Source organism: Flavobacterium sp. LHD-80, from assembly GCF_030929605.1.
GTDB lineage: Bacteria > Bacteroidota > Bacteroidia > Flavobacteriales > Flavobacteriaceae > Flavobacterium.
In genome coordinates this window covers 346,029-403,699 of sequence record NZ_JAVFVS010000011.1, presented here as the reverse complement: position 1 = coordinate 403,699, position 57,671 = coordinate 346,029, and the positions used below count along the sequence as shown (strand labels likewise).

Below are 57,671 nucleotides of genomic sequence, written 5' to 3'. Positions count from 1 at the left end.
TTTAGCTTGATTGTAGCTCTCAACAATTTTATCAAACAATTCTTTTGCTTTGTCTTCTTTGCCAAATAATGTACCATAAAGCTTAATCCATTCGGCTTTTCCAAGTGGCGACTGTTCCATCCAATCTCCTTGAATTAAAACATTCAAACCACTTTTTTTCAAATTATCCAACATCGGATTGTTGTTGTCTACTCCAAAAGTCACAATCAAATCTGGCGATAATTCGATTAATTGCTCAATATTCAGTTTTTCATTTTGTCCAACGTTTTTCACTGAACCTTTATCAATAAGTGCCCTTGTTTTTTCAGAAGAAATATAATCAGTATGTGGAAAACCAACCAATTTATTTTCTACTTCCAACATTTCTAAAAATGGAATATTAGTTGTTGAAGTTACCACAACTGACTCTAAAGGAACTTTTATAACTGGATAAGTTTGAAGACTATCTGGAACATTAGCGTCTTTTTCTTTCAGAATATACTTGAAATCCTTATTCGCATTGGGCCAAGGATTTGAAATAGTGACAACAGAATAACCTTCCTGTTTTACAATAGAAAGCCCTGAAGCATATTCTATACTATTTTTTGCAATTTCTGACTTTTCGACTACAATATTTTCATTTTTTTTACATCCTGTAAGAATGAAAAAAGAAAGAAAAAATACTAACTTAGGTAAATAAAATTTCATATTTAACGTTTTGGATAGGGACAAAGGTAAATCATTTTCTGATTTTTTTGTTTACTTTTATTCTTACAAAATTCAACAAACTGTATCTTTACATTTATGAATACCATAAAAACAAAAATTTGCTCAAGCTGTGAAACTTCTTTCAGCTGTGGAGATATTTCGGTTGAAAACAAATGCTGGTGCAATGATTACCCACCAATTTTTAACCTTTCAGAGGGAGGCGACTGTTTGTGCCCAGTTTGCTTTAAAGAAGCCTGTGAAGATAAAATTGATGCTTACGTTGAAACACTAACTCCTGAAAAAGCTTTAAAAAACAAAGCTATATCTCTACCAAAAACCGAAAAACTAATAGAAGGAATTGACTTTTATATCGAAAATGGCAATTATGTTTTTAAATCCTGGTTTCACCTCAAAAGAGGAACTTGTTGCGGAAACGATTGCAGGCATTGCCCGTACTAATTATTAATTATAAATTGTTAGTTGTTAATTATGAAAAACAACGTTGTGAAAAACAAAAGTTTTGATTTTGCAATCAGAATTGTTAAACTATATCAATATTTAAATAACAATAAAAAAGAATTTATACTTTCGAAACAACTTCTGAGATCAGGAACTAGTGTTGGCGCCATGATGAGAGAAGCGGAGCATGCTGAAAGCAAAAGTGATTTCATTCATAAATTTGCTATTGTTCAAAAAGAACCAACGAAACAGTTTATTGGCTTGAATTATTAAAGGCAACTGATTATTTAAATGAAAAGGAATTCGAAAACATTCACAATGATGCAATCGCAATTTTAAAATTAATAACCAGTATTCTTAAAACTTCAAAAAAACAAATTCTAGCATAAATTTATAATTAACAATTTACAATTAACAATTAAAGATGATTTATTTAATTACCGGTGGCGAGCGTTCTGGAAAAAGCAGTTATGCCCAGAAATTAGCTTTAGAACTTTCAGATACACCAATATACGTTGCGACAGCCAGAAAATGGGATGCCGATTTTCAGAATCGTATTGATCGGCATCAGCTGGAACGCGATGAACGCTGGACCAATATCGAAAAAGAAAAATATTTAAGCGAAATTGATTTTTCGGGAAAAGTGACCTTGATTGACTGTGTAACCTTATGGCTGACCAACTTTTTTATCGATACTAAAAATGATGTTTCGTTATCGCTGGAAGAAGCGAAAAACGAATTCATTAAAATAGCCAAACAAGAAGGCACATTAATAATTGTAACCAATGAAATTGGAATGGGAGTTCATGCCGAAACTCATATTGGCAGAAAATTTACTGAACTTCAAGGCTGGATGAATCAGTTTTTAGCATCAAATGCCGATGAAGTTGTTTTAATGATTTCGGGAATTCCGGTCAAAATAAAAGGTTAACAAAATTCAATTTCAATATGAATGGCAAAAATCAATAGAGCAATTTCTAAATTTTAAATCCTGAAATTCCAATATCGTAAAGTATCTTTACACAAAGAATAAATTGAAATTGATTTTTGAAATTGTTATTGATTTTTGAAGATGAGCCATTTAGATGATATTTTAAAATCACGTCGCGATACCCGACATTTTACAACTGATGAAGTTCCTGACGAAGTGATGCAAAAAGCTTTGCAGGCCGGACATTGGGCGCCTTCCGTTGGGCTTACAGATGCAACACGATATTATCTTATCAAATCTACTGAAGTCAAAACTGCAATTAAAAATCTGTTTTTAGATTACAATAAAAAAGCAGAAGAACTTACTGATAATCAGGAACAGAAAGAACTTTACAGATCCCTAAAATTAGAAGCAATTGAAGAAGCGCCAATTGGACTTATAATTGCTTATGATCGATCTGTTTTAAATCAATTTACAATTGGAACTGTTGGCAGCAATGAAGCGGTGAAATTCAGTTCGGTTTGTGCCGCGCAGAATATTTGGCTTTCGCTGACAGAACAAGGTTACGGAATGGGTTGGGTTTCGATTTTAAATTATTATCAGTTTAAAAAGATTCTAGATTTGCCTGAAAATATTGAACCTTTAGGTTATTTCTGCATTGGAAAACCTGCTACAAACTACAATAATCAGCCAATGCTCCAGCAATTGCATTGGAAACAAAAATCGGAAAGTCCAATTTGTACCGAAATTCAAAATGTACACGAAAGTTCAATTTCAGAAATAAAGAGTACAGCTTCTTCAGAAAAAAATATTTCATCAGATTTTGATCAACTTCTGCAAGAAAAAATAGATTCAAAAACGAAACCTGTTGGCGCTTTGGGAACTTTAGAAACTTTAGCTTTTCAAATGGCAAAAGTTTTTAAAACTTTGGAACCAAAAATCATCAAACCCAATATGGTTGTTTTTGCCGCTGATCACGGAATTGCGAATCACGGCGTAAGTGCTTATCCGCAAGATGTGACGCGACAAATGGTTAGCAACTTTCTGGACGGTGGCGCAGCAATCAATGTTTTTTGCAGACAAAATAACATTGAGTTATCCATTGTTGATGCAGGAGTTAATTATGATTTTCCAACAAACGCAAAATTGATTAATGCAAAAGTTGCCAAAGGAACACAGTCTTTTCTACATGTGCCCTCGATGAGCGAGGCAGAATTAAAATTGTGTTTTGAAAAAGGAAAATCAATCGTTGATGAGATTGCCAAAACTGATTCAAACTGCATTGGTTTTGGCGAAATGGGAATTGGGAATACTTCTACAGCTTCTGTTTTGATGAGTCTTTTGACGGGTTTTCCAATTGAAGAATGCATTGGAAAAGGTACAGGTATAATCGATGAAAAACTGATTCAAAAACATAATCTTCTAAAAAAAACAATCGAAAATTATTCCGGTCAAGCCGAATTAATGTCGCAGTTGGCTTATTTTGGCGGTTTCGAAATCCTGCAAATGGCAGGCGGAATGCTTTCGGCCTTTGAAAATAAAATGCTGATTTTGGTGGATGGCTTTATTTGTTCTGTTGCTTTTTTAATCGCTTCTAAAATCAATCCAGATATTAAAGAAAATGCTGTTTTTTGTCATTGCTCCGCTGAACAGGCGCATCAAAAATTACTTAATTATTTAAATGCAAAACCAATTTTAAACCTAGATTTGCGTCTTGGCGAAGGAACTGGATGTGCAATTGCTTTCCCAATTTTAAAATCGGCTGAAGCTTTTTTGAATGAAATGGCTAGTTTTGAAAGTGCCGGAGTAAGTAGGAAATAATTTACACTTTATGGCGTTGTAGATTAAAATTAAAAATCTTATAAATGCCTTTTACTAAAGTTTACATTCATTGCGTTTGGAGTACAAAAAACAGGTTTCCATTCTTAAACTCTTTTGATTTACGTCAGAAAGTTTGGCAACACATCAAAGAAAATGCTTTAAAAAAAGAAATATTTATTGAGCTTATTAACGGATACTCTGATCATTGTCATTGTTTAATTTCTCTTGGAAATAACCAAACGATTCAGAAAACGATTCAATTATTGAAAGGAGAATCTTCTTATTGGATTAATAAAAACCAATTAACCAAACAAAAGTTTGAATGGCAAGATGAATATTTTGCTGTTTCAGTCTCAGAATCTATTATCAATAAAGTCAAAGATTATATTAAAAATCAGGAAGAACATCATAAGAAGAAAACATTTCAAGAAGAAAACATTTCAAGAAGAATATGACGAGTTTATAATCAGGTTTGGATTCAAAACAACTCCTTAAATTTTGACTAAAACCTTGCTTTTAGCAATTTTATTTAATCTACAAAAAAAAACTGGAAACAATTCAAAAATTATGATCTGACAACTTTACTTTGATTTTTTGGCTAAAGCCCTTTTCTTTGTGATCTCATACTAACCTCCAGATAAATCTGGAGGCAACTGAAATAAAAAACTTTTTTTTAATATTAACTTTTCTAAAAAAAAACATACTATCTATATCAAAAAGTAATAAAATTAAAAAAATCAATTGCCAACATCTTTAGATGTTGGAATAAAATATTGCCTCTTAAAAGGGCTTTAGCCAAACAAACACAATCTAAATGAAAAAAGAACTACATATCTTCTTCACCTGTTTAATGTTTTACACCCGAATTCCATGTCCAAAAAACATTACACATCATCCCGATTATTTAAATAAAGCCACACGCTATTTTCCTTTTATCGGATGGATTGTTGGGAGCATTTCATTTTTGGCTTTTTATCTTTTTTCACTTTTTCTTTCAGTAGAAACGGCTGTAATTTTTGCTATAATTGCTTCTGTTTTAACAACCGGAGCTTTTCATGAAGATGGTTTTGCCGATGTATGTGATGGTTTTGGCGGAGGCTGGACCAAGGAAAAAATTCTGATGATTATGAAAGACAGTGCCATTGGTGCTTATGGAGCGATTGGTCTGGTCTTATTATTTTTATCCAAATTCAAATTGATTTCAGAATCGATTCTAATTTTCAAAAATGACAATAACTATTTTTTACTATTCTTGTTTTTTATTTCAGTTCATGCTGTAAGTCGTTTGGCGGCAATCAGCATTATTTTTACTCATGAATATTCAAGAGATGATGCTACAAGCAAAAGCAAACCAATTGCAAAACAGCATACTTGGAAAGAAATTTCAGGATCATTTTTCTTCGGATTAGTTCCGTTGCTGGCACTCTCCTATTTCTCTTTTGAAATAAAAACGATTTTGATTTTAATTCCGGTTTTCTTGACAAGATATTTTTTAGCAAGATATTTCCAAAAATGGATTGACGGATATACAGGCGATTGCCTTGGCGCAACACAACAAGTTTGCGAAGTTGTTTTTTATTTAAGCCTTCTTTTTATATGGAAATTTATCTAGTTCGACATACCGAAACGGTCTGTGAAAAAGGAATCTGTTACGGACAATCTGATGTAGATATTGCTGAACCTTTTGACATTATTTTTGACAAAATAATTTCTAAATTACCTTCAGAAGCGATTATTTTTTCAAGTCCATTGAAGCGTTGTGTGATTTTAGCAAAACATATTCAGAACAACATCAAAACCATTTCCTATCAGGAAGATGATCGTTTAAAAGAAATGAATTTTGGCGATTGGGAATTAAAAAACTGGAATGAAATTCCACAAGAAGAACTCAATCCTTGGATGGAAGATTTTGTGAATATTCGAGTTTCAAACGGCGAATCTTTTGTTGAATTACATGACAGAGTTGGTGATTTTTTATCTGAAATTCTTTCAAAAAACATCCAAAACCCAATCGTCATTGTTGCACATGCCGGAATTATCAGAAGTATCTTATGTCATCAAACTTCATTGCCATTAAAAGAAGTTTTTCAAAATAAAGTAGATTTTGGCCAAGTCATTAAAATTGAGCTTTGACAGGGGTTTTGTTTAGAATTTGACTCAAAAAGTAAAACAAATTTGAAAATTCAATAATTTTAACTTTATCTTTGCGCAAAATTAAGGTTGTGTTTTATTTATAAAAACACATTAAAAGGGAATCAAGTAAAATCTTGAGCTGTACCCGCAACTGTAAGCTTAGTTCTAAAAAGAATGCTTGTTGTTATCTACAAACCACTGTCATGCCTTGCGTGATGGGAAGGCAAACAACAAGACGCAAGCCAGGAGACCTGCCTTTGAAACAAAGATCGAACTCTCGGGAAAAAGAGTGTAGAAATTATGATTTTAAAAAAATATTTCGCTTTTAGTTTATTATTGCTGTGCCAATTTATTTGGGCGCAAAAGGACTCTATTACTGGTTTGAAAGAAGTTATAGTTTCTGATGCTAATCTTAAAAAATATTCTGCTTCACAATCGGTTTTAAAACTAAATGATTCGGTTATCAATAAAAATGAAGCTTTATTGACTGATCTTTTGAATTTTAATTCTACTATTTATTTTAAAGAATACGGCCGCGGAATGCTTTCGACAGTTGCCTTCAGAGGAACGACTTCATCGCAAACGGCAGTAATCTGGAACGGAATCAACATTAATTCTCAAATGAATGGAAGTACCGATTTCAATACGATTTCAGGTTCCGATTATAATTCTATAAGCGTTAAAGCTGGTGGCGGAAGTGTTATTTATGGAAGCGGTGCCGTGGGTGGAACTGTGCATTTAAATAACGATTTGGCATTTTATAATCGGTTTGAGAACAATTTAAAACTCGATTACGGAAGTTTCAACACGATCGGTATCAATTATAAAACTAACATTTCCAACGAAAAATGGAGCGCTCAAATTGGTTTTTCTAAAAACAGCTCGACAAACGACTATAAATATCTGGACAGATATACTTGGAAAGGCGAACAACGCTGGAATCAAAACGGACAATATGATGTTGTCACTTTGAGTGCCAATTTGGGATATAAATTTGATGCCAAAAACAGTTTAAAACTTTATAGCCAAACTTCAAATACAGATCGAAATACCTCTTTAATAACAGAAACCGAAACCCCAAGCAAATATGTAAACGGTTTCAACAGAAATTTACTGGAATATGATGGTAACTTCGGCAAGTTTAAAGCCAATTTCAAAACGGCCTATATTTTTGAAAATTACCAATATTACCCTGATAATTCTTTTAATCAATATACTTTCGGAAAAACCGAAAACTTGATTACTAAGGCAGATTTAGGATACACACTTTTTAAATCGACACAAGTAAACGGAATTTTAGATTATAACCGAACAAAAGGCTTTGGAAGCGGTTTTGGAAATAATACACGAGAAATCAGTTCGGCGGCAGTATTAGTAAAACAAGATTTTTCTAAAGATTGGAAGACTGAATTTGGTGTTCGAAAAGAATTCACAGACAATTACAAATCACCTGTTTTATACAATTTAGGATCATCTTATCAATTTGGAAAACTATATAATTTCAAATTGAATTTATCTCGAAATTTCAGAATTCCAACTTTCAATGATTTGTATTGGGAAGAAGGCGGAAATCCAGATTTGAAACCCGAAAGTTCCTATCAGGCAGAAATTGGAAATGTTTTTACTTTCAAAAACATTTCACTTACACAGACTTTTTACTACATCAAAATTACTGATTTGTTACGATGGGTTCCAGGAAGCGGGGGCATCTGGAAACCTGAAAATACAGACAAAGTCAATAGTTATGGAGCTGAAACTTTAGTGAGCTGGAAAAAACAGTATGGCAAAAATTATTTTGGAGCCAATGCCACTTACGCCTACACCGTTTCAGAAAACACAGAAACTGACAAACAATTGTTTTTTGTTCCTTTTAACAAAGTAACAGCGTCGGTTTCGTATTCGAGAAGCCGAATCTCGGCCTATTATCAATTCCTTTATAATGGATTTGTATACACGCAGGCTGATAATGATCCAAATGAAATTGTCGATGCCTATACGGTTTCGAATATTGGAATCGATTATGATTTCAAATTTTTAAGTTCTTTCAAACTTGGGTTTCAAGTATTAAATCTTTGGAACGAAAATTACGAAAGCCTTGAAAATAGACCAATGCCAGGAAGAAATTTTAATTTGTACTTAAACCTTAAATTTTAATATAATGAAGCTAACTAGATTATTTTTATTAGCAGTAAGCGTATCGCTTTTTGTTTCTTGTTCTAACGACGATGATAATGACCCGAAAGGTGCTTATGATAATGGATTTTTCATTTTAAATGAAGGAAATTCTGGCGGTGGTTCGGTTTCTTTTGCAAGTGATGATTTGGCCAATTTTACAGCTGATGTTTACAAAACAGTAAATACAGGTGATTTTGCAGGAGTGTATCTACAAAACATCTTTTTTAACGGAGATAATGCTTATATCATCGCTGGTGGATCTAACGTAATTAATGTTGTAAACAGATATACATTTAAATTAATTGCAAAAGTTGACAGCGGATTAGCAAACCCAAGATATGGTGTTGTAAAAGACGGAAAAGCGTATGTAACCAATGCAAACACGTATTCGTACAGTAATCCTGCAACTGGAAATACTGATGATTATATTGCTGTAATTGATTTAGCTACTAATAAAGTAGAATCTAAAATTGAATTGAAAGCTACTGCAAACCGTATTGTATTAGAAAACGGTAAATTTTATATTACTGATAGTTATAATGACAAAGTATTGGTTGTAAATGCAGCAACAAAAGCACTTGAAACTCCTGTTACAATTGGTACTAGTGGAGACAGCATGGAAGTTAAAGACGGAATTTTATATGTTTTGAGAGCTCCTTACGGAGATAACAGAAGCGAAATTGTAAAAGTAAAACTATCTGATAAATCAGTTACTAAAATCACTTTCCCAAAATCTTTAGACAGAGCTGGATACTTAGATATTTATAATGATAAAATTTACTATACGTCAAACAATTCAGTTTACGCAATTAGCCCTTCTGCAACAGAAGCTTCTACAACGCCAATTTTAACTGCTAATCTTCCAACTGGTGGTTCTATTTATGGTTTTGCTGTAGAAAACAATAAAATTTATATTGCTGATGCTGGAGATTATGCATCAAACAGTAAAGCTTACATCTACAACTTAAGTGGTGTATCACAAAAAGAATTAACTGTAGGTGTTGGACCAAATGGTTTTTACTTCAACAATTAATATACCTTTATTTTTAAATTAGTTTTTGGATTTTTTTGAAAAAAAGGCTTTCATTTCTGAAAGCCTTTTTTTTTATTTTAACGATTTTGAAAACTGTTTAGGAGCAGTTTCTAAATACATTTCATTTCGTAATCCGTTGATTTTTTTCGAATCGTCTATATAAGGTAAAACAAAACTTTTGTCGGTTTGAATCTTTTTAGCAGTGGCTCCAGTAATTTTAGAAATTGCCAGATTCAATAATGGTTCAGCAGGATCTCCAAGTACTCCATAACTGCTTATATATTCTAACTGAACATAAGTCGGAACCAATCCTGAAGTATAATCACCAAAATCTTGCGCATTGGTAATTTTAAAAACCAATGGTTGCATCGCATATTTATGATTTGGATTTACTTTTGATTTTGTAAAAGTTGGTGAATCATAAACAGTAAATGAACCCACATTTTTTCCAGTTGTTGTCTCACCAATCTGAACAACATCAATGTAAGGTTTTAAACCATTAATAACTAATTCACTTGCCGATGCCGTGTTCGCAGTTGTTAATACATAAACTTTCGACAAATTCAGACTATTTAAAGCCGTGCCATCAATATTACTCACAAATCTTTGGTTCAAAGACTCCAGATCTTCTGTAGTCATTGTAGCCATTAATTTCAAGTTGTATTGTTGTTTTGAAAATACTTTTCCGTTAAACTGACCTGTAATCATACTTGCCAAACGAGTTGACGAACGTACAGAACCTCCTCCGTTATATCTTAAATCCAAAACTAGCTCTGTAATTCCTTGTGCTTTTAGTTCACCAAAAGCTTGGTTTAATTTAACATCATAATCAGAATAAAAACCGTTATACATTAAATAGCCAATTTTATGACTGCCAGAAGTAATTACTTTATTAATTAAAATTGGATTTTCTTCTAAAACCGTTTTAGTCAAAGCAACCGATTTTCCGTTCAAAACAAAAGTTGAACCATTATAATCGGCAAAATTTAAAGTATAACTATCTTGAGCTAGCAATAAAGATTGATAATTAGAAACCGTAAGTTTTGTACCATTTACAGCAGTAAACAAATCACCTCTTTTTATAGCTTTAGCCGAAGCATCAGAATTTGGAATAATATAACGCACATAACCTACAACATCATTTGAGCCATCAGCAACTCTTGTAAGTTTAAAATCTACACCATTATTTTTTGTGATTCCGTTAAGTTCTTGTTCCAATACTGTATAATCATCAACAATCCAGCTAAAACGGTCAATTGCACTTGCAGGGTATTTACTGATTGGTTTATTTAATAAATCTTGAAATAATTCCTCAGGTTTTGAATATCCAGATAAATAAGAGTTTAATTCTGCTTGACTGCTAAATCTATCATCGGCCAAATTTGGCACATCAGCTTGCCACAAATAAACTGCATTTAATCCTTTCCAGATAAAATCATTTACTTGCAAAGTTGCCGGAGCTTCTACATCATCCTGATCTTCACAGGACTGTAAAGTAAAGGCAAGCATAAAAATTAGTAGTAAACTCTTTAATATTGTTTTCATAAAAATGTTCTTGGTATTCTATTAACGTAAAAATACTACCTTTAGTTTTAACTCTATTAAGTTTATTTCATTTTTTCTGTAATTTTTTTTCAAAGAGGCTGTAACAAAAATAATAGTGCCTCGTCTTGACTATATAAGCTAACGAATAACCAACCAATTTTATGAATCAGAATGTGTTTATAGAATTAATTAATCCTTTTAAAGACAAAGTTTTTCGTCTGGCAAAAAGATTGCTCACCAGCACCGAAGAGGCAGAAGATGCCACTCAGGAAGTGATGGTAAAATTATGGAACAAAAAAGACAATTTAAATTCCTATAATAATATCGAAGCAGTTGCCATGACAATGACCAAGAATTATTGTCTGGATCAATTAAAATCTAAAAGAGCCGGAAACCTTAAAATTGTGCATAACAATTTTACAGACCGAGAACCTCAATTAGATAAAAAATTAGAAGATTCTGATAGTTTAGAATGGGTTGAAAAAATTATAAATCAGCTGCCAGAACAGCTTCAAATATTAATTCAGCTTCGGGATGTTGAGCAGTATGAATTTGATGAAATTGCGAAAATTGTCAACATGAATGAAACTGCTATTCGAGTAGCACTTTCGAGAGCGAGAAAAAAAATTAGAGAATCAATGGTTAACACACACAGTTATGGAATTAGATAGAATAGAATATATATTAGAAAAATACTTTCAGGGAGAAACAACTATTGCTGAAGAAAAAGAATTAAAAGACTATTTCTCATCTCCAAATGTTGCGCAGCATTTAGAGCAATATCAGCCAATGTTTGGTTATTTCTCTCAGGTAAAACAACAAAAATCGACACAAGAGATTCCACTCCCGAGGCCTCGGGACAAGAAACGAAATGTGGCGTGGTTATCAATTGCAGCTTCGGCGGTTGTTTTACTCGGAATTGGAACCTATTTCTTTGCAAGCCAAGAAAATACAGCTCCGGCTGTGGCGCAGTCAGAACTGGGAACCTATGATAATCCTGAAGAAGCTTTAAAGGCAACTCAAAAAGCTTTGGCACTATTATCAAACAATGTTAATATAGGTATTGGAAGTGTACAATACATTAACGAATATGAACAATCAAAAAACAAAATCTTTAAACAGTAATTAAAATCAATCAAAAATGAAAAATTTCATCATAACACTAGTATTCGCCTTTGTTACAAATGTATTTTATGGTCAGGGCGCTTTTGACAAATTTGACGGTCAAGACGATGTAACATCAGTAATTGTAAACAAAAAAATGTTCGATTTAATGAGCAAAGTAAAAGTTGACGCTACTGACAAAGAAACACAGCAGTATATTAATCTGATCAAAAAATTAGATTACCTAAAAGTGTTTACAACTAAAAATCCTAAAATTGAAGCTGACATGAAAGCTTCTGCTGATAAATACATTAAAACAGCAGGTTTAGAAGAATTGATGCGAGTAAACGACAGCGGTAAAAATGTTCGCATCATGGTAAAATCTGGCGCAAGCGACTCGCAAATCAAAGAATTACTGATGTTTGTTGACGGGGCAAAAAATGACGAAACGGTTTTACTGTCTCTAACTGGTAATTTTGACTTAAACGAAATTTCTGTACTTACGGACAAAATGCAACTTCCAGGCGGTTCAGACTTAAAAAAGGCCTCTAAAGGCAAAAAATAATCATGAAATCACCACTAATAGAAAGTTTGTGCAAACAAACACCGAAAAATAAAAAGGTGATAACATATATGACCAATAAAAAATAAATTCAACATATATGAAAACACGTGTTTTTACCTCAGCCCTAATAGCGTTACTGACTTTAATTAGTTGTAATTCTGAACCTTCATTGCAAAAGTATTTTGTTGAAAATAGCGAGAAAAAGGATTTTATCGCGGTCGATGTTTCATCTAATATTTTAAATGTAGACAAAGCAAAATTATCTGCCGAGCAAACTGAAGCTTTAAAATCATTTGACAAAATGAACATTTTAGCCTTTAAAGCAACAGATAAAAATCAAGCCGAATTTGAAACAGAACGCACCAAAGTGAAAGCGATTTTAAAAGATCCAAAGTATCAGCAATTAATGAAAGTTGGTTCAGGTAAAGACGGAGCTTCAATAAGTTATGTAGGCACAGATGAAAACATCGAAGAGTTTGTGGTTTTTGCCACCAGAAAAGAAAATGGTTTTGCTGTTGTCCGCGTTCTCGGAAAAAACATGAATCCGAACAACATTATGACATTGATGTCGGTTTTACAAAAATCAAACATCAATATGGATCAGCTGAAACCTTTGCAACAATTGATAAAATAATCATCAATCTTACTTTATAAATCAGAAAAAGCTCCAAATAATTTTGGAGCTTTTTTTATGCATCAAATCACACAAATGATATCGTATAGACACACAGCAGTGCGCTTTATCCGCAAAATATTACAACTAAACACAAAACTAAGCGTGATGAATACTGGACGTAGACTCACTGCTGTGCGTTTCTGCGGAAAATTAGAATGGATAATTGTAATTTCACTGCAAAAATCATTAGGGATAATAAAAATAAAAAAGCTCCAATTTTCATTGGAGCTTTTCTTTTATAATAAAATCCGAGATTATTTACTCAAATACATTTTTCTTCTAGAGTACAATTCATAGAATTGATCGTCTTTCAAGTCATCGATAAACAAGATGCTTTCTCCTGTTGATTTCATTTCTGGTCCTAATGCTTTGTTTACATTCGGGAACTTGCTGAAAGAGAAAACTGGTTGTTTGATTGCGTATCCTTTTAATTGTGGATTGAAATCAAAGTCAGTTACTTTATTGTGACCTAACATTACTTTTGTAGCGTAATTTACATAAGGTTCTCCGTAAGCTTTTGCAATGAACGGAACCGTTCTTGAAGCTCTTGGGTTTGCCTCGATAATGTAAACTGTATCGTCTTTAATCGCAAACTGAATATTGATTAAACCAACCGTTTTTAAAGCTCTAGCAATTTTATGTGTATGATCTTTAATTTGCTGCATTACAAATTCTCCTAAGTTGAAAGGAGGCAATGTTGCGTTACTATCCCCAGAGTGAACTCCGCAAGGCTCAATGTGCTCCATAATTCCGATGATGTAAACATTTCCATCAGCATCACAAATCGCATCAGCTTCAGCTTCGATTGCTCCGGCTAAATAGTGATCTAAAAGCAATTTATTTCCTGGAATCGTTTTCAATAAATTGATAACGTGCTCCTCTAATTCTTTTTTGTTGATTACAATTTTCATTCCTTGACCTCCTAATACATAAGAAGGACGAATCAATAATGGGAAATCTAATGTGTCAGCAAGTGCAGAAGCTTCATCAGCCGTTTCAGCAATTCCAAATTTAGGGAAAGGAATATGTAATTCAGTTAATAAATCTGAGAAACGTCCTCTGTCTTCCGCTAAATCAAGTGCATCAAAACTAGTTCCGATGATTTTCACTCCGTATTTAGAAAGTTTATCAGCCAATTTCAATGCTGTCTGACCACCAAGCTGTACAATTACACCTTCAGGTTTTTCATGCTGAATAATATCATAAATATGCTCCCAGAAAACTGGTTCGAAGTATAATTTATCCGCTGTGTCAAAATCTGTAGAAACTGTTTCTGGATTACAGTTGATCATGATGGTTTCGTAACCGCATTCTTTTGCCGCTAAAACTCCGTGTACACAAGAATAATCAAACTCAATTCCCTGACCAATTCTGTTTGGTCCAGAACCTAAAACGATGATTTTCTTTTTATCTATAACAATACTTTCGTTATCTACATAACGCTTACCATCTGCTTTTTCAATTTCAGCTTCAAAAGTTGAGTAGTAATAAGGTGTTTTTGCTTTAAATTCTGCTGCGCAAGTATCAACCAATTTAAACACACGGTTGATGTTTTGCTCCATACGCAAAGCATGTACTTCACTTTCAAGACAATTCATCATGTGCGCTATTTGTCTGTCAGCAAAACCTTTTTGTTTCGCTTCAAGCAATAAATCTTTAGGAAGATTTGAAACTTTATAGTTAGAAATTTCTTTTTCCAAAGTATAAAGTTGTTCGTATTGTTTTAAGAACCACATATCGATTCTTGTAATTTCATGGATACGGCTCAACGGAATTCCCATTGCAATTGCATCATAAATTACAAAAACACGATCCCAACTTGCGTAAGTTAGTTTCTCGATAATTTGTTCGTAGTTTTTATATCCTTTTCCATCAGCACCAATTCCGTTTCTCTTAATCTCTAAAGATTGAGTTGCTTTGTGTAATGCTTCTTGGAAAGAACGTCCAATTCCCATAACTTCACCTACAGATTTCATCTGAAGACCTAAAGTTCTGTCAGATCCTTCAAATTTATCGAAGTTCCAACGTGGTATTTTTACGATTACATAATCTAAAGTTGGTTCAAAAAGAGCCGAAGTAGATTTTGTAATTTGGTTTTGTAACTCATCTAAGTTATATCCTAAAGCTAATTTAGAAGCGATTTTTGCAATTGGATAACCTGTTGCTTTTGATGCTAATGCAGAAGAACGAGATACACGAGGGTTGATTTCGATGGCTACAATATCTTCTTTTTCATCTGGCGAAACCGCGAATTGTACGTTACATCCTCCCGCAAAATTTCCAATACTTCTCATCATTAAGATAGCGTAGTCACGTAATTTTTGGAAAGTTGTATCTGATAAAGTCATTGCAGGCGCAACTGTAATCGAATCTCCAGTGTGGATTCCCATTGGGTCCATATTTTCGATAGAACAAATGATTACAACATTGTCATTTTTATCTCTTAAAAGCTCTAATTCGTATTCTTTCCATCCCATCAAAGCTTTGTCAATTAAAACTTCGTGAATTGGAGAAGCTTCAAGTCCGCGAGTTAAAAGCTCATCAAAATCTTCTTTTTTGTAAACAACTGCTGCTCCAGTTCCACCAAGTGTAAACGAAGGACGAATTACAAGCGGGAAACCAAATTCCTGAGCAATTTCTTTTCCTTCTAAATAAGAAGTAGCTGTTTTTGCAGGTGCAGTTGGTACATTTATTCTTTCTAAAAGCTGTTTAAACTGCTCTCTGTCTTCTGTAATATTAATTGCGTTTACATCAACCCCGATTAATCTTACTCCGAAATCCTGCCAGATTCCTTTTTCTTCAGCTTCCAAACACAAGTTCAAAGCAGTCTGACCTCCCATTGTAGGCAAAACAGCATCAATTTGTGGATGTTCCTTCAGAATTTCAATAATCGATTTTGTAGTTAAAGGTTTCAAATAAATATGATCGGCCATTGATGGGTCGGTCATAATCGTCGCTGGGTTTGAGTTAATCAAGATAACTTCAATTCCTTCTTCACGAATAGAACGTGCAGATTGAGATCCTGCATAATCAAATTCGCAAGCTTGACCAATAACAATAGGTCCTGAACCTATTATTAAAACTGATTTTATTGATGTGTCTTTAGGCATTTTGTATGTATTGTGTAGTTATTATATGCATTAAAAAACATTCACAGTGCTTTAGAAACTAGAATGTTACAAATTTATTACCGACAAGGTATAAAAAAAGGCGATACTAAAAAAGTAATCGCCTTATGTATGTTTATACAAACATTATTTTTTGTGTCTAGGTTCGCTAGAAACAGTCAATTTATGTCTTCCTTTTGCTCTTCTACGCGCTAGAACTTTTCTTCCATTCGCAGAAGCCATTCTGTCCATAAATCCGTGCTTATTTCTTCTTTTTCTTTTCGATGGTTGAAATGTTCTTTTGCTCATTGCTTTGTATCTTTAAAAATGGTATCTAATTAACTCGTTCTTGGTTTTGAATATCGTTGCTCAAAAACCGAGTGCAAATATACAAAGACTTTTTTTTCTGGCAAGCACTTTAATAAAAATATTTTTAATTCATTTTACTATATTTGCAATCACAAATTTACATTAATTATGTTTCATAAAAATATTAAACTTATTTTGGCCGGACTTCTTGTAGTTGCTGGCGTTTGGCAATTTACAGAAAGTAATATCGGGAACGGTATATTTTTGCTTTTACTTACTGCAATTCCAATTTTTCTTTATTTTAAAAACGAATTTATCCTTTTAGCTTTCCTTAAATTAAGAAAACAAGATTTTGAAGGCGCTAAAAAATGGTTGTCATACATTAAAAACCCAGAAGCCGCATTAGTAAGAAAACAACAAGGATACTTTAATTACCTACACGGAATTATGTTATCTCAAACGAATATCAACCAAGCTGAGAAACATTTCAAAAAAGCTATCGAACTTGGATTATCAATGGATATGGATTTAGCCGTAGCAAAATTGAATCTTGCTGGAGTGGCAATGTCACGCCGAAGAAAGCTTGAAGCAACTAATTTATTGAATGAAGCTAAGAAATTAGACAAACAAGGAATGCTGAAAGAGCAAATTTCTATGATGAAAGAACAAATGAAGAAAATCTAACGATTTTTAAATTCCAATATTGAAATCCCAAATTCTAAAAAGAGTTTGGGATTTTTTATTTCTAAACGCATAGTTTGTCATTTCGACGGAGGAGAAATCTTCGCACGAAACTCTACAAAGATTGACGATTCACTTTGAGGAGCTACTTGTCGAAATTTCTCCTCCGTCGAAATGACAAGATTGCGCTATAATGCTCAAAGAATTGGAATTTGGAATTTAAAACATTTAATCTTCCAATATAATAGAAGGTAAATTCTCATTTAGCCATTTGTATTTATTGAGAATCATAATATGAGTCCCTCCTTTTACAACAATACATTTGTCAATATATTTTATAGGAAAGACATCATCCTGATCTCCGTGAATATGAATCACATTGTCATCAACTTTATTTCTGTCCCATAAAATAACCGATTCTACAGCCCATTGCAGATAATTAAGATCCCGAACCGCCAAAAACTTCTCGTATAACTTAATTCGTTTATTGACTTTTTCTCCAAAAGAATATTTAGCGAGATTTTCAATATTCAAAATCAGCTTCATCGGAATAAGTTTGTAAGCCTTTGTTGTCTTACCAATTTTCATTCGTCTTGGAAATTCAACATTACTTCTTACGCTCGAAATAATAATTACTTTGTGCGCTTTTATATGCTTCGAAATTTCCTGAACCAAAATTCCGCCAAAAGAAACTCCAATCAAAACAGGATTTTCATGTTTGATATTTTTTGCAATTCGAACGGCATAATCAGATAACGATTCTTTAGGCTTAGGAATCTCCCATTCAAGCAAATAGGTTTCAAAAACAGATTCATCTAATTTAATTCTTTCAAAAATAGCTGGACTAGCTGCTAAGCCAGGCATAAAATAAACAGGAATTTTACTCATTTGTCAAAAAAGGTATTTTAATTACAAGGCTCTATTTCAAGATAAATTTAATTTTTTTAACAATATGCACAGCAAATCTCACACCATAATCCATATTAAAACAAATAAAATTACAAATTATCTAAAAAAAAGACCTCTTAAAAAAAATAATTTCATATTGAAAATCAAATGATTAACTTTGCATTCCAAATCATTCATGTTTAACATTCTTACATTAGCATTTAAACAGAATAACGCCCTAAATCTATTTTATATTTTAAACCTGCTAAAAAAATGACAAATTATGGAATCTATTGAAACTACATTGGCAATTAAAGACAACACTTTTGCGAGACAATTTGAAACTTTAGCTCCTGAAGGAATGCTTTCTGTTGAATATTCATTTCAAGAAAAGAAAATTTTCCTAACCAAAATTAACACACCTGAAGGCTACGACAATCAAGCCGTACTTGACAACATGTTGAAAAACATCATGGAATTGAATACTGAGAAAAAATTTAGAGTTGTTCCAATTCACCCAAAGATTGTTACTTTTTTCAAAAAAAACCCTAAATATAAAGAGTTGCTTCCTCCAGGAATCAGGATTTAAAAATCACCAATTAATCGGAGCCACAAACCTCCTATTACCATATAGATAAAGAGCATAACTAATCCAGTTATAAGCCCTTTGACCCACCAGCTTTTTAGGTCGACATAACCGCTACCAAAAAAGACTGGTGCCGGTCCATGTCCGTAATGCGTTAAAGTTCCATATATCGATCCCACAAAACCAAGCATAAAAGCAAGAAGCAAACCTGGCACTCCAAGCGAAACCCCAACTCCCAACAAAGCCGCATACATTGCTGCCACGTGTGCCGTTGCGCTTGCAAAAAGATAATGGCTAAAAAAGTACACTAATACAATAATGGGAAAAGCCATTTGCCAGCTTAATCCTCCTATTTCAGTTTTAATTAAATCACTGAACCACGCAATAAAACCAAGTTCATTGAGCGAACTTGCCATCATTACTAAAACTGAAAACCAAACAATAGTATCCCAAGCTCCTTTTTCGGCTTTTACATCATCCCAAGTTAAAACTGAAGTTAAAAGCAAAATAACTAAACCAATAAATGCAGTAGTTGTAGCATCTATAGAAAACAAATCGCCTGTCATCCATAAAAACAGCAAAATAAAGAAAGTTAATAGCATCAGCCATTCATTACGGGTAATCGACCCCATTTCTTTAAGTTTTTGAGCTGCAATTTGAGGCGCATCTCCAGTTTTCTTAAGTTCTGGCGGATAGATTTTATAAAGTACAAACGGAATCACAAAAAACGAAACCAAACCCGGAACAATAGCTGCAGTTGCCCAAGAAATCCAGCTGATTTTAATTCCGAGATTAAGCGCAAATTTTTGACACATCGGGTTACTTGCCGTACCCGTCAAAAACATAGACGAAGCGATCAAATTTGCATTATAACTATTTAAAGTAAGATATGCTCCTAATTTTCGGTGCGTTTCTGGCTTATCTGGCATCGAGCCAAAACTCATTGACATCGATTTCATAATCGGATAAATAATTCCGCCTCCGCGTGCTGTATTACTTGGTACAGCAGGCGCTAAAACCAAATCAGCAAGCCCTAAACCATACGCAAGCCCAAGTGAACTTTTGCCAAATACTCGAATAAACAAAAAAGCAATTCGATTTCCTAAACCTGTTTTAATAAATCCTCTCGCAATAAAAAACGAAATCCCAATAAGCCAGATTACTTTATCACCAAAACCTTTCAGCGCCAATGTTATTGATTTTCCAGCATCTCCAGGCGCCAAAACCTGAGAAAAAGCCGTTAATGCAATAGCAATCATACACATGGTTCCCATTGGAGCCGCTTTTAGAATAATTCCTAAAATGGTAGCTACAAAAATGGCAAACAAATGCCATGCTTCAACAACAACACCGTTTGGAGCAGGAATTAACCAAATTGCTACTCCTACAGCAAGTGTGATAATGGTTTGAGGAATTTGTACTTCTTTCATAAAAACAAGATTTAAATTAATTAAAGTCTAAGCTGGAGCTGTATTAAAAACAAGTTATTATTATAGGTGGTGGTATCTGGAACATTATAATCAAATCGGTCAATTTGAAATCCTGCTTCAATTCGTCCTCTATAAGCTTTTCCAAATTCAAGACTCACCATTGGCGTATATGTCTGCCTTAAATTGGAATCAATTTTATAACTCGGATCAAATCTTTCATAACGGCATGAAAATTCTAAAGAGGTTAATTTATTATAATCAACAACATATCTAAAATTAGGCAAAAAGTAAATACCGCGCATTTGATAATCTGCAACATCTGGAGTTCTTGACGCAAGTGGCAGAGAAAAATACAAATTATGATTTGTTCCCTGTTTGTATTCAATCTGCAAATCAAAACTCAATTTATCAGTAATTTTAAAATCGCTTGTAATATCAGCGCCAATTGCAAAAACATCTTCTTTGAAAACTTTTCCAAAACCTCCGTTCAAACCCAAATTAATGTCATATTTTTTCGACAACTCCAAAACCCATCTCGTAGAAACCTGCTTACCGTTATCTTTATCCATCTCGGCATTCTTTCCGTTTCCATTCAAAATAGAAAAAGCATAATTCACTGGTATTTTTCCAACATCAAAAGCACCCGTTGCCGAAGCCCCTATTTGAAAACTTGTCCAGCCATTTTTTCCAAATTCATAATATTGATTAGAAAAATCGAACGACTTTATAATATCTACGGGCACCAATTCCTCAATACCAAATGCCGGTCTGAACTGACCACCGGTTAAAGCTATGTATTTATTAAAAGTATATTTTCCGTACGCATTTTCAAGAACCTTCCCTTTAGTATCCGATTTAAAATCGGCTAAATTTACCAAAATCACAACTTCAGTTTCTTTACTGAGCTTTGTATTTAGCCCCACACGCATTCTTTTAATATCAAATGAACTCTGAGTAGCATTTCCTGCTGAATGATGAGTTCCCAAAACATCGACATTATCTTCAAAACTTTCTAAGTATCTGGCTTGCAAAAGTCCTTTAAATTGAAATGTTGGATATTTAATATCACTTTCAGAATCAGTCTCTGGCTGAGTTTGTGCAGTTTGAGCAATCGAAAGCAATGGCATCAGAAACAATAGAAGAATAATTTGAAGAAGTAAAGTCTTTTTCATAGGCATATAAATTAAAACTTTTAAAAAGGCGTCCAACTCATTTTTTTACATTAGAACACGTAAAAAAACACAAACACTTATAAATCAACATAAAACAGTTATAAATATAATAAAAAATCAACAACTTGTAAAAATAGTTGCATTAAAATACGGTTATCAATTTTAACATAACAAAAAAGGCGCAAGAATCAACTTGCGCCTTTTTACTATTTTTAGGATATTTCTATTTTTCGATTTCTCTCATCGAGTCCATTTTTTTATGTGCCAAGAAACCAGCAACATCTTCAAAATGTTCTTTAACTCTTTTATTTCCAAATTCAAAAACCTTCGTTGCCAATCCGTCAAGGAAATCACGATCGTGCGAAACTAAAATCAACGTTCCGTCAAAATCACGTAAAGCATCTTTGATAATATCTTTCGTTTTCATATCCAAGTGATTCGAAGGCTCATCCAGAATCAACAAGTTAACTGGCTCCAACAACAATTTAATCATTGCCAAACGTGTTTTTTCACCACCCGAAAGTACTTTTACTTTTTTAGTAATATCGTCACCTTGAAACATAAACGCTCCAAGAATATTTTTTATTTGCGTTCTAATATCTCCAACTGCAATGTTATCGATAGTTTCAAAAATTGTAGCATTTTCATCTAATAATGAAGCCTGATTTTGAGCAAAATATCCAATTTGAGAATTATGTCCAATTTCAACACTTCCAGAATCAACGCCAATTTCCTTCATAATTGCTTTGATCATCGTTGACTTTCCTTCTCCATTTTTCCCAACAAAAGCAACTTTTTGGCCTCTTTCGATTACGATATTCGCATCCTTGAAAACCACATGATCACCATACGATTTAGACATTTCTTTTACAATAACTGGGTATTGGCCAGAACGTGGCGCCGGCGGAAACTTTAATCGCAATGCAGAAGCATCAACTTCATCAACTTGCACGATCTCTAATTTTTCAAGCATTTTTACACGAGATTGAACCGCATCTGTTTTAGAGAATGTCCCTTTGAAACGGTCAATAAACGCTCTATTGTCTGCAATCATTTTTTGTTGCTCATCATACGCTTTTTGCTGATGAATACGACGGTCTTTTCTTAATTCTAAATAATGAGAATATTTAGCTTTGTAATCGTAAATTCTTCCCATTGTTACTTCGATAGTTCTGTTTGTAATATTATCAACAAACGCTCTATCGTGCGAAATTACCACAACTGCTTTTGCAGAAGTCAGCAAAAACTCTTCTAGCCATTGAATACTTTCAATATCCATGTGGTTTGTTGGCTCATCCAGTAAAATCAAATCTGGTTTTTGAAGTAAGATTTTCGCAAGTTCAATACGCATTCTCCATCCTCCAGAAAATTCAGATGTTTGACGGCCAAAATCTTCACGTTCAAAACCTAAACCAACAAGAATTTTTTCAACTTCAGCTTCGTAATTTATTTCTTCAATAGCATAAAATTTCTCACTCAAGTCAGAAACTCTTTCGATCAATTTCATGTAAGCATCACTCTCATAATCTGTACGAACGGTTAATTGTTCGTTGATTTCGTCAATTTCGGCTTTCATTTTAAAAATTTCACCAAAAGCTTTTGATGCTTCTTCCATTACAGTCGAACCATCTTTAGTCAATAAATGCTGAGGCAAATAAGCCACAACTGCATCTTTTGGCGTTGAGATACTTCCTGTTGAAGGTTTGTTTTCGCCAGCAATTATTTTTAAAAGTGTCGATTTTCCCGCACCATTTTTACCCATAAGGGCAATTTTATCATTTTCATTTATAGCAAAAGAAACATCGCTAAAAAGTGTAGTTCCACCAAACTGAACCGAAATATCGTTAACTGTAATCATTTATCTTCTGTGAATTTATTTAATCGGTTAATCGTTTATTTGACTACCCATTTTTTTTGTGCTGCAAAGATAGATTAATTAGATAATTAGGCAATTAGATAATTTGATAATTTCTTGATTTGACAATGTGATAATTAGCAAACCTGTCAGGTTTATTGACTGAGAATTATTTCATTGGCACATTTTCTAATTTTCTAATTGATACATTTAGACAATTCCCAAATGTTTCCAGAAACCAGGGCTTATTTTGAACTTGTATTCTTACATTTGAATTACATAAAAACAGGCAAAACATGAAAATTTTAATCATAGAAGATGAAGCTGGTTTACGTGAAGTGGTACAGCAATCGCTGGAAAAAGAAAAATGCATTGTAGAAACGGCTTACGATTACATTTCCGGCTTTGATAAACTTGGAGCTTATGATTATGATTGCATCTTAATTGATATTATGCTTCCAAACGGAAACGGATTAGACCTGTTGCAGGAAGTAAAAAGACAAAAGAAACAAAGCGCTGTTATTATAATTTCGGCAAAAGATGCTGTTGATGACAAAGTAAAAGGTCTTGATTTAGGTGCCGATGATTATTTAAGCAAACCTTTTCATTTATCTGAATTACATGCCCGAATCAAATCGGCAATTAGAAGAAACAATCATAATGGAGATAATTTGATTGTTTGGAAAAACGTTACGCTTTCTCCCGAACAACGAACGGTTTCTATCGACAACAAAGAATTAGTATTAAACAGAAAGGAATTTGATTTGCTGTATTATTTCATCATCAACCCAAACCGGTTAATTAACAAAACAGCTATTGCCGAATATGTCTGGGGCGATCATACAGATCAGGCTGACAATTTGGATTTTATATATTCACAGGTTAAAAATCTACGAAAAAAGCTAAAAGACAGCAATGCCGAACTTGATATTCAGGCTGTTTACGGCATTGGATATAAAATGAATTAATGAAATTACAAAACTACACTCTTCGTTATCTTGCTCTCACCCTTTTGGTTGTTATTCCTATTTGGGCCGGAATTTTTTATGTCTTGATTTTAGATGAAGTTTATGACAATATTGATGATGATTTAAAAAACTCAAAAATCATTATTACCCGGCATGCTTTTGCCGACAAAAAATTATTAAACTCGCCTGAATTCGGAATCAATAAATTCACAATAAAACCACTTCCTAAAGGCAATTATTCGCTTAAAGATGAATTTTCTACCTCTAAGGAATTTATGGAATATGATAACGACAACGAACCGATAAGAACTCTAAAAACTGTTTTCAATGACGATAACGGAAATTCTTATGAATTGATTATTAAAGCTTCAATTGTTGAAGAAGATGAACTGCTCGAGGATTTGTTTCTTGCTTTAATTGGTTTATATGTTATGCTGGTTATTAGTATTCTGGCGGTAAATCATTTATTGCTGAAAAAAATCTGGAAATCATTTCATACGATTTTAGACAACCTTAAAGAAATCAAACTTGGAACCGGAAGCAAATTAAAACCCATCACTTCTCCCATAGACGAGTTTAATATTCTGGCTAAAGAAGTAGAAAGAATGCACAATCGTAATGAATCTATTTATTCCAGCCAGAAACAATTTATAGAAAATGCTTCGCACGAATTACAAACACCACTGGCAATAAGCATTAACAAACTGGAATTATTTGCAGAGAACACGATTCTTTCAGATGAGCAAATGATGGAAATTGGAAAAATTACGGATACTTTAAATCGACTAACCAGATTGAACAAATCTTTATTGATGCTGTCTAAAATCGAAAATCAACAATTCTCTGAAGAAGAAAACATCAACTTTAACGAACTTATTTTATTACTAATTGAAGATTATACTGATTTAGCCGATTTCAAAAAAGTAAAAATCTCCGTAACTGAAAATGATTCGTTGCACTTTATAATGAATAAAGGATTAGCCATTGCATTAATTAGTAATTTATTAAAGAACGCTCTAATTCACAATCATCATGATGGCTTTGTAAACTTTATTATAAATAAAAATGACATTACAATTTCGAATAGCGGCATAGATTTCCCTTTAAATTCAGAGGTTATTTTCAGCAGATTTTATCGCCATACTACAACAAACGAATCTACTGGTTTAGGTTTATCGATAATAAAATCCATTATAAACAATTATTCTATTGTAGTCGAGTATCTGTATACCAACAAACATCAGTTCAAAATTATTTTTCCAAAAAAGTAGTCTTTTTATTATTTTTTCCTAATTGTTTCCAAATTCAGGTACTAATCTTGTATCTGAATTTAAACATACAATTATGAAAACGAAATTAAATTTAGCTGTCTGCATAATTGCAGGATTAGCATTTGGATTCTCAGCAAATGCTCAAAAAACGCCAATTGCAAAATCTGCCTTACCTGTAAATGCTCAAACTTTTTTAAAAACTCATTTTGCCGGCCAGGAGCCTACTTATATTATTGAAGACAAAGAAACTTTCTATAAAGACTACAAAGTTCAATTTGCAAACAACATTGAAGTAGAATTTGATGGAAAAGGAAATTGGCAAGAAGTTGACGGAAATCATACTGCTATTCCTGTCTCTATAATTCCTAAATCTATAATAGCTTACGTAAGAACAAAGTTTCCAAACACTACGATTACTAAAATAGATAAAGGAACTTGGGGCTACGAAGTAAACTTAAGCAACGGATTAGAGTTGGAATTTAACTCAAAAGGCAATTTTTTAAGAATCGATAATTAAACACCTTATTAAAATAATACAATCATGAAAAAAATAATCTTATCAGGATTTATCGCTTTATCTCTATTATTCACTACAACGTCTTGCGACAGTGATGACGACAATGATCATGTAATTAGCGCAACCGATTTACCAAAACCGGTAGATACATTTGTTAGCACTTATTTTCCTAACGCGACCTATCAAACCATAAAAAAACAAAACAAAGCCGATTCTGATGAATCAATATACGATGTTTATCTGACAAATGGTTTTGAAATTGATTTTGATGTCAATGGAAATTGGATTGATATAGATGGTAATCATCAGGCAATTCCCGCTGCTCTGATTCCCGAAAAAATCAACGCTTATGTAACAGCAAATTATCCAAATCAATATGTAACTTCAATTGACAACGAAAGAACTTATACAGAAGTAGAACTTTCCAACAATGTAGAATTAGTTTTCGATCTTCAGGGAAATTTCATCAGAATTGATAAATAACAAAATAAAACCCGACAAGTTTTAATAACCTGTCGGGTTTGAAAAATTATCTAATTTCGAAATTGACTAATTATCTAATTAATCTTTTCTCCATTTTTTAGTTTCTTCAAAAATGTGCTCCAAAATCGCCGCTTCGGTTTCGTCGAACTCAATATTTCTGCGTCCTAATACCAATCTTGCAGTTTCAAAAGCTTTTTTAGTCACATAAGTTGTAAATCCGGCTGCACCGCCCCAAGAAAAACTTGGAACAAAATTTCTAGGAAAACCAGACCCAAAAATATTCGCACTAACTCCAACTACAGTTCCAGTATTAAACATTGTGTTGATGCCACATTTACTGTGATCTCCCATCATTAAACCACAAAACTGTAATCCGGTTTTTGCAAAACCTTCTGTTTCGTAACTCCACAATTTAACTTCTTCGTAGTTGTTTTTTAGGTTTGAATTATTAGAATCTGCACCAATATTGCACCATTCACCTAAAACAGAATCACCTAAAAATCCGTCATGACCTTTGTTTGAATTTTGAAACAAAACAGAATTTTTTACCTCTCCTCCTATTCTTGATCCTGGACCAACAGTTGTCGCACCGTAAACTTTTGCATTCAATTTTACTTGAGCATTCTCGCATAAAGCAAAAGGTCCACGAATTACAGTTCCTTCCATAATTTCAGAATTCTTGCCAATATATATAGGACCAGTTGAAGCATTTAAAGTTACAAACTCCAATTTAGCTCCTTCTTCAATAAAAATATTTTCTGGGGCAATTACATTTACACTTTTAGGAATTGGCTGTGATTTTCTGTCTTCTGTCAAAAAATTAAAATCGGCGCGAATTGCAGCATCATTTTTAGAGAAAATATCCCAAGTATGTTCAACTGTTAAGCAATCATCATTGTACTGAATAATTTCATACGAATCAAAATCAACCTCTTCTTGATTTTCAGTAGTAAAAAAAGCAATTACATCCTCTCCTTTAAAAATAGCCTGATTTATTTTTAAATCAGAAACCAGTTCAGCAAGCTTATCATTTGGCAAATAAGCGGCATTGATCATAACATTCTCTTCCATCTCAACCATTGGAAATTTTTCAGACAAATATTCCTCCGTAATTGTTGTGATAGTTGATCCAAGGCGCATTTCCCATTTTTGACGAATCGTCATAATTCCGATTAGAATATCAGCAACGGGCCTTGTAAAAGTAAAGGGTAATAAAGCATTCCGGACGGGACCGTCAAAAAGAATGTAGTTCATACAATTAATTTAATGTGTTAAAATTTGATTTGGTTACCAAGGCCAAAGTTACAAATATTTATGTCTTACATTAATCATGTTTATCTGTAAATAGCCACGAATTCACGAATTATTATTTTTACAATCATTATTTAATAAAGTTACAACAACAAAAAATTCGTGAATTTGTGGCTATTAAAAAACCGCATAAAAAAAGCCTCCCAAATTAGGAGGCTTTTGTATAATTTAAAACAGCTATTATTTTTTAGCGTGTTTAGCGTATTTAGTTTTGAATTTATCAATACGTCCTGCAGTATCGATAAGTTTAGATTTACCAGTATAAAAAGGGTGAGATGTTCTAGAAATCTCCATTTTTACAACTGGATACTCAACTCCGTCAACTTCAATTGTTTCTTTTGTATCTGCAGTAGATTTAGTGATAAAAACGTCATCATTTGACATGTCTTTAAATGCAACTAATCTGTAATTTTCTGGGTGAACTCCTTTTTTCATCTTTTCTTTTATTTATTGTTTTAGAGCATTTTTATTTTGAAGCTTTTCTTGTAATTTGAAAAGGTATAAACAACTCTACTCTTTTTTGTTTAAAAATTTAATTATTTTTGAGTGTGCAAATTTACAATTCTTTTTTAATAAACAAATACTTAGCTCACTTTTTTTTACTTAAATTCAAAAAGCTTTTTTTATCTTCGATTATAGTGGGAATTGCTATATTTGTGGATTAATTTTAAAACATATAGAAATATGATCAATGAAGTTATAAAAAAGAATGGTATTACTTATGGTGTAATGATTGGAATTGCATCGGCATTATTTACCGCTACTATCTATGCGGTTGATTTAAATTTATTCACTGCATGGTGGATGGGTATAATAGGTATAGCAATCAGCGTTACTATAAGTATTATTCTACTTTCTAAAACTAAGAAAGAATTAAAAGGTGTTTTTCCTTTTAAAGATGCTTTTACCACTTATTTTATAGCGGCCGTAATTGGCGTTTTAATTTCTACAACTTTTAATATTGTATTATTTAATGTTATTGATCCGGGTGCAAAAGACACTTTGAACGAAATAATGATGAAATACACTGCAAACATGATGCAGAAATTTGGAGCACCGGCTTCATCTATCAATGAAGCAATTGAAAAAATGAAAGAAAGCAGCCCATACTCAACTTTCGAATTATTAAAAGGATCTGCTTTTGCAATAGTAATCAGTGCGATTTTCGGATTAATCTTTGCGGCATTTTTTAAAAGCAAAACCACTCAAGAATAAAAAATATAAATGAATTTATCTATACTTATACCGCTTCTAAACGAGGAGGAATCACTAAAAGAACTCTATTCTTGGATTATTAAAGTGATGCAATCTAACAATTACTCTTATGAAATCATTTTTGTAGATGATGGAAGTACCGATGATTCTTGGAATATTATTGAAAGTTTTTCTAACGAAAACCCTAATGTAAAAGGAATTCGTTTCATGAAAAATTTTGGAAAATCTCAGGCACTACATGCTGGTTTTGCAAAAGCACAGGGTGATGTAATTATTACTATGGATGCTGATTTACAAGACAGTCCTGACGAAATTCCTGGTTTATACGAAATGATCACTGCCCAGAAATTCGATTTGGTTTCTGGCTGGAAAAAGAAACGTTACGACTCAGTTGTGGCAAAAAATCTGCCTTCAAAATTATTTAACTGGGCTGCCAGAAAAACTTCGGGCGTTGAATTAAATGATTTTAACTGCGGTTTAAAAGCGTATAAAAATACCGTTGTAAAAAACATAGAAGTATCTGGCGAAATGCACAGATATATTCCTGTTTTAGCAAAAAATGCCGGTTTTAATAAAATTGGCGAAAAAGTAGTTATTCACCAAGCTAGAAAATACGGTGAAACCAAATTTGGAATGGAACGTTTTATAAACGGATTTCTAGATTTGATTACGATTTGGTTTTTATCAAGATTCGGAAAAAGACCAATGCACTTATTTGGCGCAATGGGATCTATTATGTTCATCATCGGGTTTTTCTCTGCTGGATATATTGGTGTTTCAAAATTATACCATATGTATAACGGAATGAAATATAGTTTGGTAACAAGCAATCCTTGGTTTTTTATTGCTTTAACCACAATGATTTTAGGAACTCAACTTTTCTTGGCTGGATTTCTTGGCGAGATTATTTTAAGAACCAAAAGCAACGAAGCGCGTTATAAAGTTGCCCGAGAGGTTAATTTTTAACGTAAAGCCCTAGCCCTGATGGGAACGGCATCTCCCGATTTAAAAAAAACAAGGCTTTTTAACCATAGTTTTTATTAATCGGGAATACAGTGGACAGGAGGATCAGCTCCTGAAAATTATTATTACTTTAATTAAACACAAAATACACGAATGATGAATATAGCACCTAATATTTTAAATGCTGTAAACGAATGGTTAACTCCAACATTTGACAAAGAAACACAAGCGGCTGTTAAAGAATTAATGACAACTTCGCCAAAAGAACTTGAAGAAAGTTTTTATAAAAATCTAGAATTTGGAACTGGAGGAATGCGTGGTGTAATGGGCGTTGGAAACAACAGAATCAACAAATATACACTTGGAAAAAACACTCAGGGTTTATCTGATTATTTGCATGAAGTTTTCCCAAATGAACCATTAAAAGTGGTTATTGCTTATGACTGCCGTCACAACAGTAATACTTTAGCAAAAGTTGTTGCCGATGTTTTCTCTGCAAATGGAATTCAGGTTTATTTGTTTTCGGACTTAAGACCAACTCCAGAATTATCTTTTGCTCTTAAATATTTAGGATGCCAATGCGGAATTGTTTTAACAGCTTCACACAATCCGCCAGAATATAATGGCTACAAAGTGTATTGGCAAGACGGAGGCCAAATTGTTCCTCCGCAGGATGCCGCAATCATTAATGTAATTGAAAATTTAAGCTACGACAAAATTAAATTTGACGCTAACGAAAGTCTGATCAAATATATCGACACTGAAATTGACAAAGCTTTTGTGAAATCGTCTATTGAAAATGCGAGTTTTAATACTCCGGCTGAAGCGAAAGACAACTTACAAATTGTATTCACTTCACTTCACGGAACTTCTATAAAATCAATTCCTGATACTTTATCACAGGCGGGTTATAAAAATGTTCATATTGTTCCTGAACAAGCAGTTCCGGACGGAGATTTCCCAACTGTAAAATCTCCAAATCCTGAAGAACCAGAAGCTTTGGCAATGGCTGTTGCTTTAGCGGAAAAAACAAACTCTGACATTGTTGTTGGAACAGATCCTGATTGTGATCGTTTAGGAGTTGCAGTTAGAGATAACGAAGGCAAATTAATTTTGCTTAACGGAAATCAGACAATGGTTTTGATGACTTCTTTCTTATTGAAACAATGGAAAAAAGCAGGTAAAATCAACGGAAAACAATTCGTAGGCTCAACAATTGTTTCTACTCCAATGATTATGGAATTGGCAACAAGCTACGGTGTTGAATGCAAAGTTGGCTTAACTGGGTTTAAATGGATTGCAAAAATGATCAAAGATTTTCCAGAACTTCAATTTATTGGAGGCGGTGAAGAAAGCTTTGGTTTTATGGTTGGTGATGCTGTAAGAGATAAAGATGCGGTTGCTGCAACTTTATTAATCTGCGAAGTTGCTGCTCAAGCAAAAGCAGCAGGAAGTTCTGTTTACAAAGAACTTTTACAGCTTTATGTTGAAAATGGTTTTTACAAAGAATACTTAGTTTCTTTAACCAAAAAAGGAATGGAAGGTTTAGAAGAAATCAACCAAATGATGATCAACTTGCGTCAGAATCCTTTGAAGGAAATCAACGGACAAAGAGTGATTATGGTAGAAGATTATGATTCTTCAATTGCTTTAAATTTATTAAGCGGAGAAGAATCTACAATGGACATCCCAAAATCGAATGTATTGATTTATTATACCGAAGATGGCTCTAAAATTTGTGCAAGACCAAGTGGAACTGAACCAAAAATCAAATTCTACATCAGTGTAAATGCTGCAATCGAATCGGTTTCAGAATTTGATGAAGCAGAAAAATTCTTAGACGGAAAAATACAAAATATCATTGCAGATATGCAATTGAAATAATAAAATGAGTGACAAACTTGACACAAATGACAAGCCTGATTTATTAGATTCATTAATTGGACTAATAGATCAGACTCGTCATTTTGTTGCCAAAACAGTCAATCAGGAATTAACACTCTTATATTGGAAAATTGGAAAAAACATCAATGATGAAATCCTAAAAAATGATAGAGCTGATTATGGGAAGAAAACAATTCAAAACTTAAGTTTAGAATTATCAAAAAGATATGGAACCGGATTTAGCAAGAGAAACCTACATAGCTTTATAAGACTAAATGCTGTTTTTCAAGACTTTACAATTGTGCAGACAGTGTCTGCACAATTGAGTTGGTCACATTTATACTCAATATTAAATATCGAAAATGATATAAAACGTGAATTCTACATTCAAATGAGTATTCATGAACGCTGGAGCGTACGAACTTTACAAGAACGTATTGACAGCATGCTTTTTGAAAGAACTGCTATCAGCAAAAAGCCAGAAGAAACCATAATTAAAGATTTAGCTTTATTAAAAAACGAAAAACAAATCACAGCTGATTTGACTTTTCGCGATCCTTATTTTTTGGATTTTCTAGGATTACATAACAGCTATTCTGAAAAAGATTTAGAAAGTACCATCCTAGCTCAACTTCAAAATTTCATTACCGAAATGGGTAGCGAATTTGCTTTTCTAGCTCGACAAAAAAGAATAACAATCGATGATGAAGATTTTTACATCGATTTACTTTTTTACCATCGCGGTCTTCGTCGATTGGTTGCTATTGACTTAAAACTCGGAAAATTCAAAGCTGCTTATAAAGGCCAAATGGAACTCTATTTGCGTTGGTTGGAGAAAAACGAACAAAAAGAAGGCGAAAACAAACCAATTGGATTAATTTTGTGCAGTGAAAAATCTCCTGAACAAATTAATTACTTAATGCTTGACAATGATGAACAAATCAAAGTTTCAGCTTATTTAACCCAATTACCAGAAAAAAAATTATTGCTGGAAAAACTCGAAAGAGCGATTGCCATTGCAGAAAATAACATTAATAAAAAATGAGTACTTTTAAAAAAATAGTTCCTTTTATATATCCGTATAAAAAATACGCATTCTTAAATATCTTTTTCAATGTTTTGTATGCGCTTTTTAGCACGCTTTCATTCATGGGTTTGATTCCTATGTTACAGGTTTTATTCGGTGAAACCAAACAACTTACTGTCAAGCCTACTTTTGAAGGAATTGAACACATTAGAGATTATGGAGAAAATTATGTGAATTATTATATCACAAAAAATAACGACCCAAATAATCCTGGTTTTATTCTTTCTGTAATGGTTGGCGTAATAATCTCTATTTTTCTCTTGAAAAATTTAGCCGATTATCTAGCAATGTTTTTTATTAACTTTTTGCGAAATGGAGTTTTAAGAGATATGCGAAATGCATTATACAAAAAAACATTAGAATTGCCTTTGGCTTTTTATTCTGAAAAAAGGAAAGGTGATGTAATTTCTCGAATTTCAGCTGACGTAAATGAGGTTCAGACTTCTTTTTTAGCCATTTTAGAGCTTATTGTCAAAGAACCTTTAACAATTCTTTTCACAATAATTGCGATGTTAATAATTAGTGCAAAATTGACACTCTTTGTCTTCATTTTTATTCCCGTTTCAGGATATCTGATTTCATTAATTGGAAAACAGTTAAAAAAACAATCATCAAAAGCACAACAAGAACAAGGAACTTTTTTATCTACGATTGAAGAAACCATTGGTGGATTAAAAGTTGTCAAAGGATACAATTCTGAAAACTATTTTAATACTGTTTTTCAAAATTCTACTGAACGTTTCTTTACCTTATCAAATAGCATTGGAAACCGTCAAAACCTAGCTTCTCCTGCAAGTGAGTTTATGGGAATTACGGTAATTGCCATTTTATTATGGTATGGAGGTCAAATGGTTTTGATCGAGAAGACCTTAAGCGGTGCTTCATTTATTGCTTACATGGGATTAGCGTACAACATCTTAACTCCTGCAAAAGCGATTTCTAAAGCTTCATATGGAGTAAAACGTGGAAATGCAGCTGCTGAACGCGTTCTTGAAATTCTAGAGCAAGAAAACCCGATAACTTCTAAAGAAAATGCAATCGAAAAAACATCTTTCGATAATAATATAAGCATACAGCACATTAACTTTAAATATGAAGAAGAAACAGTTTTAAAAGACTTTTCTCTTCAAATTAAAAAAGGTCAAACTGTTGCACTTGTTGGTCAGTCTGGAAGTGGAAAAAGTACAATTGCTAACTTGTTGACTCGCTTTTATGATGTTAATGACGGAACAATTTCGATTGACGATATCAACATTAAAGACATGAACTTGCAATCGCTTCGCGGTTTAATGGGGTTAGTAACTCAAGATAGTATTTTATTTAATGACACTATTAAAGCAAATATTTCATTAGGAAAACTAGACGCAACAGATGATGAAATAATCGAAGCTTTAAAAATTGCAAATGCTTACGAATTTGTAAAAGAATTGCCATCAGGAATTTATACGAACATTGGTGACAGTGGAAACAAACTTTCAGGTGGACAAAAACAACGTTTATCTATTGCAAGAGCGGTATTAAAAAACCCGCCAATTATGATTTTGGACGAAGCAACATCAGCATTGGATACTGAGAGTGAAAAATTTGTTCAAGTTGCACTTGAAAACATGATGCAAAACCGAACTTCGATTGTTATTGCACACCGACTTTCGACCATTCAAAAAGCAGACGTTATTGTTGTAATGCAAAAAGGAAAAATCGTTGAACAGGGAACTCATGAAGAACTAATCGCCCTAAACGGAACTTATAATAAACTGGTTACCATGCAATCTTTTGAATCGTAAGATTTAAAGCAAATAACTCAGATTGATTTACACAGATTAAGGAAATATTAAAACTAAATTTAATTTCTTTAATCTGTGTTTATTTTTTTAACTTTAGGTAGCTTTTGATCAATCCCTAAAAAATGTACCTAAAAAACCCGAATATTAAACTGCCTGAAGATCCAAATACTGTTGTTTGGAAATATCTTGACTTATCTAAATTTCTTGATTTATTGCTTTCGAAGAAATTATTCATGTCGCGTTCAGATAAATTCGAAGATCAATACGAAGGCACTTTCAGCGAACCAACATTCGAAGAAATTAGAAAACTTGCCGTAGACAATCCTGATTTTTTAAAATATTACAAAACGCACCGTGAACAAGTCGCAATAAGCAGTTGGCATATTAACGAATACGAATCGTTTGCTATGTGGCAGATTTTCACTCAAAATAGCGAAGGACTTGCCATTCAATCTACAATTGGGAGATTGCAAAAAGCATTAAATCCCGAAAATAATTTTGATCAGTATATAGGCGAGGTAAATTATATCGACTACAAAAAAGAATATATCCCGTTTGATGATTTGTTCTTTCCGTTTTTATTTAAAAGAAAAAGTTTTCAGTACGAACGCGAAGTCCGAATTATTACAGATACTTCTAAAAGCACCATTAAATTAAATGATGGACTAAAAATCAATGTTGATATCAATCAGTTGATTGAGAAAATCTACATTCATCCTAAATCTGAAAACTGGTATAAAAAACTGGTAATTGAATTGGTAGAACGTCTGGATTTTGGTTTTGAAATTGAAAAATCAGATTTGGAAAGTGACATATTGATCTAAGGTTCTGAGGTTCTGAGATACTAAGGTTCTAAGACTTTACAATCTTTGTACAAAAAAACAAACCCTGCTAAAATAATTTTAGCAGGGTTTTATATTATAATATTTGAAAAAGTCCTTTTTATCTTCAACTAAAAAAAACTTAGAATCTTAGCATCTCAGAACCTTAGTGCCTCAGATAGGTTTATAACTTTTAACTTCCCATTTTTTAGAAGCCAAATCAATATAATTATAATGCAGAACATCATTTTTATCGAACTGACCATTTTGGTTAGTGTCTTCAATTGTTCTGAAGTAAATACGGTTTTTTGATTCTATTAAACTCCAGTCTACCAATTCCTGAAGATCTGGTGATACTTTTGTGAAATTTTCTCCGCTGATATTACTTAAATACAAAGTTTTAATATCTCCAGTATCAATTTTTCCGTCTTTATTGGTATCAGAATCTGTTAAAGTATAAACCATTACTTTATTTTGTGTTTTATCTGCAACTGTTTTCAAATATGTTGCTGTTAAAATCAAAACTGGCTTATCTGATAAAGGTCTGATAGAATCTGAATCCACTTTTTGGAATTTTAAATTCTGCAAATATCCTGTAATTTCATATTCTCCTAAGTTAGAAATCGTAAAACTTACATCGTTTACACTTGACGAACCATAACGTGCCTTAGAACCTCTTTCATATACTCTCAAATCGCCAACTGGATGAATTAAATAATTCGTTCCTTCCATTTGAATAGGAAGATCTGCAACCTCGATTTGGGTAGAATCTGTTTTGGCAACTACACTTGCTTTGTTTGAAGCATCATAAATTACTTTCGGCTTCTGCACTTCATCCTTACAACTCACTGTAGTTCCGATAATTACTAAGGCGATATATTTTAGATAGTTTTTCATTTATGGCAATTATATTAGAATATCAAATATACTATTTTTGATTGTAAATTTTGGCTTTATTGAATTTTACTAAACTCATAACCTCGCATTCAGTTTTACATTAAAAACTCTCGAAGTCATATAATTCGGAATCGCATATTGATTTTTAGAATATACATCACGCACCCAAGTATTTGTAATTGCGTTTTGATTATTGAAAAGGTTAAAAATTTCAAGTCCAACTGATAATTCTTTAAAATCTTTCAACCATTTGGCTTTTGCTACTTTTGTACTGCTGTCAACAAAAACTTTAGCAAAACCTACGTCTACCCTTCTATAATCATTCAATCTGTTTTGATATAAATATGGATCCGAATATGCAGGCGCTCCGCCAGGCAAACCAGTGTTATAAACTAAATTCAAGTACAATTTCACACTAGGAATATTCGGCATATAATCCTGAAACAACATTGCAAATTTCAAACGCTGATCTGTTGGTCTGGCAATATATCCTTTATTTTCATAATTCTCTTCCGTTTTCATATATCCAAAACTTACCCAAGATTCTGTTCCCGGGACAAATTCTCCATTTAATCTAAAATCAAAACCTTGCGCGTATGCTTTTGCATTATTATTAGCGATGTAACGAATTCGGACATTATCAATCGAATATACGTTTACGTCTGAAAGTGATTTATAATAGACTTCCGTAACCCATTTAAAAGGACGATTCCACATTTTAAAATTGTAATCATTGCCCAAAACAATATGTACCGATTCCTGCGCCTTTACATTTGGATTTACAACTCCGTCTAAATCTCTAAGTTCCCTATAAAAAGGAGGCTGATGATACAATCCACCAGAAATCCTGAAAACCATATCCATATTCCAGTCGGGCTGAATCGCAAACTGAGCGCGCGGACTTACAACTACTTGATTTTTGCCTTCAACAGAAGCTCCCGAAACATTCCAACTTTGAAATCGCGCACCAAGATGATACCAAACCTGGCTTGAACCAATAGCCGTTTTCTTATTGAATTGTGCATAACCCGCAAGTCGGTTTATGGTATTGTAATTTGTAGCTCGAATATCTTGATAAGGCAACAAAGGTCCTGTGTAAGGTTGATATGGCTGATTATTTTTCGGCAAAATTATCAAAGGCGGATTAATTGAAAACCCAGCCGAATCAATTACCTCCCACTCGACTACACGATCACGAATTGATTCTCTGGTATATTTTAAACCAAATTCCAATTGGCTGTCATTCATCCATTCTTTAAATCCTTTAATTTCGGCATTGGCAATCAAGGCGTCTAAGTCATTTCGCGCATGATTAAGTTGCGAACCAATACCGCGAGTAAAATCAATATTTTCTGGATTGCCGTCTTCATCTACATTTCCTAATCGATATTGTGCCAAAATATCAAAATGCTCCTGTTCTGTTGTATGAAAAAGTGAACCTATTAATTTAAAAGTAAGACTTGGCGAAGCTTTATAAGTTGTTTTTAACGCACCAAAATAAGTTTCATATTTGTCTTTTTCCTGACCTTCATAATAAACCGACAAAGCCATTGGCTGATCAATTGTTCCAAAGTTAGTCTGACGTGTTAATGGCTGATAAGAATATTTATTCTGCGAAATATTTCCCAAAAAGCTCATTTGCCATTTTTCTGAAATATCATAATTTACATTTGTCTGAATATCGGCAAAAACCGGAGTGTAATTTGTTTCTGTGTCTTGACTGTTTACCAAAAGACTATTATTTCGATAACGGATTCCAGTTACCGCCGACCATTTTTTATTTTTAGAAACAAGATCAACTGCTGCGCTTCCGCCCAAGAAACTCGCTTCAAAAGCAGCGCCAAACTGAGTTGGTTTTCTATATGTAATATCTAAAACCGAAGACAATTTATCACCAAATTTAGCCTGAAATCCTCCTGCAGAAAAATCAACATTTTGAACCAAATCTGTATTCGTAAAACTTAACCCTTCCTGTTGTCCTGAACGAATTAAAAAAGGACGGTACACTTCAACTTCGTTCACATAAACTAAATTTTCGTCATAATTTCCACCACGAACCGCATATTGTGTACTCAATTCATTGTTTGAATTTACCCCCGGCAACGTTTTCAGAATATTTTCTATTCCGGCATTTGCACCTGGAATCTTTTTAATGGTTTCGGGTTCAACAGTCACAATTCCCTGAACACGCTTTTTATTTTTAGAAGAAACAAAAACTTCGCCCATTTGTTCAGCAGAATTATTCATTACCGGATTAAAAAGGAAAACTTCATTTGGTTTTAAACTGACTGTTAAACTCAGCATTTTTAAAGAAATATGAGTAAAAATCAGAGACACTTTTTTATTTGGAGGTAATTCAATATCAAAAACACCATTCGAATCTGACTGAACTACATTTCCTAAACAAGTCACATTTACATCGGCAACTGGACGATTTTCAGTATCTAAAATAACTCCTTTAACATGTGCATTTTGAGCAATTGCCATTTGGCCAATGCATAAAAAAAGGAAAACAACTATTAATTTATAATTATTCAAACGTTTTGATTTTATTTTTGTTGACTTCTAAAAAAATGAGTTTCAAAGACTGTGACATTTCCAACATTATCAGTCACTTCAATTTTTAAATCATTTGCACCTTCAGCCAATAATGCATCATCAAAAGTATGCGTAATTTTTCGAGTTTTATTCTCATATTCAAACAAGATCCAATTTCCGTTTAAATAGCCATTATACGATTTGATCCCTGATCCAGAATCGCTTATCGTAAACTGTATTTTTTTAACATCACTAATCCATTTGTCCTGAATAGATTTAGCAATCGAAATTTTTGGCGCAATTGTATCTAAAACCAATCCGAATTGACCCAAAGTTTTAGATTTTGCAGTAAAAACATCTCCCTTTCTTGAAGTTGCATTATAACTTCCACTTCGACCAATAAAAAGTTTATCTCTTAAAGATTCATCATATGTATCATCTTTGATTGTAACGGTAAAATTAGAATGCACCGGAATAACATCTTCGTGTACATACATTTTATTGTTTTTTACATCAAAATTCAAATTGAAATCATCATAAAAAGTTCCAGCCGGAAAAAATACAGACATATTATCTTTTTCAAAATTTGCATCTCTATTTGCTTTGATAAAATATTGTGAAACCACTGGTTCTTCTTTCACAACCGGAGTTGCATTGTCGTATTCAATTGGAACCGTAATAGAACTTAAATTTCCATAATAATCAGAAACTTCAATTCTGTAAGACGAAGCTAAATTAGGATCTGCCGATACAATACCACGAAGCGAATCTGTTTTGACAATACTCAAAGCATACGGTGTTTTCATAAAAAGCTTCTGAACTCTTTGCCCAGATTTTTTATATTTTGGATAATCAATAAAAGCATTGATGTATCGCATTTCATCAAAAGAATAGGTTTTAAACTGATAATTATAATTTTGATTTCCGTTTAAAAAAGTCGAAACATTAAAAACCCCATTTTTATTTCCTGAAACATTATCAAAATCGACAGCCGAAATTCCAAAACCAATTTTTCCATTTGCTTTTACTTTACTGGCTAGATAAGTTCCATCTTTCTGAAGTGACATATTCAACATTACAGGCTGTTTGGATTGATTCACAACCGTATTTTCCATTGGATAAACAAAAAGACTCGAAACAGCAGGTTTTTTAGTGTCTGTAAAATTTTTATCGAAACCAAAAAATATCGGATTAATTACAAATTCTGTTTTAGTATCACGAATTTCAAAATGCAGATGCGGTCCTTCAGAAGAACCTGTATTTCCAGAAAGCGCTATTAGTTGTCCTTTAGTAACCGGCAGTTCATCTGGTTTTAGAAACATCTCAATCTCATACGCTTTTTCTTTGTAATGCGTTTTTTGAATATAATCCTGAACTGGGCCAACTGCAGTCTGCAAGTGTCCATAAACCGAAGTATAGCCATTTGGGTGTGTTATATAAATGCATTTTCCATTTCCAAAAGTAGAAATCTTAATTCTTGAAATATAGCCATCAGCAATTGCATAAACATTTAAACCTTCTCGCTGATTTGTTTTTAAATCAAAACCAGCGTGAAAATGGTTTGGGCGCAACTCTCCAAAATTTCCTGAAAGTTGCATAGGAATATCAAGCGGTGCGCGAAAATAATCTTTCGGATACTGCGTCTGAGCAAAAATAAACTGGCAAAATAATAAGGTGTATAGCGAAAATCTCATAAGCAACATTTTTGCTAAGATAAAAAAATAAGAGGCTTAAACCGAGAATTTAGCTGCAAAAATACAATTGACTGAATTTCATCTATTTGATTATTTTAACTGCAAAAAAATCGATAAAAAATTGCATTAATAAAAAGGAATACTAACTTTGTATGATTAAGTAATGAATAGGATTTATAATGAGTGTAATTGCCGAAATAATTGATACTCTTGAATATAAAGTCGAGAAGCTTTTTGAGAAATCAAAAGGTTTGGAGAAAAACAATCAGGATTTACAATTAGAATTAGCCAAAGCTGTGCAAATTATCCAGAAACAATCTGAAGAAATTGAGGCTTTGAAGAAGCAATATGAGACACTTAAAATAGCCAATTCGTTGCTCGGCAGCGACAATAACAAGAGAGAGACAAAGCTTAAAATAAATTCATTAATTCGCGAAATTGATTACTGTATAGCGCAACTATCAGATTAGTAAAAACATGGACGGAAAGCTTAGAATCAAAATATCAATTGCAGATCGCGTTTACCCGTTAACGGTTGAACCATCTCAGGAAGAAGGACTTAGAAGTGCTTCTAAGAAAATTGATGCGATGATTAAGCAGTTCGAAGAAAATTACGCGGTTCGTGATAAACAAGATGTATTAGCTATGTGTGCATTGCAATTTGCATCACAAGTTGAACAAAAACAAATTGATAACGCAATCGATGGAGAAGAAACCATCGAAAGAATTAAGAAATTAAATTCGCTATTAGATCAATATCTCGAAAATTAAACGTTCTTTACAGAAACTAAGATACTGCCTACATTAGTTCACAATTGGTAAACTCAACACTAACAATTTAGAATGAGCGAATCGTCACTACTATAGTATACCCTCCTTTTGGCTGGGAAACTTGAACAGAGAGTTAGCTCAAAACTTGTCTTTACGAGTTTATTCAAGCAATTAATGTAGGCTTTTTTTATATATAAATTTTAACAAACATGGACATAATAACGATCATTATTTCTGGTATTGTAGGGATTGCAGCAGGTTTTGCAATTGCTAAAATCATCGAAAAAAGCAATATTTCTAATCTAATCAAAAACGCTAAAAAAGAAGCAGCTTCCATTTTAAAAGATGCTAATTTAGAAGCTGAAAATATCAAAAAAGATAAAATTCTACAGGCAAAAGAGCGTTTTATCGAACTAAAATCAGAGCACGAACAAGTTATTTTAGCTAGAGACAAAAAAGTAGCTGAAGTAGAAAAAAGAGTGCGCGATAAAGAATCTCAGGTTTCTAACGAGCTTTCAAAAGCAAAAAAAGTAAATGACGATTTTGAAGCTAAAACTCAGGAATACAATAATAAAATTGAGGTTTTAGACAAAAAACAAAGCGAAGTTGACAAACTACACAAAAGTCAATTACAACAGCTTGAAGTAATTTCAGGACTTTCTGCAGAAGAAGCAAAAGAGCAATTAGTTGAAGGTTTAAAAGCCGAAGCTAAAAGCAAAGCTATGTCGCATATTCAAGATACCATTGAAGAAGCTAAACTTACAGCACAGCAAGAAGCTAAAAAAATCATTATCAACACAATTCAAAGAGTTGGTACAGAAGAAGCAGTTGAAAATTGCGTTTCTGTTTTTAACATTGAATCTGATGATGTAAAAGGTAGAATTATTGGTCGTGAAGGACGAAATATTAGAGCTTTAGAAGCTGCAACCGGAGTAGAAATTATTGTTGACGATACTCCAGAAGCTATCATTCTTTCTTGTTTTGATCCAGTTCGTAGAGAAATCGCTCGTTTGTCATTACACAAATTAGTAACTGACGGACGTATTCACCCAGCAAGAATTGAAGAGGTTGTTGCAAAAACAGCTAAACAAATCGATGATGAAATTATTGAAGTTGGAAAACGTACCGTTATAGACTTAGGAATTCACGGATTACACCCTGAATTAATTAAAGTTGTGGGAAGAATGAAATACCGTTCTTCATACGGACAAAACTTATTACAGCACTCAAGAGAGGTTTCTAAACTTTGTGGTATCATGGCCGCTGAATTAGGACTAAATGTAAAACTGGCAAAAAGAGCTGGTTTACTTCACGATATTGGTAAAGTGCCAGATACTGAAAGCGATTTACCACACGCACTTTTAGGTATGCAGTGGGCTGAGAAATATGGTGAAAAAGAAGAGGTTTGCAACGCTATTGGAGCGCACCACGACGAAATCGAAATGAAATCATTGTTATCTCCAATTATTCAGGTTTGTGATGCTATTTCTGGAGCACGCCCAGGAGCTAGACGCCAAGTTTTAGATTCTTACATTCAGCGTCTGAAAGATCTTGAAGATGTTGCTTACGGATTTAGCGGTGTAAAAAATGCATATGCAATTCAGGCTGGTAGAGAACTTCGTGTAATTGTAGAAAGCGAAAAAGTTTCTGATGATAATGCAGCAAACTTATCTTTCGAAATTTCACAAAAAATCCAAACAGAAATGACTTATCCAGGTCAAGTGAAAGTTACAGTAATTAGAGAAACTAGAGCAGTTAATATTGCTAAGTAATTTCTCTTTTAAATAAAAAACAAAGGCTATCTTTTTACGGATAGCCTTTGTTTTTTATATGTATTTTGATAAAACGAATTATAGATCTCCAAATATAATTTTAAAACTGGTTCCAACTCCTACTTCACTTTCTACACAAATAGTCCCTTTCATTGCTTCAATTTGGTTTCGAGTGATATAAAGGCCAATTCCGCGCGCATCTTCGTGTTTATGAAATGTTTTATACATTCCGAATAAAAGATCGCCATGAACCGCCAAATCAATCCCCAGACCATTATCTGTAATCTTTAATGATTTAAAACCATCTGGTTCAATTGCAAAATCAAAAACAATTAAAGGATCACGATCCGGATGTGCATATTTTATTGCATTAGTTGTAAAATTAAGCAAGACACTTTCTAAGTATGCAGGATTAAAATTAATCGTCAAATAATTAGGAACATTATTTACGATTGTAACATTTTTTCGTTTGTCATAACCTTTTATCGCCGCGATTGTTTTTTCGATGTATTCACACAGTTTTAAAGGAACAACGGCAATATTTATATTACTTTGCGTTTTTACAATTTGAGTTAAATTCGAAATCGTATCATTCAAATCATTCGAAACCGTTCTTAAATGCACCAGCATTTCACTTACGGTTTGTTTATCAACATCGGCATCAATAAAGTCTAGTATTGATTTTATATTACCAGCCTGAGTATTTAAATTATGTGAAACTATATGCGAAAAATTCAGCAATCGGCTGTTTTGATCACTGTATAATTTCATTGTTTTTATTAGTTCCAATTCTTTTTCTTTTTGCAAAGAAACATCTGTATGCGTTCCAATAACACGCAAAGGCCTGCCATTTTCATCACGTTTTATAACCTTTCCGCGGTCTAGAATCCATTTGTAATTACCGCTAGAGGTCATTACACGGTGGTAATTCTCGTAATACGGAATTTTATTATCAAAATGCTCGTGAATATCAGAGTAATATTTTGGCAAATCATCAGGATGAACAATTTTATCCCAGCGCTCAGGATCATCGAAAACATCTGTTGATTCTAATTCTAAAATTTTAAGGGAAAGTGAAGAATAAAAAACTTGATTGGTCACCATGTCCCAATCCCAAATTCCAACTGTAGAAGCATCTAATGCAAACTGAAAACGTTCTTCAGAAATACGAAGTCTTTCCTCTTTATCTTTTAAATCTGTGATATCCGAAACATGCCCATAAAAACTCACATTGCCATCATGCGACAATTCGGTTTTAGAAGAAACCCGAAACCACCGCAAACCTTTTTTAGGCAAAATTGCTCTAAACTCAACTTCCCACGGTTTAACTTCCTTACGCGCCTGTACCAAAGATTGAAAAAACAAATCCCTGTCTTGGGGAAAAATTCTATCGTAAACAATTAACTTGATATCATTCGTAAATTCTTTTGCTGAAATTTCAAAAATATCATCGGCAGATTTGCTGACCAGCGGGAAAGAGTAATTATTATTGTTATCGATTACAAATTGAAAAAGCAAATCGGGCATTTCAGCCAATAATTTTTTATAAAAATTATTCACTTCCAAGCAATCTTCATTTCCATATAAATCAAAAACCATATAATAACATTTATGCAAATTGAGGCTATTTTAACCTCAAAAACCGAAAAACATGCAGTTCGTCGATTTTATCTGCTTTTAGTAGAAATTATCATACAATATATTAATTTTTCAAATAAAATTTAACTTTTCATCGAAAAAAATCACCTTCTCGGATGAAAAGTATGCATGACTTCCTTCAAAAAACTTCGGTCTAAATGCACATAAATTTCGGTCGTAGTAATTGATTCGTGTCCTAGCATTAACTGAATAGATCTGAGGTCGGCGCCGTTTTCTAAAAGATGCGTCGCAAAGGAATGACGAAGCGTATGCGGACTAATATTTTTATGCAAACCTATTTTTACAGCCAAATCTTTTATAATGGTAAAAATCATGGCACGTGTAAGCTGATTTCCTCTTCTGTTTAAAAACAAAGTATCTTCAAACCCTTTTTTAATAATTAAGTTCGGGCGTACTTCATCTTTGTAAATCTCGATATACTTTTTGGTTAATTTTCCAATGGGCACAAAACGTTCTTTATTTCCTTTTCCAGTAATTTTTATGAAACCTTCATCAAAAAATAAATCTGAAATTTTTAATGTAACCAATTCTGAAACTCGAAGTCCACACCCATACAAAGTTTCGAGCATTGCTCTATTGCGTTCTCCTTCATTTGAACTTAAATCAATTGTAGCAATCAAAGCATCAATTTCATCAACCGATAAAGTATCTGGCAATTTTCTTCCTGTTTTTGGGCTTTCAATTAACTCTAAAGGATTATCATTTCTATAATCTTCAAAAATCAAATAATTAAAAAAACTCTTTAAACCCGAAATTATTCTCGCCTGCGAACGCGGATTCACTTCTTTTGCAACCGAATAAATAAATTGCTGTAATGTTTCATCTGAAATTTTCAATGGTGAAACATCTATTTTATTTTGTTCCAAAAAAAGACACAAACGCTCTATGTCAAAACCATAGTTTTCGATTGTGTTTTTTGACAAACCTCTTTCAATTCGCAAATACGATTGATAGTCTTTTATATATCGGTTCCAATTCATACGTACAAAGTAAACACTTTTTAGAAATAAAAAAACCTTCCTAAATTTAGAAAGGTTTTAGAAATATATGTTTTTTAAAACTAGAATTTGTACGCCAAAGTCAAAGCCAAAACACTATTTTTTGGACTATCGTAATACTCATCAATATCATCAACATCATAATCCAAAATATTTGACAAACCAACTGTATAACGAATTCCTGCAGATACATTATCCGTGAAATTATAACCAAGTCCAAAATTAAATCCTGTGTCAACAGATTTAAAATTATCTTTCACGTCTTCGCCTTCGCTTTTTGCAGAAACCAAAAATCCTAATTGCGGACCAGCTTCAGCAGTAAACTGTTTTGTAATATAAAACTTAGCTAGAACTGGAACATTAATATAGTTCACTTTATTATCCCAATCATCACCAGCAAATTCAAGTTTAGCCCCTTGAGTAGAAAACAAAACCTCTGGCTGGATTGATAATCTATCAATAATTTTAATCTCGGCAAAACCTCCAACTTGAAAACCAACCAAAGATTTAGCATCCCAATAATCTCCTCCAGCAAAAGTTGTAATATTAAGACCACCTTTTATTCCAAACCTAGTTTCCTGAGCATTACTAAATGCAAAAGCCATTAATGCAATGGCAGATAAAATAATTTTTTTCATTCTAATTTGTTTTGGGTTAAAATTTAATTAATCAAATATAAAACTATACCTACTAAAAACAAATTAGGATTTTAACAAATAAATTAGTACCTAAAAAAGCCCTCCTCTAAATTGAGGAAGGCCAACAAAAACTAACTAAATATTTTTTTTTAGAATTTGTATCCTAAATTTAATGAAATTACATTATTATGAATTTTTCCAGCATCTTCAAAATCTGAAATATTAGATAAACCGAAATTATATCTTATTCCTGCAGATACATTTTCTGTAAAATCATATCCAGCCCCTATATTTAACCCAAAATCAACTGACTTAAAAGAATCTTTAATATTTTCTTTTCCAGTGTACTTTTCACCATTTTCTAAGCTTTCCCATTTATCCTTAGCAGATAATAAAAACCCTATCTGAGGCCCAGCTTCAATACTTAATTTATTAACAACATAATATCTCGCCATTACAGGAATATTTAAATAGCTAGCATGAATATTCTCTTTATAAGTATAAGAATCTCCCTTTTCATCAAATTTTGCACCTTGCAAAGAATACAAAAGCTCTGGCTGGATAGCAAATTTGTCTGAAAACTTAAATTCTGCAAATCCCCCTACTTGAAAACCTACTTTAGATGAAGCATCTTCAACATCACCTGTAAAAGTTGAAAGATTAACTCCTCCCTTAATTCCAAATTTTACACTTTGTGCATTTGCAAATCCAAACGTCATTACTGCAATAGCAGCCAAAATAATTTTTTTCATGATTTATATTTTTAATTACAAAAACTAAACTAAGAATAATCCGATTAAAACACATCCACAAAAAGACACGAACATAATAAAATAAGACAGAAATAAACTACAAATAAGTCTGTAGTTTTCAAGCCTTTAGAGTTGCTGGATTAAAATTTTTGTTGAAAAAGTGAGAATTTTAATAATTTTTTAAAGCTTGACATAAAACAATAAATCATAAATAATGTAGTTTTGATCTATAGATAACATATAAATACCAATTTTTAAAAGACATTTTTTATGAAGAAATTATTTTTAGCAGCTGTAATGTTCTTAATGGCATCAACTGCAATACACGCACAATTATTAAAAATCGGGGTTAAGGCTGGGGTTAACTTTGCGAGTCAACCTGGTGATGCTAGTTTAAATGGTGTAGCATTTGATAAAGATGGAATCACTAGTTTTCATGCTGGTTTAGTAGCTGAAGTAAAATTATTAGAAAAGTTCGCAATTCAGCCAGAGCTTTTATATTCTACACAAGGAGCAACTTATAAGTTTGCCGATGCTCAAGAAGACTTTAAAAATGAATTAGCTTATTTATCGATTCCTGTAATGGCAAAAATCTACATGACAAAATCATTAAGCTTAGAAGTTGGTCCACAAGCTTCATTTTTATTAAGTCAAAAAAATGATGTAAGATTTGACGATGCTAACACATTTGACTTTGCTCTTAATGCTGGTTTAGGCTTGAAACTTACAGAAAGCATCTTTCTTCAAGGACGTTACAGTTTAGGATTAACTGATGCCTCTCCAAATGCAGATATTAGAAACTCAGTAGTACAGCTTTCTGCTGGTTTCATGTTCTAAAAGAATATCACATACTTTTATAAAAACCGTTCTATTAATTAGAGCGGTTTTTTTATTTTTACAAAGTTCAATCTCAATTGCAAAAATCAATTGCAATATTAATTCTTCAATATAAATAACTTTAAATATGAAAATCTGCATTATCAACGGACCCAATTTGAATCTTTTAGGAAAAAGAGAACCTGAAGTTTATGGAAGCCAAACTTTTGAAGATTATTTTGAAACGTTGAAAACCAAATTTCCAAATGTAGAACTTTCGTATTATCAAAGCAATATTGAAGGCGAATTGATTGGCCAAATTCAGGAAGTTGGTTTTTCATTTGACGGAATTATTTTGAACGCTGGCGCTTACACACATACCTCTATAGGTTTAGGTGATGCAATGAAAGCGGTAACAACTCCAGTTATCGAGGTTCATATTTCAAATACATATGCTCGCGAAAGCTTCAGGCATCAATCTTACTTGTCTGGAAATGCAAAAGGTGTAATTTTAGGTTTCGGACTTAAAAGCTATGAATTAGCAATTCAATCTTTTTTATAAATAGTGTCACCCTGACCTAAGTCGAAGAGTTCATCTCTAAAGGGCTTCGACTTCGCTCAGCCTGACATCGCAACAAGATTCTAGTAGTATGTAATTTAACAAATTATTAATAGGCTCAGATTCAAGTTATTCTATTTTTGTAAGATAAACCACTTACATGAGAAACGCTACTTTACTTGCCTTTTTACTTTTTTCGATTTCCAATTTTGCCCAAATCAAAGGAACTATTACCGATGAAAAAGGAAATCCGTTGCCTTTTGTCTCTGTCTTTGAAGAAAACACTTATACCGGAACTACATCAAACGAACATGGAAAATATCAGTTGAATGTAAAAGAAACTGGTAAAAACAAAATCATCTTTCAGTACCTCGGATTTAAAACACAAAAAATTGCCATTTCTTCTGATTCAAAAAATATTGTTTTAGATGTTAAGATGCTCGAAGAGAGTTTTGCTTTAAACGAAGTTGTCATTGATCCAAAAAATAATCCTGCTGATGCAATTATAAAAAGCGCGATTGCAAATAAAAAAGATAATTCGGATAAAACTGGTCGATATACCGCCGACTTTTATTCGAAAGGACTATTTAAAGTAAAAGATCTTCCTAAAAAAATTCTTGGCCAAAAAGTAGATCTTGGCGAAGATATGGCTTCTAATTTAGACTCTACCGGAACCGGAATTCTATATTTATCTGAAACCATTTCGAAAATTACATTTGAAAAACCTGATAAATTAAAAGAGAAAATCATCGCATCAAAAATCTCCGGAAATAACAGAGGATACAGTTATAATACTGCAGCTTTATCGACTTATGATTTTTATGACAATACTTTAGATTTTGATATTAAACTCATCTCACCTATTGCTGACAATGCTTTCAGTTATTACAAGTACAAGCTTGAAGGTACTTTTTTTGACGACAACAATCAGCAAATCAACAAAATAAAAGTTACTCCTAAAAGAGATAAAGAACCCGTTTTTGAAGGCTATATTTATATTGTCGATGATAGTTTTGCCATTTATGCAGTCGATTTGGACATAAAAGGTTACCGAATGAAAAATGAATTTACTGAAATAATGACTCTTAAACAGAGTTTCAGTTACAATAAGATTCAAAAACTATGGACAAAAAATGCGCAGTCACTATTTTTTAACGCCGGCATTTTTGGAATTAAATTTTCAGGAACCTTTAATTATGTTTATTCTAATTATGAGTTTCCAGCCTCTTTCGAAAAGAAAACTTTCGGAAATGAAATCGTTGCTTTTGAACCAAATGCCAACAAAAAGGACGATGCTTTCTGGAATGAAATTCGTCCAATTCCTTTAACTATCGAAGAAAGCACCGATTATACAAAAAAAGACAGCCTGCAAACTATCAGAAAATCTCAAAAATATACAGACTCTATTGATGCCAAAAACAACAAGTTTAAAGTTTGGGATATTTTAATGGGCTACGATTATAAAAATACATTCAAGAAATACTCTTTTAACTATAAAGGCATATTAAACATAAGTTCTTTGAGTTTTAATACCGTTCAAGGTTTCAATTTAGATTCTGGTTTTTCATTTAGAAAATGGAATGAAGAAACAGGAAAAAGCACCTCGATAAGCACAACTTTTAATTACGGTTTTTCTGATGATCGTTTACGCGTTATTGGTGAATTCAGCCATCGATTCAACAACATCAATTATGCTTCGATTTGGGCTTCGGGCGGAACAAAAACGGCACAATTCAATGGAGCCGAGCCAATCACAAAATTTGTCAATTCGATAGCTTCTTTATTTTTTAAAGATAATTATATGAAGCTTTACAATTTAGAATTTGCTCAGATCAACTATGGTCAAGATGTTGCGAACGGTATAAATTTGAATGCAAAAATTGCTTACGAACAGCGAAAACCGCTTTTCAATACCACCGATTATTCGTTCTTTAAAAAAGATGATATTTATTCATCGAACAATCCGCTAGCGCCAAATGATTTTACAACTTCGGCTTTTGATCAACATCATTTATTCAAAACAGCAGTAACGGCTCGAATTAATTTTGGGAATAAATATATTTCAAGACCTGACGGAAGATTCAATGTTAAAAATGAAAAATATCCTACCGTTTATTTAGTTTTCGAAAAAGCCTTTGCTGCAAGTCAGAAAAAATATGAATTTGAGAGAGTTGGCGCTTCCGTTCAATATGATTTATCATTAGGAAATAAAGGAATTCTTGGAACAAATTTCAGAGCTGGAAAATTCTTTAACGCTGAAAATATAGCTTTTATAGATTACAGACATTTTAACGGAAATCAAACTCACATTGGTACAAGTGAACGCTATTTGAATGTTTTCAACTTAATGCCATACTACTCGAATTCGACAAATAATCGTTATTTCGAAATGCATTTGGAGCATAATGATATGGGTTTTGTGACCAATAAAATTCCGTTGATCAATCTACTGAAATCAACGATGAATATTGGATTTCACACGTTGGCAATTCCAGACAAAAAGCCTTATTCTGAATTTACCGTTGGTTTAGATAATCTAGGTTTCGGAAAATTCAAAGTCTTCCGACTTGATTATGTTCATTCTTATCAAGGAGGAACTCAGCAAAATGGTGTTGTATTTGGACTGAAGATTTTGAATGTATTAGACTAAGGTACTAAGGTTCTGAGACGCTAAGATTCTAAGGTTTTTTCTTTTGAATACTAAATCGTGACTTCAAAAACATAAAAAATCCGCTTAATCTGCAAAACCTGCATGAAAACAGACTGCGTTAAACGGATTTTTTTATTTTCGAAATTTGATATTCTTTGCGCGGGCTTTGACTTCGCTCAGCCTGACAGAGATTAAGAAATAGATTCCTAAAAGAAATCTTAGAATCTTAGTATCTCAGAACCTTAGGACCTCAGTGGTAATCATCTGGTTCGATATGAATCAAAACATTTCCCAATTGCGGAATTTTTTCTTTTAAAGTATCTTGTAATTTATGCGACAAATCATGTCCTTCTTTTACAGAAATACTTGCCGAAACAATTGCATGAAGATCAACGTGATAACGCATTCCTGCTTTTCGGATAAAACATTTTTCTGTTCCAAGAATTCCTGGAACTGTCATTGCAACAACACGAATTTCTTCGACTAAATCGTCATTTAGATTTTCGTCCATGATTTCGCCAAGTGCTGGCCTGAAGATTTTGTAGCTATTATATAAAATAAAAAAAGCAGCAAAAAGTGCAGCCCAATCATCTGCAGATTCGTAGCCTTTCCCCATAAACAAAGCAATCGAAATCCCGATAAAAGCTGCTACAGAAGTTATAGCATCGCTTCGATGGTGCCAAGCGTCGGCTGCTAGAGAAGAACTATTTGTTTGTTTACTTCGTTTCATTACGACACGAAACGAATATTCTTTCCAGATAATTATTGCTCCCAAAACATATAAAGTCCAGGATTTTGGCAAATCGTGAGAAGTGCCAATGTTTGCAATACTTTCGTATCCAATAATAGTTGCTGAAGTAATTAAAAATCCGACAACTAAAAACGTTATCAAAGGTTCTGCACGGCCATGTCCATAAGGATGATTTTCATCGGCCGGTTTGTTAGAATACCTGATTCCGAATAAAACCAAACAAGACGAAAATATATCCGTCGTCGATTCGATCGCATCTGCAATCAGGGCATATGAATTGCCAAAAAAACCTGCGAGACCTTTTACAAGGGCCAGGCAGGTATTTCCAGCTATACTAAAGATAGTAGCTTTTATAGCTTTTTGTTCGTTTGTCATTTAGACTATTTTTTTTCTCCACTACCGATAGCTATCGGGATCACGAATTATTTTTGATAATCTTTGCAGATTTAAATTCGTTAATTCGTGGCTAATCCTTTTTTTAAGCTCTCACGATTTTTGCGCCGATTGCTCTTAAACGCTCGTCGATACGCTCGTATCCACGGTCAATTTGTTCAATATTTTGAATTGTACTCGTTCCTTTTGCTGAAAGCGCTGCAATCAATAATGAGATTCCTGCACGAATATCAGGAGAAGACATTTTTGTTGCCTTTAATTGAGATTCAAAATTATGTCCCATAACCACAGCTCTGTGCGGATCACATAACATGATTTTTGCTCCCATATCAATTAGTTTATCCACGAAGAACAAACGGCTTTCAAACATTTTTTGGTGAATTAAAACATCCCCTTTTGCTTGTGTTGCTACAACCAAAACGATACTTAATAAGTCAGGTGTAAATCCTGGCCATGGTGCATCGGCAATAGTTAAAATAGAACCGTCGATGTCTGTTTTTACTTCATATCCATCTTTATGAGCTGGAATGTAAATATCGTCGTTACGTTTTTCGATTGTAATACCTAATTTTCTGAAAGTATTTGGAATCAAACCTAAATTTTCCCAGCTAACATTTTTGATTGTGATTTCGCTTTTTGTCATAGCCGCAAGACCAATCCAAGAACCAATTTCGATCATATCAGGAAGAATTCTATGCTCACAACCTCCAAGGCTTTCAACACCTTCGATAGTTAATAAATTAGAACCAACTCCTGTGATTTTAGCTCCCATAGAGTTCAGCATTTTGCATAATTGCTGTAAATACGGTTCGCAGGCAGCGTTGTAAACTGTAGTTTTTCCTTTTGCTAAAACCGCAGCCATTACAATATTTGCTGTTCCAGTTACAGAAGCTTCGTCTAAAAGCATATCCGTTCCAGTTAATCCTTCTTCAGGAGATTCTACTCCGTAAAAGTGATCTTCTCTGTTATATCTGAATTTTGCTCCAAGGTTAATAAAACCTTCAAAGTGCGTATCTAATCTACGACGACCAATTTTATCTCCACCTGGTTTTGGAATATATCCTTTTCCGAAACGAGCCAAAAGCGGTCCAACAATCATAATAGAACCACGAAGCGCTCCACCTTCTTTTTTGAAAGCTTCAGTTTCTAAATATCCAACATTAACCTCATCTGCCTGAAATGTAATTGATCCCGGCTCATTGCGTTGAATTTTCACCCCTAAATTACCCAACAAAGTGATTAATTTATTGATGTCTATAATATCAGGAATGTTATTAATTTTTACTTTATCTCCTGTTAGAAGCACGGCACATAAAATTTGTAATGCCTCATTTTTTGCTCCTTGCGGAGTGATTTCTCCTTTTAAAGGAGTTCCTCCTTCGATTTTAAAAATTCCCATAGATTTCTTTTAGGTTCTAAGGTTCTGAGATTCTAAGGTTCTGAGGTTTTTTTAAGCTAAAAATCTTAGCATCTTAGTCCCTTAGCATCTTAGCCCCTTTTTTATTTCTGATTATTGTTTTTTTGAAAAGGTTTTTTACCGCCTTTATTATTGTTTTTGTTGCTTTGGATTTTTGCTTGTCCGCCTGGAGTGGTTTTGTTTGACACACGTTTATTCGTACGCATCAAGTCAGTTGTATTCAAAAGTTCCTCTGTACTTTGCAACAGATTGATTTTTCCGCCAGACAATTCATATAAATGTTCAAAAATCACATCATCTTTTACTGTGTCTTTATTCCAGCTCAAGAACGATTTTTTCATGTGGTTTGCAATAACTAAAACCAAGGCATTTTTCATTTCGCCCTCTTCCCATTTATTAGCAACATCAATCATGTATTTGATGTTATTGCCATAAAATCTGTATTTTGGAAAGTTTTGCGGATATTGCAATGCATCTGGCTTCAACTCTAAAACCTCTCTTGACGGAATCGGATATGGTGATTCAACATTTAGCTTAAAATCAGACATAATAAAAAGCTGATCCCATAATTTGTGTTGAAAATCAGGAACATCACGCAAATGCGGATTCAAGCTTCCCATAACCTGAATGATGTATTTCGCGGCTTTGTTGCGCGTTTCATCATCTTCGATTGCAGTAGCCTGATCAATCAATTTTTGTAAATGACGACCATACTCTGGAATAATCAATCGTTGTCTTTCAGAATTGTATTCTAAATTAAAAACAACGTCGCTTGCAGCTTCTTTTTTATATTTTTCGATCATAAGTTATAATGAAACTATACCTTCTATTGTAGATACTTCTTTGTATTTACTAATCACATCGTCTGAGCTGTGCATAGTAACATCAACAGAAACGCTGGTAAATTTACCTGTTTTAGATTTTGTTGTCTTAATAACTGCGCCCATACGGTCAAAAGCTTTTTCAACACGCTCCACATTATCTGCCACAGATGGCACAATGAATTTGTACAAATATTCTGCTGGCCAAGTATTTGCGTTATCAAGCTCTAATTTTAATCTTTCGTAAAATTCGGCTGTATTTTTTTCTTTATCGTTCTCCATTCGTAATTAAAAATAAACGCAAATATACGTTTTTGATTTCAGATTTTTCAGATTTTTTATTTTGAAAAAAGGCACAAAGTTACAAAGGCTTAAAGGTGCAAAGAAAAAAGTTTTAGAAGATTATTTCTTTGTAAATTTTACTCTTATATTTGAGAAAAACAATACTAAAAATATTTCTCAAAAAGTTTCCCAGAAGAAAGTATACGACGTACTGTTTGTCATTTCGACGAAGGAGAAATCTTCGCAAGTAACTCCTCACAGAATTTCACCAATCTTTGTCGAGCTTCTCGTGAAGATTTCTCCTTCGTCGAAATGACAATATTGCGAAAAAACTTTGCGACTTCGCGTCTTTGCGAGATTAAAACACATTACAATGAGAAAACTCCTTTTATTTTTTATCGCCCTTATATTCAACAATATTCAAGCACAAGAAATCAAAACCTTAACTTATTTTCAAAATGACACGATAAAACTAGATTTAGATTTATATCTGCCAAAGAAAAAATCTAACGAAAAAATCCCGTTGATTATGTTTGCTTTTGGTGGAGGATTTTCTGGCGGAGAGCGTACTAGTGAAAAAGAATTCGGGAAATTCATGGCCGAAAACGGTTATGCAGTTGCCAGCATTTCGTACAGTTTATATATGAAAGGAAAAGATTTTGGATGCAAAGGAACTCTGACCGAAAAAATAAAAGCGATTCAGATTGGTGTAAGCGATATGTGGCAGGCGACTTCGTTTTTAATCGAAAATGCAGACAAATACAATCTTGATACTTCAAAAATCTTTATTTCTGGAATTAGTGCTGGTGCCGAAATTGGTTTTCAAGCTTCCTTTTGGAATTATAAATTGATGAATTTATACAAAAGTAATTTGCCCGAAAACTTCAAATACAAGGGTTTTATTGGCGGTTCGGGCGCGATTCAGGATATTAATCTGATTACAAAAGAAAAAGCGATTCCGATGTTATTGGCACATGGAAGTAATGACGACACGGTTCCGTACAGCGCGGGTTCGCATCGTTCTTGTCCGACAAATGCCTCGGGCTGGCTGATTCTTTTTGGATCTTACGCGGTTTATAATCAAATGAAAGATTTACATAAAAACATCGAACTAATTACTTTTTGCGGAGGTGGACATGAATTTTCCGGTTATCTTTTTCACGACGGACAGCAATATGTCTTGGATTTTGTAAATGATGTTTTGAAAGGAAATAGATTTGAATCGCATTTGATTGTACCTTCGAAGAAAGGAAAAGGTTCTGAGAAGTATTTGTTTTGTGAGTAAAAAAACTTCCCTAAATCAAATTTTAAAATTATTACACGCATACCTAAACTGGACTAAAGTCCAGCCCTACAATATTTACCGAGCCTTCGGCTCTTTTCTCTTAAGTTCCGAAGGAACGAATTATATTGTAGAGTTGGACTTCAGCCCAGTTTACCTAAATATTTTACCGAACTAATAAACCCAAGAACAAGAACCCATTTCAATCAAAAATGTCAAATCTTTCACTTCAAGCAAATATTCTTTTTAATTATGAATAAGTTTAGGTAAATTTGCCCTTTATTTTTAGAATAGTGCAAAAAGAAATCATAGTTCTCATTGGCGGTCCTGGTACGGGAAAATCTACGCTTATAAACGAATTAGTCGCTCGTGGCTATTGTTGTTACCCTGAAATTTCTAGAGAAGTTACACTCGAAGCTCAAAAAAGAGGCATCGAGCAATTGTTTTTGGAACAACCTTTATTGTTTAGCGAAATGCTTTTAGAAGGTCGCATTCAGCAGTTTGAAAACGCCAAAAAAGAACCTGATAATGTAGTTTTCATTGATCGCGGCATTCCTGATGTTGTCGCTTATATGGATTATATTGGTGATGAATATCCAGAACATTTTGTAAAAGCATGTGAGGATTTTAAATATTCTAAAACCTTTATTTTACCGCCTTGGGAAGAAATTTATCAGAGCGATACAGAACGTTATGAGAATTTTGAACAAGCATTGACGATTCAGAAACATTTAATTGAAACGTATAAGAAATACGGTTACGATTTAATTGAAGTTCCAAAAGATACGGTTGAAAACAGAATTCTTTATATCTTAGATAAAATTTAGTGGCGGGTTTTAAAGTTGCAAAACTAGAAACTGATTTCTAAATTTTTAACTTTAACACTTTGGCCATGCAGGAAGCACAGGAAATTCTTTTAAAATACTGGAAACACGAAAGTTTCCGACCGCTGCAAAAAGAAATTATTGAATCGGTTTTAGAAGGGCAAGATACTTTTGCACTGCTGCCAACTGGAGGCGGAAAATCGATTTGTTTTCAGGTTCCTGCCATGATGCGCGAAGGAATTTGTTTGGTTATTTCGCCTTTGATCGCCTTGATGAAAGATCAAGTGGCGAATCTTCAAAAAAGAGACATAAAAGCCATAGCGCTTACCGGCGGTATTCATACCGAGGAAATTATTGATCTTCTAGACAATTGCCAATACGGAAATTACAAATTCCTCTATCTTTCTCCAGAGCGCTTACAATCGGACTGGATTTTGGAACGCATAAAAAATCTTCCTATAAATTTTATTGCTATTGATGAGGCGCATTGTGTTTCGCAATGGGGCCATGATTTTAGACCGGCTTACTTAAAAATTTCGGAACTTAAAAAATTCTTTCCTAAAATTCCGTTTTTAGCTTTAACAGCAACTGCAACGCCAAGAGTTGTCGAAGACATTAAAACCGAACTGGGATTAAAAGATACCAAACTTTTTCAGCAATCTTTTGAAAGAAAAAATATTGCGTACATGGTTTTTG

Annotated in this window: 54 protein-coding genes, 1 pseudogene and 1 riboswitch (2 of these 56 cut by a window edge); of the genes and pseudogenes, 34 read left to right on the top strand and 21 right to left on the bottom strand. The window is 33.2% G+C overall.

What is annotated here, in order from left to right; genetic code table 11:
- On the bottom strand, positions 1 to 687 hold the 5' portion of the coding sequence (locus RB619_RS16670) for an ABC transporter substrate-binding protein (protein WP_308099506.1). It extends 456 nt beyond the left edge of the window; the window shows 687 of its 1,143 coding nt (coding positions 1-687); its start codon is at positions 685 to 687; its stop codon lies off the left edge, out of view.
- Positions 688 to 783: 96 nt separating this feature from the next.
- Here RB619_RS16670 and RB619_RS16665 point away from each other — a divergent pair, with 96 nt between their 5' ends.
- The 9 genes and pseudogenes from RB619_RS16665 to RB619_RS16625 all read left to right on the top strand — a co-directional run bounded on the left by RB619_RS16665 (position 784) and on the right by RB619_RS16625 (position 9,239).
- Positions 784 to 1,146, top strand: a complete 363-nt coding sequence (locus tag RB619_RS16665) for a DUF5522 domain-containing protein (protein ID WP_308099505.1) — start codon at positions 784 to 786, stop codon at positions 1,144 to 1,146.
- Positions 1,147 to 1,176: 30 nt separating this feature from the next.
- Positions 1,177 to 1,535 (top strand): annotated as a pseudogene (locus tag RB619_RS16660) (four helix bundle protein).
- Positions 1,536 to 1,570: 35 nt separating this feature from the next.
- Positions 1,571 to 2,077, top strand: a complete 507-nt coding sequence (locus RB619_RS16655; RefSeq protein ID WP_308099504.1) for a bifunctional adenosylcobinamide kinase/adenosylcobinamide-phosphate guanylyltransferase — start codon at positions 1,571 to 1,573, stop codon at positions 2,075 to 2,077.
- Positions 2,078 to 2,218: 141 nt separating this feature from the next.
- Positions 2,219 to 3,898 carry a nicotinate-nucleotide--dimethylbenzimidazole phosphoribosyltransferase gene (gene cobT / locus RB619_RS16650; RefSeq protein ID WP_308099503.1) on the top strand — a complete coding sequence of 560 codons (1,680 nt, stop codon included), beginning with the start codon at positions 2,219 to 2,221 and terminating at the stop codon, positions 3,896 to 3,898.
- A 44-nt stretch (positions 3,899 to 3,942) separates the two neighbouring features.
- Positions 3,943 to 4,353 (top strand): IS200/IS605 family transposase, encoded by a 411-nt coding sequence (gene tnpA / locus RB619_RS16645; RefSeq protein ID WP_308099501.1) that lies wholly within the window; start codon positions 3,943 to 3,945, stop codon positions 4,351 to 4,353.
- 359 nt (positions 4,354 to 4,712) lie between these two features.
- Positions 4,713 to 5,510, top strand: a complete 798-nt coding sequence (locus tag RB619_RS16640) for an adenosylcobinamide-GDP ribazoletransferase (protein WP_308099499.1) — start codon at positions 4,713 to 4,715, stop codon at positions 5,508 to 5,510.
- A complete protein-coding gene (cobC, locus tag RB619_RS16635; RefSeq protein WP_308099497.1) occupies positions 5,495 to 6,031 on the top strand; it encodes an alpha-ribazole phosphatase in 537 nt (178 codons plus the stop codon). Before RB619_RS16640 ends, cobC begins: the two co-directional genes overlap by 16 nt.
- Before the next feature lie 67 nt (positions 6,032 to 6,098).
- Positions 6,099 to 6,305: riboswitch (cobalamin riboswitch) on the top strand.
- A 26-nt stretch (positions 6,306 to 6,331) separates the two neighbouring features.
- Positions 6,332 to 8,185 carry a TonB-dependent receptor domain-containing protein gene (locus RB619_RS16630; RefSeq protein WP_308099494.1) on the top strand — a complete coding sequence of 618 codons (1,854 nt, stop codon included), beginning with the start codon at positions 6,332 to 6,334 and terminating at the stop codon, positions 8,183 to 8,185.
- A gap of 4 nt (positions 8,186 to 8,189) precedes the next feature.
- Entirely contained in the window at positions 8,190 to 9,239 is a 1,050-nt protein-coding gene (locus tag RB619_RS16625; protein ID WP_308099493.1) for an amine dehydrogenase large subunit, read from the top strand.
- Positions 9,240 to 9,311: 72 nt separating this feature from the next.
- Here RB619_RS16625 and RB619_RS16620 read toward each other — a convergent pair whose 3' ends face one another.
- On the bottom strand, positions 9,312 to 10,784 hold the full coding sequence (locus RB619_RS16620) for a S41 family peptidase (protein ID WP_308099492.1): 1,473 nt from the start codon (positions 10,782 to 10,784) through the stop codon (positions 9,312 to 9,314).
- A gap of 161 nt (positions 10,785 to 10,945) precedes the next feature.
- On the opposite strand from RB619_RS16620, the gene RB619_RS16615 reads away from it, so the two are divergent.
- The 4 genes from RB619_RS16615 to RB619_RS16600 all read left to right on the top strand — a co-directional run bounded on the left by RB619_RS16615 (position 10,946) and on the right by RB619_RS16600 (position 13,087).
- Entirely contained in the window at positions 10,946 to 11,455 is a 510-nt protein-coding gene (locus RB619_RS16615; protein ID WP_308099489.1) for a sigma-70 family RNA polymerase sigma factor, read from the top strand.
- Positions 11,442 to 11,909, top strand: coding sequence for a hypothetical protein (locus RB619_RS16610; protein ID WP_308099488.1), 468 nt, complete (start codon positions 11,442 to 11,444; stop codon positions 11,907 to 11,909). Before RB619_RS16615 ends, RB619_RS16610 begins: the two co-directional genes overlap by 14 nt.
- Before the next feature lie 16 nt (positions 11,910 to 11,925).
- The gene (locus RB619_RS16605; protein ID WP_308099486.1) at positions 11,926 to 12,453 is read left to right on the top strand and encodes a DUF4252 domain-containing protein; all 528 of its coding nucleotides are present in this window, start codon (positions 11,926 to 11,928) and stop codon (positions 12,451 to 12,453) included.
- A 97-nt stretch (positions 12,454 to 12,550) separates the two neighbouring features.
- Entirely contained in the window at positions 12,551 to 13,087 is a 537-nt protein-coding gene (locus RB619_RS16600; protein WP_308099484.1) for a DUF4252 domain-containing protein, read from the top strand.
- A 296-nt stretch (positions 13,088 to 13,383) separates the two neighbouring features.
- Here the strand turns inward: RB619_RS16600 and carB are convergent, their stop codons facing one another.
- Together carB and rpmH are read right to left on the bottom strand one after the other, a co-directional pair.
- Positions 13,384 to 16,239 (bottom strand): carbamoyl-phosphate synthase large subunit, encoded by a 2,856-nt coding sequence (gene carB, locus RB619_RS16595; protein ID WP_308099482.1) that lies wholly within the window; start codon positions 16,237 to 16,239, stop codon positions 13,384 to 13,386.
- A 144-nt stretch (positions 16,240 to 16,383) separates the two neighbouring features.
- Entirely contained in the window at positions 16,384 to 16,545 is a 162-nt protein-coding gene (gene rpmH, locus RB619_RS16590; protein WP_008464848.1) for a 50S ribosomal protein L34, read from the bottom strand.
- A gap of 168 nt (positions 16,546 to 16,713) precedes the next feature.
- Between rpmH and RB619_RS16585 the strand changes: the two genes are divergently transcribed.
- Entirely contained in the window at positions 16,714 to 17,229 is a 516-nt protein-coding gene (locus RB619_RS16585; protein WP_308099473.1) for a DUF2892 domain-containing protein, read from the top strand.
- A gap of 225 nt (positions 17,230 to 17,454) precedes the next feature.
- Here the strand turns inward: RB619_RS16585 and RB619_RS16580 are convergent, their stop codons facing one another.
- Positions 17,455 to 18,114, bottom strand: coding sequence for an alpha/beta hydrolase (locus RB619_RS16580; protein ID WP_308099464.1), 660 nt, complete (start codon positions 18,112 to 18,114; stop codon positions 17,455 to 17,457).
- Between the two features lie 283 nt (positions 18,115 to 18,397).
- Between RB619_RS16580 and RB619_RS16575 the strand changes: the two genes are divergently transcribed.
- On the top strand, positions 18,398 to 18,703 hold the full coding sequence (locus tag RB619_RS16575) for an N-acetyltransferase (RefSeq protein WP_133525279.1): 306 nt from the start codon (positions 18,398 to 18,400) through the stop codon (positions 18,701 to 18,703).
- Here RB619_RS16575 and RB619_RS16570 read toward each other — a convergent pair.
- The 3 genes from RB619_RS16570 to RB619_RS16560 all read right to left on the bottom strand — a co-directional run bounded on the left by RB619_RS16570 (position 18,700) and on the right by RB619_RS16560 (position 23,160).
- Positions 18,700 to 20,130 (bottom strand): anion permease, encoded by a 1,431-nt coding sequence (locus tag RB619_RS16570; RefSeq protein ID WP_308099457.1) that lies wholly within the window; start codon positions 20,128 to 20,130, stop codon positions 18,700 to 18,702. The genes RB619_RS16575 and RB619_RS16570 overlap by 4 nt on opposite strands.
- A gap of 20 nt (positions 20,131 to 20,150) precedes the next feature.
- Positions 20,151 to 21,302, bottom strand: coding sequence for a porin (locus RB619_RS16565; protein WP_308099455.1), 1,152 nt, complete (start codon positions 21,300 to 21,302; stop codon positions 20,151 to 20,153).
- A gap of 223 nt (positions 21,303 to 21,525) precedes the next feature.
- Positions 21,526 to 23,160 carry an ABC-F family ATP-binding cassette domain-containing protein gene (locus RB619_RS16560; protein ID WP_308099453.1) on the bottom strand — a complete coding sequence of 545 codons (1,635 nt, stop codon included), beginning with the start codon at positions 23,158 to 23,160 and terminating at the stop codon, positions 21,526 to 21,528.
- Positions 23,161 to 23,453: 293 nt separating this feature from the next.
- On the opposite strand from RB619_RS16560, the gene RB619_RS16555 reads away from it, so the two are divergent.
- From RB619_RS16555 to RB619_RS16540, 4 genes are all read left to right on the top strand, one after another.
- Positions 23,454 to 24,125 (top strand): response regulator transcription factor, encoded by a 672-nt coding sequence (locus tag RB619_RS16555; protein ID WP_308099451.1) that lies wholly within the window; start codon positions 23,454 to 23,456, stop codon positions 24,123 to 24,125.
- Positions 24,125 to 25,396, top strand: coding sequence for a HAMP domain-containing sensor histidine kinase (locus RB619_RS16550; RefSeq protein ID WP_308099448.1), 1,272 nt, complete (start codon positions 24,125 to 24,127; stop codon positions 25,394 to 25,396). The genes RB619_RS16555 and RB619_RS16550 overlap by 1 nt, the downstream gene beginning before the upstream one ends.
- 73 nt (positions 25,397 to 25,469) lie before the next feature.
- Positions 25,470 to 25,913 (top strand): PepSY-like domain-containing protein, encoded by a 444-nt coding sequence (locus tag RB619_RS16545; RefSeq protein WP_308099446.1) that lies wholly within the window; start codon positions 25,470 to 25,472, stop codon positions 25,911 to 25,913.
- 24 nt (positions 25,914 to 25,937) lie between these two features.
- Positions 25,938 to 26,396: a PepSY-like domain-containing protein gene (locus tag RB619_RS16540; protein ID WP_308099444.1), complete on the top strand. Its 459-nt coding sequence runs from the start codon at positions 25,938 to 25,940 to the stop codon at positions 26,394 to 26,396.
- Positions 26,397 to 26,474: 78 nt separating this feature from the next.
- Here the strand turns inward: RB619_RS16540 and RB619_RS16535 are convergent, their stop codons facing one another.
- Together RB619_RS16535 and RB619_RS16530 are read right to left on the bottom strand one after the other, a co-directional pair.
- On the bottom strand, positions 26,475 to 27,650 hold the full coding sequence (locus tag RB619_RS16535; protein WP_308099443.1) for a GlmU family protein: 1,176 nt from the start codon (positions 27,648 to 27,650) through the stop codon (positions 26,475 to 26,477).
- Positions 27,651 to 27,887: 237 nt separating this feature from the next.
- Positions 27,888 to 28,142: a type B 50S ribosomal protein L31 gene (locus RB619_RS16530; protein WP_007804523.1), complete on the bottom strand. Its 255-nt coding sequence runs from the start codon at positions 28,140 to 28,142 to the stop codon at positions 27,888 to 27,890.
- A gap of 249 nt (positions 28,143 to 28,391) precedes the next feature.
- On the opposite strand from RB619_RS16530, the gene RB619_RS16525 reads away from it, so the two are divergent.
- The 6 genes from RB619_RS16525 (at position 28,392) to RB619_RS16500 (ending at position 35,464) form a co-directional block, all read left to right on the top strand.
- The gene (locus RB619_RS16525) at positions 28,392 to 28,922 is read left to right on the top strand and encodes a DUF4199 domain-containing protein (RefSeq protein ID WP_308099440.1); all 531 of its coding nucleotides are present in this window, start codon (positions 28,392 to 28,394) and stop codon (positions 28,920 to 28,922) included.
- A gap of 9 nt (positions 28,923 to 28,931) precedes the next feature.
- Entirely contained in the window at positions 28,932 to 29,888 is a 957-nt protein-coding gene (locus tag RB619_RS16520) for a glycosyltransferase family 2 protein (protein ID WP_308099438.1), read from the top strand.
- A 153-nt stretch (positions 29,889 to 30,041) separates the two neighbouring features.
- Positions 30,042 to 31,769: a phospho-sugar mutase gene (locus RB619_RS16515; protein WP_308099657.1), complete on the top strand. Its 1,728-nt coding sequence runs from the start codon at positions 30,042 to 30,044 to the stop codon at positions 31,767 to 31,769.
- Positions 31,770 to 31,773: 4 nt separating this feature from the next.
- A complete protein-coding gene (locus tag RB619_RS16510) occupies positions 31,774 to 32,814 on the top strand; it encodes a PDDEXK nuclease domain-containing protein (RefSeq protein WP_308099437.1) in 1,041 nt (346 codons plus the stop codon).
- On the top strand, positions 32,811 to 34,640 hold the full coding sequence (locus RB619_RS16505) for an ABC transporter ATP-binding protein (protein ID WP_308099435.1): 1,830 nt from the start codon (positions 32,811 to 32,813) through the stop codon (positions 34,638 to 34,640). Before RB619_RS16510 ends, RB619_RS16505 begins: the two co-directional genes overlap by 4 nt.
- A 122-nt stretch (positions 34,641 to 34,762) precedes the next feature.
- Positions 34,763 to 35,464, top strand: a complete 702-nt coding sequence (locus tag RB619_RS16500; protein WP_308099433.1) for a DUF2971 domain-containing protein — start codon at positions 34,763 to 34,765, stop codon at positions 35,462 to 35,464.
- 171 nt (positions 35,465 to 35,635) lie between these two features.
- On the opposite strand, the gene RB619_RS16495 is transcribed toward RB619_RS16500, so the two are convergent.
- From RB619_RS16495 to RB619_RS16485, 3 genes are all read right to left on the bottom strand, one after another.
- Positions 35,636 to 36,358 (bottom strand): hypothetical protein, encoded by a 723-nt coding sequence (locus RB619_RS16495; protein ID WP_308099432.1) that lies wholly within the window; start codon positions 36,356 to 36,358, stop codon positions 35,636 to 35,638.
- 75 nt (positions 36,359 to 36,433) lie between these two features.
- The gene (locus RB619_RS16490) at positions 36,434 to 38,845 is read right to left on the bottom strand and encodes a TonB-dependent receptor plug domain-containing protein (protein WP_308099655.1); all 2,412 of its coding nucleotides are present in this window, start codon (positions 38,843 to 38,845) and stop codon (positions 36,434 to 36,436) included.
- Positions 38,846 to 38,907: 62 nt separating this feature from the next.
- Positions 38,908 to 40,590 carry a M23 family metallopeptidase gene (locus RB619_RS16485; RefSeq protein WP_308099429.1) on the bottom strand — a complete coding sequence of 561 codons (1,683 nt, stop codon included), beginning with the start codon at positions 40,588 to 40,590 and terminating at the stop codon, positions 38,908 to 38,910.
- 179 nt (positions 40,591 to 40,769) lie between these two features.
- On the opposite strand from RB619_RS16485, the gene RB619_RS16480 reads away from it, so the two are divergent.
- The 3 genes from RB619_RS16480 to rny all read left to right on the top strand — a co-directional run bounded on the left by RB619_RS16480 (position 40,770) and on the right by rny (position 43,133).
- The gene (locus RB619_RS16480) at positions 40,770 to 41,060 is read left to right on the top strand and encodes a hypothetical protein (RefSeq protein ID WP_026727596.1); all 291 of its coding nucleotides are present in this window, start codon (positions 40,770 to 40,772) and stop codon (positions 41,058 to 41,060) included.
- Positions 41,061 to 41,067: 7 nt separating this feature from the next.
- On the top strand, positions 41,068 to 41,361 hold the full coding sequence (locus tag RB619_RS16475; protein ID WP_308099426.1) for a cell division protein ZapA: 294 nt from the start codon (positions 41,068 to 41,070) through the stop codon (positions 41,359 to 41,361).
- A 209-nt stretch (positions 41,362 to 41,570) separates the two neighbouring features.
- Complete coding sequence (rny, locus tag RB619_RS16470; RefSeq protein WP_308099424.1) at positions 41,571 to 43,133, top strand: ribonuclease Y; 1,563 nt, start codon at positions 41,571 to 41,573, stop codon at positions 43,131 to 43,133.
- Positions 43,134 to 43,211: 78 nt separating this feature from the next.
- Here rny and RB619_RS16465 read toward each other — a convergent pair whose 3' ends face one another.
- The 4 genes from RB619_RS16465 to RB619_RS16450 all read right to left on the bottom strand — a co-directional run bounded on the left by RB619_RS16465 (position 43,212) and on the right by RB619_RS16450 (position 47,180).
- Positions 43,212 to 44,732 carry a PAS domain-containing protein gene (locus tag RB619_RS16465; RefSeq protein WP_308099422.1) on the bottom strand — a complete coding sequence of 507 codons (1,521 nt, stop codon included), beginning with the start codon at positions 44,730 to 44,732 and terminating at the stop codon, positions 43,212 to 43,214.
- 143 nt (positions 44,733 to 44,875) lie between these two features.
- On the bottom strand, positions 44,876 to 45,772 hold the full coding sequence (gene xerD, locus RB619_RS16460) for a site-specific tyrosine recombinase XerD (protein WP_308099420.1): 897 nt from the start codon (positions 45,770 to 45,772) through the stop codon (positions 44,876 to 44,878).
- An 80-nt stretch (positions 45,773 to 45,852) separates the two neighbouring features.
- The gene (locus RB619_RS16455) at positions 45,853 to 46,428 is read right to left on the bottom strand and encodes a porin family protein (RefSeq protein WP_308099418.1); all 576 of its coding nucleotides are present in this window, start codon (positions 46,426 to 46,428) and stop codon (positions 45,853 to 45,855) included.
- Positions 46,429 to 46,577: 149 nt separating this feature from the next.
- Positions 46,578 to 47,180, bottom strand: a complete 603-nt coding sequence (locus tag RB619_RS16450) for a porin family protein (RefSeq protein ID WP_308099416.1) — start codon at positions 47,178 to 47,180, stop codon at positions 46,578 to 46,580.
- A gap of 270 nt (positions 47,181 to 47,450) precedes the next feature.
- Here RB619_RS16450 and RB619_RS16445 point away from each other — a divergent pair, with 270 nt between their 5' ends.
- The 3 genes from RB619_RS16445 to RB619_RS16435 all read left to right on the top strand — a co-directional run bounded on the left by RB619_RS16445 (position 47,451) and on the right by RB619_RS16435 (position 51,205).
- The gene (locus tag RB619_RS16445; RefSeq protein ID WP_308099414.1) at positions 47,451 to 48,017 is read left to right on the top strand and encodes a porin family protein; all 567 of its coding nucleotides are present in this window, start codon (positions 47,451 to 47,453) and stop codon (positions 48,015 to 48,017) included.
- A gap of 127 nt (positions 48,018 to 48,144) precedes the next feature.
- Entirely contained in the window at positions 48,145 to 48,558 is a 414-nt protein-coding gene (gene aroQ / locus RB619_RS16440) for a type II 3-dehydroquinate dehydratase (RefSeq protein WP_308099412.1), read from the top strand.
- Between the two features lie 157 nt (positions 48,559 to 48,715).
- A complete protein-coding gene (locus RB619_RS16435) occupies positions 48,716 to 51,205 on the top strand; it encodes a DUF5686 and carboxypeptidase regulatory-like domain-containing protein (RefSeq protein WP_308099410.1) in 2,490 nt (829 codons plus the stop codon).
- Between the two features lie 250 nt (positions 51,206 to 51,455).
- Here the strand turns inward: RB619_RS16435 and RB619_RS16430 are convergent, their stop codons facing one another.
- From RB619_RS16430 to RB619_RS16415, 4 genes are all read right to left on the bottom strand, one after another.
- Positions 51,456 to 52,331, bottom strand: a complete 876-nt coding sequence (locus tag RB619_RS16430; protein ID WP_308099408.1) for a cation diffusion facilitator family transporter — start codon at positions 52,329 to 52,331, stop codon at positions 51,456 to 51,458.
- A gap of 103 nt (positions 52,332 to 52,434) precedes the next feature.
- Positions 52,435 to 53,748 carry a UDP-N-acetylglucosamine 1-carboxyvinyltransferase gene (murA, locus tag RB619_RS16425; RefSeq protein ID WP_308099406.1) on the bottom strand — a complete coding sequence of 438 codons (1,314 nt, stop codon included), beginning with the start codon at positions 53,746 to 53,748 and terminating at the stop codon, positions 52,435 to 52,437.
- Positions 53,749 to 53,849: 101 nt separating this feature from the next.
- Complete coding sequence (locus tag RB619_RS16420) at positions 53,850 to 54,569, bottom strand: DUF4290 domain-containing protein (protein WP_115890131.1); 720 nt, start codon at positions 54,567 to 54,569, stop codon at positions 53,850 to 53,852.
- Positions 54,570 to 54,572: 3 nt separating this feature from the next.
- The gene (locus RB619_RS16415; protein WP_035649758.1) at positions 54,573 to 54,869 is read right to left on the bottom strand and encodes a DUF493 family protein; all 297 of its coding nucleotides are present in this window, start codon (positions 54,867 to 54,869) and stop codon (positions 54,573 to 54,575) included.
- Between the two features lie 373 nt (positions 54,870 to 55,242).
- Between RB619_RS16415 and RB619_RS16410 the strand changes: the two genes are divergently transcribed.
- The 3 genes from RB619_RS16410 to RB619_RS16400 form a co-directional block, all read left to right on the top strand.
- Positions 55,243 to 56,154 (top strand): alpha/beta hydrolase, encoded by a 912-nt coding sequence (locus RB619_RS16410; RefSeq protein WP_308099403.1) that lies wholly within the window; start codon positions 55,243 to 55,245, stop codon positions 56,152 to 56,154.
- A 290-nt stretch (positions 56,155 to 56,444) separates the two neighbouring features.
- Positions 56,445 to 56,978 (top strand): ATP-binding protein, encoded by a 534-nt coding sequence (locus RB619_RS16405; protein ID WP_308099401.1) that lies wholly within the window; start codon positions 56,445 to 56,447, stop codon positions 56,976 to 56,978.
- 65 nt (positions 56,979 to 57,043) lie between these two features.
- A protein-coding gene (locus RB619_RS16400) for an ATP-dependent DNA helicase RecQ (protein ID WP_308099399.1) crosses the window boundary here: on the top strand, positions 57,044 to 57,671 show its start. It continues 1,268 nt past the right edge of the window; only the first 628 of its 1,896 coding nucleotides appear in the window; its start codon is at positions 57,044 to 57,046; its stop codon lies beyond the right edge, outside the window.

Bases quoted from the DNA above. Each gene is read 5' to 3' on its own strand.
- RB619_RS16665 (WP_308099505.1), top strand. From the start codon at position 784: ATGAATACCATAAAAACAAAAATTTGCTCAAGCTGTGAAACTTCTTTC.
- RB619_RS16655 (WP_308099504.1), top strand. From the start codon at position 1,571: ATGATTTATTTAATTACCGGTGGCGAGCGTTCTGGAAAAAGCAGTTAT.
- cobT (WP_308099503.1), top strand. From the start codon at position 2,219: ATGAGCCATTTAGATGATATTTTAAAATCACGTCGCGATACCCGACAT.
- tnpA (WP_308099501.1), top strand. From the start codon at position 3,943: ATGCCTTTTACTAAAGTTTACATTCATTGCGTTTGGAGTACAAAAAAC.
- RB619_RS16640 (WP_308099499.1), top strand. From the start codon at position 4,713: ATGAAAAAAGAACTACATATCTTCTTCACCTGTTTAATGTTTTACACC.
- cobC (WP_308099497.1), top strand. From the start codon at position 5,495: ATGGAAATTTATCTAGTTCGACATACCGAAACGGTCTGTGAAAAAGGA.
- RB619_RS16630 (WP_308099494.1), top strand. From the start codon at position 6,332: ATGATTTTAAAAAAATATTTCGCTTTTAGTTTATTATTGCTGTGCCAA.
- RB619_RS16625 (WP_308099493.1), top strand. From the start codon at position 8,190: ATGAAGCTAACTAGATTATTTTTATTAGCAGTAAGCGTATCGCTTTTT.
- RB619_RS16620 (WP_308099492.1), bottom strand. From the start codon at position 10,784: ATGAAAACAATATTAAAGAGTTTACTACTAATTTTTATGCTTGCCTTT.
- RB619_RS16615 (WP_308099489.1), top strand. From the start codon at position 10,946: ATGAATCAGAATGTGTTTATAGAATTAATTAATCCTTTTAAAGACAAA.
- RB619_RS16610 (WP_308099488.1), top strand. From the start codon at position 11,442: ATGGAATTAGATAGAATAGAATATATATTAGAAAAATACTTTCAGGGA.
- RB619_RS16605 (WP_308099486.1), top strand. From the start codon at position 11,926: ATGAAAAATTTCATCATAACACTAGTATTCGCCTTTGTTACAAATGTA.
- RB619_RS16600 (WP_308099484.1), top strand. From the start codon at position 12,551: ATGAAAACACGTGTTTTTACCTCAGCCCTAATAGCGTTACTGACTTTA.
- carB (WP_308099482.1), bottom strand. From the start codon at position 16,239: ATGCCTAAAGACACATCAATAAAATCAGTTTTAATAATAGGTTCAGGA.
- rpmH (WP_008464848.1), bottom strand. From the start codon at position 16,545: ATGAGCAAAAGAACATTTCAACCATCGAAAAGAAAAAGAAGAAATAAG.
- RB619_RS16585 (WP_308099473.1), top strand. From the start codon at position 16,714: ATGTTTCATAAAAATATTAAACTTATTTTGGCCGGACTTCTTGTAGTT.
- RB619_RS16580 (WP_308099464.1), bottom strand. From the start codon at position 18,114: ATGAGTAAAATTCCTGTTTATTTTATGCCTGGCTTAGCAGCTAGTCCA.
- RB619_RS16575 (WP_133525279.1), top strand. From the start codon at position 18,398: ATGGAATCTATTGAAACTACATTGGCAATTAAAGACAACACTTTTGCG.
- RB619_RS16570 (WP_308099457.1), bottom strand. From the start codon at position 20,130: ATGAAAGAAGTACAAATTCCTCAAACCATTATCACACTTGCTGTAGGA.
- RB619_RS16565 (WP_308099455.1), bottom strand. From the start codon at position 21,302: ATGAAAAAGACTTTACTTCTTCAAATTATTCTTCTATTGTTTCTGATG.
- RB619_RS16560 (WP_308099453.1), bottom strand. From the start codon at position 23,160: ATGATTACAGTTAACGATATTTCGGTTCAGTTTGGTGGAACTACACTT.
- RB619_RS16555 (WP_308099451.1), top strand. From the start codon at position 23,454: ATGAAAATTTTAATCATAGAAGATGAAGCTGGTTTACGTGAAGTGGTA.
- RB619_RS16550 (WP_308099448.1), top strand. From the start codon at position 24,125: ATGAAATTACAAAACTACACTCTTCGTTATCTTGCTCTCACCCTTTTG.
- RB619_RS16545 (WP_308099446.1), top strand. From the start codon at position 25,470: ATGAAAACGAAATTAAATTTAGCTGTCTGCATAATTGCAGGATTAGCA.
- RB619_RS16540 (WP_308099444.1), top strand. From the start codon at position 25,938: ATGAAAAAAATAATCTTATCAGGATTTATCGCTTTATCTCTATTATTC.
- RB619_RS16535 (WP_308099443.1), bottom strand. From the start codon at position 27,650: ATGAACTACATTCTTTTTGACGGTCCCGTCCGGAATGCTTTATTACCC.
- RB619_RS16530 (WP_007804523.1), bottom strand. From the start codon at position 28,142: ATGAAAAAAGGAGTTCACCCAGAAAATTACAGATTAGTTGCATTTAAA.
- RB619_RS16525 (WP_308099440.1), top strand. From the start codon at position 28,392: ATGATCAATGAAGTTATAAAAAAGAATGGTATTACTTATGGTGTAATG.
- RB619_RS16520 (WP_308099438.1), top strand. From the start codon at position 28,932: ATGAATTTATCTATACTTATACCGCTTCTAAACGAGGAGGAATCACTA.
- RB619_RS16515 (WP_308099657.1), top strand. From the start codon at position 30,042: ATGAATATAGCACCTAATATTTTAAATGCTGTAAACGAATGGTTAACT.
- RB619_RS16510 (WP_308099437.1), top strand. From the start codon at position 31,774: ATGAGTGACAAACTTGACACAAATGACAAGCCTGATTTATTAGATTCA.
- RB619_RS16505 (WP_308099435.1), top strand. From the start codon at position 32,811: ATGAGTACTTTTAAAAAAATAGTTCCTTTTATATATCCGTATAAAAAA.
- RB619_RS16500 (WP_308099433.1), top strand. From the start codon at position 34,763: ATGTACCTAAAAAACCCGAATATTAAACTGCCTGAAGATCCAAATACT.
- RB619_RS16495 (WP_308099432.1), bottom strand. From the start codon at position 36,358: ATGAAAAACTATCTAAAATATATCGCCTTAGTAATTATCGGAACTACA.
- RB619_RS16490 (WP_308099655.1), bottom strand. From the start codon at position 38,845: ATGGCAATTGCTCAAAATGCACATGTTAAAGGAGTTATTTTAGATACT.
- RB619_RS16485 (WP_308099429.1), bottom strand. From the start codon at position 40,590: ATGAGATTTTCGCTATACACCTTATTATTTTGCCAGTTTATTTTTGCT.
- RB619_RS16480 (WP_026727596.1), top strand. From the start codon at position 40,770: ATGAGTGTAATTGCCGAAATAATTGATACTCTTGAATATAAAGTCGAG.
- RB619_RS16475 (WP_308099426.1), top strand. From the start codon at position 41,068: ATGGACGGAAAGCTTAGAATCAAAATATCAATTGCAGATCGCGTTTAC.
- rny (WP_308099424.1), top strand. From the start codon at position 41,571: ATGGACATAATAACGATCATTATTTCTGGTATTGTAGGGATTGCAGCA.
- RB619_RS16465 (WP_308099422.1), bottom strand. From the start codon at position 44,732: ATGGTTTTTGATTTATATGGAAATGAAGATTGCTTGGAAGTGAATAAT.
- xerD (WP_308099420.1), bottom strand. From the start codon at position 45,772: ATGAATTGGAACCGATATATAAAAGACTATCAATCGTATTTGCGAATT.
- RB619_RS16455 (WP_308099418.1), bottom strand. From the start codon at position 46,428: ATGAAAAAAATTATTTTATCTGCCATTGCATTAATGGCTTTTGCATTT.
- RB619_RS16450 (WP_308099416.1), bottom strand. From the start codon at position 47,180: ATGAAAAAAATTATTTTGGCTGCTATTGCAGTAATGACGTTTGGATTT.
- RB619_RS16445 (WP_308099414.1), top strand. From the start codon at position 47,451: ATGAAGAAATTATTTTTAGCAGCTGTAATGTTCTTAATGGCATCAACT.
- aroQ (WP_308099412.1), top strand. From the start codon at position 48,145: ATGAAAATCTGCATTATCAACGGACCCAATTTGAATCTTTTAGGAAAA.
- RB619_RS16435 (WP_308099410.1), top strand. From the start codon at position 48,716: ATGAGAAACGCTACTTTACTTGCCTTTTTACTTTTTTCGATTTCCAAT.
- RB619_RS16430 (WP_308099408.1), bottom strand. From the start codon at position 52,331: ATGACAAACGAACAAAAAGCTATAAAAGCTACTATCTTTAGTATAGCT.
- murA (WP_308099406.1), bottom strand. From the start codon at position 53,748: ATGGGAATTTTTAAAATCGAAGGAGGAACTCCTTTAAAAGGAGAAATC.
- RB619_RS16420 (WP_115890131.1), bottom strand. From the start codon at position 54,569: ATGATCGAAAAATATAAAAAAGAAGCTGCAAGCGACGTTGTTTTTAAT.
- RB619_RS16415 (WP_035649758.1), bottom strand. From the start codon at position 54,869: ATGGAGAACGATAAAGAAAAAAATACAGCCGAATTTTACGAAAGATTA.
- RB619_RS16410 (WP_308099403.1), top strand. From the start codon at position 55,243: ATGAGAAAACTCCTTTTATTTTTTATCGCCCTTATATTCAACAATATT.